At 59.7% G+C, this 55,897-nt stretch carries 59 protein-coding genes and 1 riboswitch (2 of these 60 cut by a window edge); of the genes, 20 read left to right on the top strand and 39 right to left on the bottom strand.

The annotated features are described in order from the left end of the window. The 4 genes from hutG to hutC form a co-directional block, all read right to left on the bottom strand. Positions 1-884 carry the 5' portion of a formimidoylglutamase gene (gene hutG, locus DFR38_RS11275; protein WP_110313402.1) on the bottom strand. It extends 55 nt beyond the left edge of the window, so only the first 884 of its 939 coding nucleotides appear in the window; its start codon is at positions 882-884; its stop codon lies beyond the left edge, outside the window. Continuing rightward, complete coding sequence (gene hutI, locus DFR38_RS11270) at positions 881-2,131, bottom strand: imidazolonepropionase (RefSeq protein WP_059286260.1); 1,251 nt, start codon at positions 2,129-2,131, stop codon at positions 881-883. Before hutI ends, hutG begins: the two co-directional genes overlap by 4 nt. Positions 2,132-2,331: 200 nt before the next feature. Then, on the bottom strand, positions 2,332-3,156 hold the full coding sequence (locus DFR38_RS11265) for an undecaprenyl-diphosphate phosphatase (RefSeq protein WP_110313401.1): 825 nt from the start codon (positions 3,154-3,156) through the stop codon (positions 2,332-2,334). Between the two features lie 144 nt (positions 3,157-3,300). Next, complete coding sequence (gene hutC, locus DFR38_RS11260; protein ID WP_082693475.1) at positions 3,301-4,017, bottom strand: histidine utilization transcriptional repressor HutC; 717 nt, start codon at positions 4,015-4,017, stop codon at positions 3,301-3,303. Positions 4,018-4,221: 204 nt separating this feature from the next. Between hutC and DFR38_RS11255 the strand changes: the two genes are divergently transcribed. Beyond that, positions 4,222-5,067, top strand: coding sequence for a D-hexose-6-phosphate mutarotase (locus tag DFR38_RS11255; protein ID WP_110313400.1), 846 nt, complete (start codon positions 4,222-4,224; stop codon positions 5,065-5,067). A gap of 104 nt (positions 5,068-5,171) precedes the next feature. After that, a complete protein-coding gene (locus tag DFR38_RS11250; RefSeq protein WP_059286258.1) occupies positions 5,172-5,747 on the top strand; it encodes an Rcat domain-containing protein in 576 nt (191 codons plus the stop codon). A 463-nt stretch (positions 5,748-6,210) separates the two neighbouring features. Here DFR38_RS11250 and DFR38_RS11245 read toward each other — a convergent pair whose 3' ends face one another. Beyond that, entirely contained in the window at positions 6,211-6,939 is a 729-nt protein-coding gene (locus DFR38_RS11245; RefSeq protein WP_059286262.1) for a 16S rRNA (uracil(1498)-N(3))-methyltransferase, read from the bottom strand. Positions 6,940-7,254: 315 nt separating this feature from the next. Here DFR38_RS11245 and DFR38_RS11240 point away from each other — a divergent pair, with 315 nt between their 5' ends. Beyond that, entirely contained in the window at positions 7,255-8,040 is a 786-nt protein-coding gene (locus DFR38_RS11240; protein WP_059286261.1) for an inositol monophosphatase family protein, read from the top strand. 21 nt (positions 8,041-8,061) lie between these two features. Here the strand turns inward: DFR38_RS11240 and DFR38_RS11235 are convergent, their stop codons facing one another. The 9 genes from DFR38_RS11235 to rarD all read right to left on the bottom strand — a co-directional run bounded on the left by DFR38_RS11235 (position 8,062) and on the right by rarD (position 15,880). Continuing rightward, positions 8,062-8,688, bottom strand: a complete 627-nt coding sequence (locus tag DFR38_RS11235) for a hypothetical protein (RefSeq protein WP_146215965.1) — start codon at positions 8,686-8,688, stop codon at positions 8,062-8,064. A 76-nt stretch (positions 8,689-8,764) separates the two neighbouring features. Further along, the gene (gene gmhA, locus DFR38_RS11230) at positions 8,765-9,355 is read right to left on the bottom strand and encodes a D-sedoheptulose 7-phosphate isomerase (RefSeq protein ID WP_059286256.1); all 591 of its coding nucleotides are present in this window, start codon (positions 9,353-9,355) and stop codon (positions 8,765-8,767) included. Positions 9,356-9,483: 128 nt separating this feature from the next. Further along, positions 9,484-10,371: a DMT family transporter gene (locus tag DFR38_RS11225; protein ID WP_239688689.1), complete on the bottom strand. Its 888-nt coding sequence runs from the start codon at positions 10,369-10,371 to the stop codon at positions 9,484-9,486. A 63-nt stretch (positions 10,372-10,434) separates the two neighbouring features. After that, positions 10,435-10,830: a GFA family protein gene (locus DFR38_RS11220; RefSeq protein WP_059286254.1), complete on the bottom strand. Its 396-nt coding sequence runs from the start codon at positions 10,828-10,830 to the stop codon at positions 10,435-10,437. Further along, positions 10,824-11,477 (bottom strand): alanyl-tRNA editing protein, encoded by a 654-nt coding sequence (locus DFR38_RS11215; RefSeq protein WP_059286253.1) that lies wholly within the window; start codon positions 11,475-11,477, stop codon positions 10,824-10,826. Before DFR38_RS11215 ends, DFR38_RS11220 begins: the two co-directional genes overlap by 7 nt. Continuing rightward, entirely contained in the window at positions 11,474-12,403 is a 930-nt protein-coding gene (locus DFR38_RS11210) for a class I SAM-dependent methyltransferase (protein ID WP_059286252.1), read from the bottom strand. The genes DFR38_RS11215 and DFR38_RS11210 overlap by 4 nt, the downstream gene beginning before the upstream one ends. Before the next feature lie 6 nt (positions 12,404-12,409). After that, complete coding sequence (locus DFR38_RS11205) at positions 12,410-12,883, bottom strand: GNAT family N-acetyltransferase (protein ID WP_059286251.1); 474 nt, start codon at positions 12,881-12,883, stop codon at positions 12,410-12,412. A 41-nt stretch (positions 12,884-12,924) separates the two neighbouring features. Next, positions 12,925-14,793, bottom strand: a complete 1,869-nt coding sequence (locus DFR38_RS11200) for a M3 family metallopeptidase (RefSeq protein WP_059286250.1) — start codon at positions 14,791-14,793, stop codon at positions 12,925-12,927. Between the two features lie 169 nt (positions 14,794-14,962). Continuing rightward, positions 14,963-15,880, bottom strand: coding sequence for an EamA family transporter RarD (gene rarD, locus DFR38_RS11195; RefSeq protein ID WP_110313399.1), 918 nt, complete (start codon positions 15,878-15,880; stop codon positions 14,963-14,965). A 386-nt stretch (positions 15,881-16,266) separates the two neighbouring features. On the opposite strand from rarD, the gene DFR38_RS11190 reads away from it, so the two are divergent. Next, positions 16,267-19,743, top strand: a complete 3,477-nt coding sequence (locus DFR38_RS11190) for an indolepyruvate ferredoxin oxidoreductase family protein (protein ID WP_110313398.1) — start codon at positions 16,267-16,269, stop codon at positions 19,741-19,743. Positions 19,744-19,870: 127 nt separating this feature from the next. Here the strand turns inward: DFR38_RS11190 and DFR38_RS11185 are convergent, their stop codons facing one another. Further along, complete coding sequence (locus DFR38_RS11185) at positions 19,871-20,110, bottom strand: hypothetical protein (RefSeq protein ID WP_103523731.1); 240 nt, start codon at positions 20,108-20,110, stop codon at positions 19,871-19,873. A gap of 149 nt (positions 20,111-20,259) precedes the next feature. On the opposite strand from DFR38_RS11185, the gene DFR38_RS11180 reads away from it, so the two are divergent. Together DFR38_RS11180 and DFR38_RS11175 are read left to right on the top strand one after the other, a co-directional pair. After that, positions 20,260-21,150 carry an NYN domain-containing protein gene (locus tag DFR38_RS11180; RefSeq protein WP_110313397.1) on the top strand — a complete coding sequence of 297 codons (891 nt, stop codon included), beginning with the start codon at positions 20,260-20,262 and terminating at the stop codon, positions 21,148-21,150. Positions 21,151-21,219: 69 nt separating this feature from the next. Then, positions 21,220-21,732: a GNAT family N-acetyltransferase gene (locus DFR38_RS11175; protein WP_059284401.1), complete on the top strand. Its 513-nt coding sequence runs from the start codon at positions 21,220-21,222 to the stop codon at positions 21,730-21,732. A 309-nt stretch (positions 21,733-22,041) separates the two neighbouring features. Here DFR38_RS11175 and pyrI read toward each other — a convergent pair whose 3' ends face one another. The 5 genes from pyrI to DFR38_RS11155 form a co-directional block, all read right to left on the bottom strand. Beyond that, a complete protein-coding gene (gene pyrI / locus DFR38_RS11170; protein WP_103523728.1) occupies positions 22,042-22,500 on the bottom strand; it encodes an aspartate carbamoyltransferase regulatory subunit in 459 nt (152 codons plus the stop codon). An 18-nt stretch (positions 22,501-22,518) separates the two neighbouring features. Beyond that, entirely contained in the window at positions 22,519-23,439 is a 921-nt protein-coding gene (gene pyrB, locus DFR38_RS11165) for an aspartate carbamoyltransferase (protein WP_059284400.1), read from the bottom strand. Between the two features lie 294 nt (positions 23,440-23,733). Beyond that, positions 23,734-23,910, bottom strand: a complete 177-nt coding sequence (locus DFR38_RS21240) for a hypothetical protein (RefSeq protein ID WP_158527728.1) — start codon at positions 23,908-23,910, stop codon at positions 23,734-23,736. Between the two features lie 104 nt (positions 23,911-24,014). Beyond that, positions 24,015-26,090: a methyl-accepting chemotaxis protein gene (locus DFR38_RS11160; protein WP_059284399.1), complete on the bottom strand. Its 2,076-nt coding sequence runs from the start codon at positions 26,088-26,090 to the stop codon at positions 24,015-24,017. A 191-nt stretch (positions 26,091-26,281) separates the two neighbouring features. Continuing rightward, complete coding sequence (locus DFR38_RS11155) at positions 26,282-26,536, bottom strand: YkgJ family cysteine cluster protein (RefSeq protein ID WP_059284398.1); 255 nt, start codon at positions 26,534-26,536, stop codon at positions 26,282-26,284. A gap of 180 nt (positions 26,537-26,716) precedes the next feature. Between DFR38_RS11155 and DFR38_RS11150 the strand changes: the two genes are divergently transcribed. After that, positions 26,717-27,931 (top strand): cyclic di-GMP phosphodiesterase, encoded by a 1,215-nt coding sequence (locus DFR38_RS11150; protein WP_110313396.1) that lies wholly within the window; start codon positions 26,717-26,719, stop codon positions 27,929-27,931. 52 nt (positions 27,932-27,983) lie between these two features. Here the strand turns inward: DFR38_RS11150 and DFR38_RS11145 are convergent, their stop codons facing one another. The 5 genes from DFR38_RS11145 to DFR38_RS11125 all read right to left on the bottom strand — a co-directional run bounded on the left by DFR38_RS11145 (position 27,984) and on the right by DFR38_RS11125 (position 31,154). Beyond that, complete coding sequence (locus DFR38_RS11145) at positions 27,984-28,787, bottom strand: mechanosensitive ion channel family protein (protein ID WP_082693237.1); 804 nt, start codon at positions 28,785-28,787, stop codon at positions 27,984-27,986. 92 nt (positions 28,788-28,879) lie between these two features. Beyond that, positions 28,880-29,614 carry an NAD-dependent protein deacylase gene (locus DFR38_RS11140; RefSeq protein WP_059284396.1) on the bottom strand — a complete coding sequence of 245 codons (735 nt, stop codon included), beginning with the start codon at positions 29,612-29,614 and terminating at the stop codon, positions 28,880-28,882. Positions 29,615-29,707: 93 nt separating this feature from the next. Next, the gene (locus tag DFR38_RS11135) at positions 29,708-30,061 is read right to left on the bottom strand and encodes a nucleotide pyrophosphohydrolase (protein ID WP_059284395.1); all 354 of its coding nucleotides are present in this window, start codon (positions 30,059-30,061) and stop codon (positions 29,708-29,710) included. Between the two features lie 100 nt (positions 30,062-30,161). After that, positions 30,162-30,773, bottom strand: a complete 612-nt coding sequence (gene gstA / locus DFR38_RS11130) for a glutathione transferase GstA (RefSeq protein WP_059284394.1) — start codon at positions 30,771-30,773, stop codon at positions 30,162-30,164. Between the two features lie 102 nt (positions 30,774-30,875). Then, entirely contained in the window at positions 30,876-31,154 is a 279-nt protein-coding gene (locus tag DFR38_RS11125) for a VF530 family protein (RefSeq protein WP_059284393.1), read from the bottom strand. Between the two features lie 213 nt (positions 31,155-31,367). Between DFR38_RS11125 and DFR38_RS11120 the strand changes: the two genes are divergently transcribed. The 3 genes from DFR38_RS11120 to DFR38_RS11110 all read left to right on the top strand — a co-directional run bounded on the left by DFR38_RS11120 (position 31,368) and on the right by DFR38_RS11110 (position 32,839). Continuing rightward, entirely contained in the window at positions 31,368-31,862 is a 495-nt protein-coding gene (locus tag DFR38_RS11120) for a Spy/CpxP family protein refolding chaperone (RefSeq protein WP_059284392.1), read from the top strand. 76 nt (positions 31,863-31,938) lie between these two features. Next, complete coding sequence (locus DFR38_RS11115; protein ID WP_110313395.1) at positions 31,939-32,364, top strand: hypothetical protein; 426 nt, start codon at positions 31,939-31,941, stop codon at positions 32,362-32,364. Positions 32,365-32,380: 16 nt separating this feature from the next. Beyond that, positions 32,381-32,839, top strand: a complete 459-nt coding sequence (locus DFR38_RS11110; RefSeq protein ID WP_059284390.1) for a glycine zipper family protein — start codon at positions 32,381-32,383, stop codon at positions 32,837-32,839. A gap of 165 nt (positions 32,840-33,004) precedes the next feature. Here DFR38_RS11110 and DFR38_RS11105 read toward each other — a convergent pair whose 3' ends face one another. The 3 genes from DFR38_RS11105 to DFR38_RS11095 are packed head-to-tail and all read right to left on the bottom strand — an operon-like array spanning position 33,005 to position 35,922. After that, positions 33,005-33,469 (bottom strand): DMT family transporter, encoded by a 465-nt coding sequence (locus DFR38_RS11105; RefSeq protein WP_059284389.1) that lies wholly within the window; start codon positions 33,467-33,469, stop codon positions 33,005-33,007. Positions 33,470-33,521: 52 nt separating this feature from the next. After that, positions 33,522-33,935 (bottom strand): YkgJ family cysteine cluster protein, encoded by a 414-nt coding sequence (locus DFR38_RS11100; protein WP_059284388.1) that lies wholly within the window; start codon positions 33,933-33,935, stop codon positions 33,522-33,524. 10 nt (positions 33,936-33,945) lie between these two features. Further along, positions 33,946-35,922 (bottom strand): peptidase U32 family protein, encoded by a 1,977-nt coding sequence (locus tag DFR38_RS11095; RefSeq protein ID WP_059284387.1) that lies wholly within the window; start codon positions 35,920-35,922, stop codon positions 33,946-33,948. A 294-nt stretch (positions 35,923-36,216) separates the two neighbouring features. Here DFR38_RS11095 and DFR38_RS11090 point away from each other — a divergent pair, with 294 nt between their 5' ends. Then, positions 36,217-37,920, top strand: a complete 1,704-nt coding sequence (locus tag DFR38_RS11090) for a methyl-accepting chemotaxis protein (RefSeq protein ID WP_059284386.1) — start codon at positions 36,217-36,219, stop codon at positions 37,918-37,920. Between the two features lie 77 nt (positions 37,921-37,997). Here DFR38_RS11090 and DFR38_RS11085 read toward each other — a convergent pair whose 3' ends face one another. Beyond that, a complete protein-coding gene (locus DFR38_RS11085) occupies positions 37,998-38,327 on the bottom strand; it encodes a DUF2789 domain-containing protein (protein WP_239688492.1) in 330 nt (109 codons plus the stop codon). A gap of 27 nt (positions 38,328-38,354) precedes the next feature. Here DFR38_RS11085 and DFR38_RS11080 point away from each other — a divergent pair, with 27 nt between their 5' ends. Continuing rightward, positions 38,355-39,566 (top strand): winged helix-turn-helix domain-containing protein, encoded by a 1,212-nt coding sequence (locus tag DFR38_RS11080; RefSeq protein ID WP_059284385.1) that lies wholly within the window; start codon positions 38,355-38,357, stop codon positions 39,564-39,566. On the opposite strand, the gene DFR38_RS11075 is transcribed toward DFR38_RS11080, so the two are convergent. The 3 genes from DFR38_RS11075 to thiC all read right to left on the bottom strand — a co-directional run bounded on the left by DFR38_RS11075 (position 39,563) and on the right by thiC (position 42,687). Next, positions 39,563-39,877 carry an EthD family reductase gene (locus DFR38_RS11075; RefSeq protein ID WP_059284408.1) on the bottom strand — a complete coding sequence of 105 codons (315 nt, stop codon included), beginning with the start codon at positions 39,875-39,877 and terminating at the stop codon, positions 39,563-39,565. The two genes, DFR38_RS11080 and DFR38_RS11075, sit on opposite strands and share 4 nt — an antisense overlap. Positions 39,878-39,936: 59 nt before the next feature. Beyond that, entirely contained in the window at positions 39,937-40,389 is a 453-nt protein-coding gene (locus DFR38_RS11070; RefSeq protein WP_059284384.1) for a GNAT family N-acetyltransferase, read from the bottom strand. A 387-nt stretch (positions 40,390-40,776) separates the two neighbouring features. After that, the gene (gene thiC, locus DFR38_RS11065) at positions 40,777-42,687 is read right to left on the bottom strand and encodes a phosphomethylpyrimidine synthase ThiC (RefSeq protein WP_059284383.1); all 1,911 of its coding nucleotides are present in this window, start codon (positions 42,685-42,687) and stop codon (positions 40,777-40,779) included. 75 nt (positions 42,688-42,762) lie between these two features. Further along, positions 42,763-42,910, bottom strand: a riboswitch (TPP riboswitch). Positions 42,911-42,924: 14 nt separating this feature from the next. On the opposite strand from thiC, the gene DFR38_RS21020 reads away from it, so the two are divergent. Together DFR38_RS21020 and DFR38_RS11060 are read left to right on the top strand one after the other, a co-directional pair. Continuing rightward, entirely contained in the window at positions 42,925-43,131 is a 207-nt protein-coding gene (locus DFR38_RS21020) for a hypothetical protein (protein WP_146215964.1), read from the top strand. Then, entirely contained in the window at positions 43,124-44,383 is a 1,260-nt protein-coding gene (locus DFR38_RS11060) for a tyrosine-type recombinase/integrase (RefSeq protein WP_158527727.1), read from the top strand. The genes DFR38_RS21020 and DFR38_RS11060 overlap by 8 nt, the downstream gene beginning before the upstream one ends. 63 nt (positions 44,384-44,446) lie before the next feature. On the opposite strand, the gene DFR38_RS21015 is transcribed toward DFR38_RS11060, so the two are convergent. The 3 genes from DFR38_RS21015 to DFR38_RS11055 form a co-directional block, all read right to left on the bottom strand. Then, complete coding sequence (locus DFR38_RS21015) at positions 44,447-45,229, bottom strand: hypothetical protein (RefSeq protein WP_146215963.1); 783 nt, start codon at positions 45,227-45,229, stop codon at positions 44,447-44,449. A 687-nt stretch (positions 45,230-45,916) separates the two neighbouring features. Continuing rightward, positions 45,917-46,177, bottom strand: a complete 261-nt coding sequence (locus tag DFR38_RS21010; RefSeq protein WP_146215962.1) for a hypothetical protein — start codon at positions 46,175-46,177, stop codon at positions 45,917-45,919. Between the two features lie 78 nt (positions 46,178-46,255). Then, positions 46,256-47,098 carry a recombinase family protein gene (locus DFR38_RS11055; RefSeq protein ID WP_082693231.1) on the bottom strand — a complete coding sequence of 281 codons (843 nt, stop codon included), beginning with the start codon at positions 47,096-47,098 and terminating at the stop codon, positions 46,256-46,258. Between the two features lie 230 nt (positions 47,099-47,328). On the opposite strand from DFR38_RS11055, the gene DFR38_RS11050 reads away from it, so the two are divergent. From DFR38_RS11050 to DFR38_RS11030, 5 genes are all read left to right on the top strand, one after another. Continuing rightward, complete coding sequence (locus DFR38_RS11050; protein ID WP_204377379.1) at positions 47,329-47,775, top strand: hypothetical protein; 447 nt, start codon at positions 47,329-47,331, stop codon at positions 47,773-47,775. 300 nt (positions 47,776-48,075) lie between these two features. Then, a complete protein-coding gene (locus tag DFR38_RS11045; RefSeq protein ID WP_059284382.1) occupies positions 48,076-48,735 on the top strand; it encodes a protein-L-isoaspartate O-methyltransferase family protein in 660 nt (219 codons plus the stop codon). Then, on the top strand, positions 48,732-49,061 hold the full coding sequence (locus DFR38_RS11040) for a rhodanese-like domain-containing protein (RefSeq protein ID WP_199054831.1): 330 nt from the start codon (positions 48,732-48,734) through the stop codon (positions 49,059-49,061). Before DFR38_RS11045 ends, DFR38_RS11040 begins: the two co-directional genes overlap by 4 nt. A 140-nt stretch (positions 49,062-49,201) precedes the next feature. Then, positions 49,202-49,924, top strand: coding sequence for a uracil-DNA glycosylase (ung, locus tag DFR38_RS11035; RefSeq protein WP_110313436.1), 723 nt, complete (start codon positions 49,202-49,204; stop codon positions 49,922-49,924). A gap of 113 nt (positions 49,925-50,037) precedes the next feature. Further along, entirely contained in the window at positions 50,038-51,357 is a 1,320-nt protein-coding gene (locus tag DFR38_RS11030; RefSeq protein WP_110313394.1) for a hemolysin family protein, read from the top strand. A gap of 143 nt (positions 51,358-51,500) precedes the next feature. Here DFR38_RS11030 and DFR38_RS11025 read toward each other — a convergent pair whose 3' ends face one another. Next, a complete protein-coding gene (locus DFR38_RS11025; RefSeq protein ID WP_110313393.1) occupies positions 51,501-52,715 on the bottom strand; it encodes a cation:proton antiporter domain-containing protein in 1,215 nt (404 codons plus the stop codon). Between the two features lie 388 nt (positions 52,716-53,103). On the opposite strand from DFR38_RS11025, the gene DFR38_RS11020 reads away from it, so the two are divergent. After that, positions 53,104-53,778, top strand: coding sequence for a hypothetical protein (locus tag DFR38_RS11020; RefSeq protein WP_059284379.1), 675 nt, complete (start codon positions 53,104-53,106; stop codon positions 53,776-53,778). A 25-nt stretch (positions 53,779-53,803) separates the two neighbouring features. Here the strand turns inward: DFR38_RS11020 and DFR38_RS11015 are convergent, their stop codons facing one another. The 3 genes from DFR38_RS11015 to DFR38_RS11005 all read right to left on the bottom strand — a co-directional run. Then, entirely contained in the window at positions 53,804-54,301 is a 498-nt protein-coding gene (locus DFR38_RS11015) for a GNAT family N-acetyltransferase (RefSeq protein ID WP_239688490.1), read from the bottom strand. A 163-nt stretch (positions 54,302-54,464) separates the two neighbouring features. Continuing rightward, positions 54,465-55,442 carry an NAD-dependent epimerase/dehydratase family protein gene (locus DFR38_RS11010; protein WP_059284377.1) on the bottom strand — a complete coding sequence of 326 codons (978 nt, stop codon included), beginning with the start codon at positions 55,440-55,442 and terminating at the stop codon, positions 54,465-54,467. Continuing rightward, a protein-coding gene (locus tag DFR38_RS11005) for a glycosyltransferase family 2 protein (protein WP_059284376.1) crosses the window boundary here: on the bottom strand, positions 55,439-55,897 show its 3' portion. Its footprint extends 300 nt past the window's final position; the window shows 459 of its 759 coding nt (coding positions 301-759); the start codon falls outside the window, past its right edge — the gene reads right to left on this strand; it ends in the stop codon at positions 55,439-55,441. The genes DFR38_RS11010 and DFR38_RS11005 overlap by 4 nt, the downstream gene beginning before the upstream one ends.

The raw sequence follows: 55,897 nt of genomic DNA, 5'->3' as shown, positions 1-55,897 counted from the left end.
TTCGCGCCGTGGCTGTCGATATCAAATTGCGGGTTCAGCTCTACCAGATCGGCCCCGGCCAGCTTGCCGCTGGCGGCGATGGCGGTGACCAGTGCTTCCACCACCGGCAGCTCCACCCCCATGGCGGCGGGGGCGGACACGGCAGGCATCACGCTGGCGGGCAGCACATCCAGATCGATGGTGAGATAAACGATGTCCACCTGGTCGATGAAGTCCTGCACCGCACGCTGCGCATTGGCCAGGCCCGCCTGGCTGAGCGCGCTGTCCAGCAGCCACTGCACGCCCAGCTGACCGGCGCGGGCAAACAGCGCCTGGGTATTGGATGGCTCGGCCACGCCCAGACACAGGTAATGGAAGGGACGGCCTGCGCTGGAGCAGTCAGCGGCAATCTGCGCAAACGGCGTGCCGGAGGTGGCCTCGGCTGCTTCACGGATGTCGAAGTGGGCATCGAAATTGATGATGCCGATCACCTGGTCCGGGTGCGCTGCGGCGAGGCCGCGCCAGGTGCCGTAGGCGGTTTCGTGGCCACCGCCCAGCACCAGCGGAAAATGTCCGGCACGCGCCAGTTGTTCCACCGCCGCCGCCAGCCGCAGATGGGCGGCATCCAGATCGCCATCGTCACAGGCCACATCGCCCATATCGCACAGCGGATAAGCCTGATGCCAGGCCAGATTGGCCAGCGCCTTGCGGATGACGGCGGGGGCTGCCGCCGCTCCGACACGGCCCTGATTGCGCCGCACGCCTTCGTCGCAGGCAAAACCGGCAATGCCGATGCCTGCTGGCAGGCCGGGGGCAAACGGGGTGGCCAGCTGGTGCCAGCGCCGTGCCAGTTCGCCTTCACCGGCATCCACACGGCCGGTCCACAGCTTCATGTCTGGAGTCATTGTGTTGTTTCCTTGCCCGGACGCTGGCCACGGAATACCCGTTCGGCCAGCGGGTTGACGCCGAGTCCGTAGACGATTTCGGCAGGGTGTTCGATATCCCACAGCAGCAGGTCGGCAACGTGATCCGGCGCCAGCTTGCCGTGACTATGGCCACGGCCCAGCGCCTGCGCGGCATGGCGGGTGGTGCCGGCCAGCGCTTCTTCCGGGGTCAGGCCAAACAGCACGCAGGCCTGGTTCATGGCCAGCCGGATGGAGGCAAACGGGCTGGTGCCGGGGTTGAGGTCGGTGGACACCGCCATCGGTACGCCAGCTGCCCGCAGCTGTTCGACTGGCGGCTTCTGGGTTTCACGCAAAAAGTAGAAGGCACCGGGCAGCAGCACGGCCACCGTGCCGGCCACGTGCAGGGCCTCCACTCCGGCCTCATCCAGGTATTCGATATGGTCGGCCGACAGGCCGCCGAATTCGGCCACCAATGCTGCACCATGCAGATTGGACAGCTGCTCGACATGGCCCTTCACCCGCAGGCCGTGCTGCTGGGCAGCTTCGAATACGCGGCGGGTTTGCGCCGGGGAAAAACCCACGCTTTCGCAGAACACATCCACCGCCTCGGCCAGTTGTTCCACCGCCACCGCCGGCAGAATGTCGCGGATGACATGCTCGATATAGCCATCAGCATTGCCGGCGAACTCCGGCGGCAGCGCATGGGCCGACAGCAAGGTGGGCGACACTTCCACCGGCTGGCTGGCCGCCAGCTGGCGGGCCACGCGCAACTGCTTCAGCTCGTCGGCCAGGTTCAGGCCGTAGCCGGATTTCATTTCAACGGTGGTCACCCCTTCGGCCATCAGCGCCTGCAGGCGCGGCAGGCTGGCGGCCGCCAGTGCTGCCTCGTCCAGTTCGCGGGTGGCACGCACGGTGGAGACAATGCCGCCACCTTCGGCGGCGATCTGCTGGTATGGCACACCTTGCAGCCGCTTTTCCCACTCGGCCGCGCGGTTGCCGCCATACACCAGGTGGGTGTGACAGTCGATAAAGCCGGGGGTGATCCAGCGCCCGGCCACGTCCACCACCTCGCCGTCAAAGCTGGCCGGGTTCAGCTGAGCTTGCGGCAGGATGGCGGCAATACGGCCCTGCTCCACCACCAGTGCGTGCTGGTGCAGCGCGCCATAGGGCGCGGCATGCTGCCTGTCCATGGTGGCCAGCCGGGCATTGAGCCACAGGCTGCGCGGGCTATCGTGTGTGAGGGTCATGTCTGCTCCTGATTTGTATATACAAATAAACCGGATACGAAACCATGTCAACCGCAACCTGAGGTACTCACCAAACAAATATCATGCAAATAATCAATAAATTCAATGTTTTAAGAAAATAAAAAAGGGAGCCGGCGGCTCCCTTGGTGCGTCATAAATCCAACAGTATTTGTATAGTCAATTATTTATCAGGCTGTGGCTCAGCTATCCACCCAGTTGACCCAACCGTAATGCCAGGTCAGCAGCACGATGATGCCGAACACGATGCGATACCAGGCAAACAGCATGAAGCTGTGGCTGGAGATGAAGCGCAGCAGCCAGCGCACACAGAAAAAGGCCGAAACAAAGGAAAACAGCAGGCCCACCGCCCAGATGCCCAGATCATCCACCGCCAGCAGCGCCCGGTCTTTATAGAGGGAATACAGGGAGGCGATGATCAGCGTGGGAATGGCCAGAAAAAAGGAAAACTCGGTGGCCGCCTTGCGCGACAGGCCGAATAGCATGCCGCCGATAATTGTGGCACCGGAGCGTGAAGTGCCCGGCACCAGCGCAAAAGCCTGGGCGCAGCCTACCTTGAGCGCGTCCAGCGGTGTCATTTCCTCTACCGTCTGCACGCGGATGCTGTGCTGGCGGCGCTCGGCCCACATGATGACCAGCGCACCGATGATGAACATGCTGGCCACCACCGGCGCGTTGAACAGATGGGCCTTGATGGCCTTGCTGAACAGAAAGCCCAGTGCCGCGGCCGGGCAGAAGGCAATGGCCAGGTTGAGGATGAAGCGTCTTGCCGCCGCATCGTGCCGGGCACCAGCCAGCACGCTGGCAATGCGGGCACGGTATTCCCAGATCACCGCCAGAATGGCACCGGACTGGATGACGATTTCAAACAGCTTGCCACGCTCGTCGTTGAACTTGAGCAATTCGCCGGCCAGGATCAGGTGGCCGGTGGAGGAAATGGGCAGGAATTCGGTCAGCCCCTCGACGATGCCGAGGATGGCCGCCTTGAGTAGCAGCAGGGTATCCATGATGTTGTTGTCAGTGTTGGCAGTTGGGAAAATGCAGAGCGCAGGTGTGCGCTGACAGCATAGCCGAACTGAGTGACAGAATCACGGCAGCAGATCGGGGCCATGTGGTGCAAAGCACCGGGCCAGCCCGGTCAAGCAGGCAGTTTATTTCTTGACCCGGCTTTGCGAGCGCAGTTTGTAGCGGCCGCCGGGGTGGACCAGCCGGGCAAAGGTGACCAGATTCTTGTAGGACCAGGTACGCCGCAACACCAGCAGGCAGGGTTCGCCGGCGCTGATGTCCAGCATGGCCAGCTCGCGCGCATCGGGCAACACCGCCTCCACCGTGTGTTCGATATCGGTCAGCGGGCAGCTCTCCATCAGGTATTCATTAGGCGTGCGCCGGCTGAAATCCTGCAGGATATAGTCCGGCGCCCAGGCCGGATTGACGTAACGGTCCTCCAGCTGGATGGGCAGGCCGTCCTCGCGGTGCACCAGGATGGAATGGAATACCGGCGTGCCCACCTTCACCCCCAGCTGCAGGGCGATTTCCTCGCCGGCGGAGATGGTTTCCAGCTGGTGCACGTCGGCGCTGTGGGTATGGCCGCGTGCTTCCACTTCCGCGGCAATATTGTTGATGTCCAGCAGCGGCGATTCCGCCTTGCGTTCCGCCACATAGGTGCCGTCACCGGCAAAGCGCAGCAGGATGCCGGCTTCGGCCAGATCGCGCACCGCCTTGTTCACCGTCATGCGCGACACGGAAAACTGCCTGGCCAGCTCCAGCTCCGGCGGTATCTTGTTACCCGGCAGGAATTCCTTCTTGCGAATGCCTTCCAGAATGTATTCCTTGATGCGCAGATAGCGCGGTTGAGCTGTGGCAGACACCTTGTTTTCCATGAAGTCGGAGGATGATGGATTCTAGACTGCGGAGGCCGGGCAAAGACTGATCCAGCGCAGACCACCGTGCGCTAGCATGCCCTGTTCCCACCGCCCTGACCAGAGCATTGCCCGCATCCGCGTCGCTACGCCACAGATCAGGGCGCGCCATTGCGCTATGATCATCCCATTTTCCTGCCAACGAGAAGCCATATGGCCATGAACCTGCCCGCCGGTGCCCGGCTGATTGCCCTGGGCAACGATGTCACCCTGTTGCAGCTGGACAGCGGTAGCTGCAGCGCCACCCTGTCCCTGCTGGGTGGCCAATTGCTGTCTTTCCAGCCTTATGGTCAGCAACCCTGGCTGTATATGTCGCCACAAGCGCTACTGCAAGCCGGCAAGGCCATCCGCGGCGGCGTGCCGGTATGCTGGCCGTGGTTTGGTCCGCACCCCACGGATGACGGCGCCCCGGCCCACGGCCTGGCCCGCCAGCAGTTATGGACATTGCAGGCCGTACTGCGCGAAGGCGATGCGTTTCACGTGAAACTGCAAGGCCCGGACTGGCAGGGCCTGGCTGTCGTTCTCGAGTACACCCTGTCCGACCACATCGACATCAGCCTGCACACCCGCAACGACAGCACGCAGGAGCAAACCTTCAGCGCCGCCTTGCACAGCTATCTGGCGGTCGGCGACAGCCGGCGCATCCGCCTGCACGGGCTGGAGGGGGCGGTGTGCGAAGACAAGGTCGGCCGCCGTTACAGCCGCCTGCCGGCACAGGCGCTGACATTGCAGGGCGAATTCGATGCCATTGTCTACAGCGAGGCCGACGTGCTGCTGGAAGACCCGCAATGGCAGCGCCGCCTGCGCATCAGCCGCAGCGGATCGGCCAGCGTGGTGGTGTGGAATCCCTGGCAGGACAAGGCCGCACGCCTTGCCGACCTGCCGGACACGGGCTGGCAGGATTTTGTCTGCATCGAAGCGGCCAATGCCGGCGAAGACAGCCGCCTGCTGGCCGCCGGGGCCAGCCACAGCCTGTGCTGCCGGCTGAGCCTGGCGTGAGCGGCCCGCGCACCATCCCTGGACCCTGCCTGTCCGCCACCCTGGCGGACAGGGTATACTGCACGCCATCCCGCCAGCACGGCGTCGAAGTGGACAGCTTGTAAATGGCCAGACAGAACACGATTTCCAGTTATCTCCCGGTGACCTTTGCCAATGGCAACCGGGTTCGCCGCTTTGGCAAACATTGCCCGCACTGCCATGCCATGGTGGGTTGCGAACACATGTCCGGCCTGGCCAGCCTGCAGCAGGACAAGCTGTTTCTGGCGGCGCAGGGCACCTGCCCGGCCTGCCGGCACCGCTTCCCCATTGCCTGCGTCATCACCGACGACAAGCGGGTGCACCGGGTACTGCTGCCCTTGTGGGCGTATCGCCTGTGGCTGCAAATGGCCACCCGCAACACGCCGCAACCGGTCGCCCAGGCCAACTGGGAAGTACAGGAAGAAAACGCCGCAGCGGCCCCGCAGGGGATACGGCTGAGCGAGGCCGAGGTAACGGCCCGTTCGCCGGAGATACTCGGCCGCTTTCAGGACCAGCCCATCAGCGCCTGGATCGAATACCAGGAGCGGCGTTTCGTATTTGAACGGGCGGCCCCCCCGGGGCAGTTCACCCTGGGCGAACAGGAGCTGCTGCTGGCCGGCAAGCTGATTTACCGCCAGCAGGACATCGCCACCACGGCTTGAGCAAGGTAGCGCTCTGATCGACATCATCCAGCCCGGCACTGCCGGGCTTTTTGTTGGCTGCACTTGCCTGCCAGGCCAGGCAGGAGTAGCAATACGCAAGTTGTAACCACCATTTGTTCGCTGCGCGGGATGATTTTCATGGCGGGGCTGCCCGCCGTGCAGGCAGGGGAGCTGCCTCGCCAGCTCCCCTGCACCCCTAGGCGACCCCGGGTTGCGCGTATTTCCGCCGTATCCGCGCCGGGCAAGGCGCCGCCGAACTCGCCATTCGCTAACGTCGAATGGCTCAAACATGCAGCGGCTTAAAACCTTGCCCAACGCAGCTCCGACGGCGCGCGCCACGGGGAATGTCATGCATCGTCAGCGTTATGACAACCACCCTTGTCGCTGCCCCGCCATGAAAAACAGCACCGCGAAGCGGTTCAAAATTTAATTCCCTGCCGGAGTTGGCAACGACGGCGAAGCTCTAGATACAGTAATCCCCCCACACCGCCTGCACCGCCGCCACCGCGGCCAGCGCGGCGGTTTCGGTACGCAGGATGCGCGGGCCCAGTTTCAGCGGTGTCCAGCCGGCGTCCAGCGCCGCCGCCTCCTCGCGGGCGGAATAACCACCCTCCGGCCCAGCCATCAGCCAGGCCCGCTTGGGTGCGCTGGCAATATCCGCCAGCTTCTGTGTCCCCAGCGGCGACAGGATCAGCCGCGCATCGGCATCCTGCTGCTGTTGCAGCCATTCATGCAGGCTGAGAATGGGCAAGACCTGCGGCAGGGTATTGCGCCCGCACTGCTCGCAGGCGGATTGCACGATTTCCTGCCAGCGCTGCACCCGCTTGTCGGCCCGCTCGCCGGACAGCTTTACCACCGAGCGCTCGGCGGCAATCGGCTGAAACAGCGACACGCCCATTTCCACCCCTTTTTGCAGGGTGAATTCCATGCGGTCACCACTGGAAATGGCCTGTGCCAGCCCCAGCCATACCGGCGACTCGCGGCTGATGTCGTCAAAGCGGGTGATTTCACAGCTGGCATCGCGCTTGTGCAGCGACAGCAAGCTGGCCTGATACTCCCCGCCCTGACCATTGAACAGGGTCAGGCTGTCGCCTTCTTTCAGGCGCAGCACCTGGATGTGACGGACAACGGCATCGGGCAGCGACAGGGTTTGCCCCGCCGCCAGCGGTGTTTCGATAAAAAACCTTGGCATGGCGTATTGAAAGTCCGTGGTGATAACGGTATTTTGCTTTGTTTGCTGCAGTTGCAACAACCCATCTTTAGCAAGTGGCAAAAATGATGGCACCCATGGGCCCTCATGATTGCTCCGGCGCTGTCACTTGCTTCAGCAGCGTCTTGCCCCTTCTGCTACACAACGTGGACAAGACGACAATCATGCCGCTGGTACGATGGCCGGCGGCCATGCAGTTTACCTTACTGACTGACGTCGGCCGGATGGCCGCTGTTGTCGTTTCTGCCAGAAGCCGGCGAGCCGGCGCGGCAGGATACCCAGGAGAACACCATGCAGGTGCTTGAACAGGTGATGCAAGTTGTCCGTGACGTGGCCCGCCAGGAGGTGATGCCGCGCTTTTTGCGTGTGGGTAAAACACGCAAGGACGACGGCTCGCTGTTCACCGAGGCCGACATGGCCTGTCAGCAGGCGCTGGGGGAAAAACTGCCGGCCGTGCTGCCGCACCCGGTGCTGGGCGAGGAAATGACCCGCGAAGAGCAGGATGCGCTGTGGCTGGGCAATCCGGATGGCCTGTGGGTGGTCGACCCCATCGACGGCACCACCAATTTCGTCAACGGCCTGCCCTACTTTGCCATTTCGGTGGCGCTGATGGTGCGTGGTGTCAGCGAGCTGGGGGTGATCTACAACCCGGTATCCGATGAAATGTTCTACGCCCGCCGCGGCCAGGGTGCCTGGCTGAACCAGCAGCGCCTGCCGCTGAAAACCACCCGCAACAGCATGGGCGATGCCATTGCCGCGGTGGAGGTGAAATACCTGCGTTCCGGCAAGCTGGCCGCACGCATGAGCAGCGTGGCGCCGTTCGGCAGCCAGCGCAGCATGGGCTCCAGCACGCTGGACTGGTGTTTTCTGGCCGCCGGCCGTTACGATCTCTACCTGCACGGCGGCCAGCGGCTGTGGGACTATGCTGCCGGCGCGGTGATCCTGGAAGAAGCCGGCGGCCGCCTGGCCAGCCTGAACACCGATGACTACTGGAGCGATACGGTGTGGAAGCGCTCGGTGATTGCCGCCATCGACCCGGAACTGTACGGCCACTGGCACCGCTGGGTGCGGGCCAATCAGTAGCGCCAGCGCGGCTTGCGCGCTTCAGGGCGCGGCAGATCCCGCCAGCCGGTATGCCTGCAGCTGGGTGATCACCCAGTTACCGCGATAATTCTTTTTATTGCTGAAATCGGTGTATTCCTGCTTGACCACATGACCGATGGCCGGTGCATACCAGTCGGTTTCGGCAAGCGGCCCGGAGTAACCGTCATGATGCCAGCGGCCAGTGATGCGGATCGGGTAGGCTACAAAGCTGCCGGCAGGCACTGTCACCGTTTCGCTCTCCCCCACAGTGACGTCCTGCTCGTAAGGGATGCCCGCCAGCTGGTAACTCAGATGGTGGGACTGGCCGCTGCTCAGCGGCCAATGGAAAATGTCGAGGCTGAAAACGGTTCCCGTTTTTTTATCCAGCAGCCGCAGGTTGTAATCACCATCGCGCAGCATGTCATAGCGACGCCCGGTTGAATCCTCTACCTGAAAGCGGTAATCAAGCCCGCGGTAGCCACTGAACACCTCACGCTGATGACTGATTTCCTTGCCGGAATAGGCGTCGACCGATTGCAGCTCGAACCAGCTGCCCGGATGCAACACCGGTTTGCTGGCCGGCTCGGCCGCCTGAACCACGGCGGCCATCATCCAGACCGGCACCATGCACCATCTTGCCACTGACATGCACGACTCCTTGCTTGCCAAAAAGTCATTTTGCATAAAAAACAGGTGACTGGCTAGAAGTGCAAGGCGGTCTGGCTTATTGGCTATAGTTTTCCGGGCAGAAATGCCGCTCCACCAGCTCGATCAGGATATGCAGCACCTTGATGTGCAGTTCCTGCACGCGGTCGGCATACTGGCCGCCCGGGGTGTTGACGTAAACGTCGGCCAGCGGTTCCAGCCGGGTGGCGGCACGGCCGGTGAGGATGATCACCTTCATGCCCAGCTCACGCGCCACCGTGGCGGCGTTGACGATGGTCTGGCTGTTGCCGCTGGTGCTGATGCCGATCAGCACATCGCCAGCCCGGCCATGGCTTTCCAGATAACGCGAAAACACATGCTCGTAGCCAAAATCGTTGGCCACGCAGCTCATGTGGCTGGGGTCGGAAATGGCAATGGCCGCCATGCCGCGCCGGTTGTTGCGGTAACGGCCGGTCAGCTCTTCGGCAAAATGCATGGCATCGCACATGGAGCCACCATTGCCGCAGGAAAAGATGCGGCCACCGGCCGCCAGGCTGGCAATCAGCTGCTGCGCAGCGGCCTCGATGCTGGCCAGTGCCTGGGGATTGGCCAGCAGATTGTTCAGTGCGCTTTGCGCTTCAGTCAGGCTGGACTGGATATGGGAAATCATCGGCGATCCGTCATGCGTGCGGGCAAGGGCACCGTGCCATTGCCATCGGGAAACAGCGCTGGCGCGGCGGCCAGCCTCGTCATCATACCCTGCCCCCCGCCATGGCAGGAAATGGCAGCCGGGTAAAATTAGCGCAATACCAGCAAGGCCGTGCCGGCACAGCTGAGCAAGGCCCCCAGCCAGGCGGCCACCGCCGGGGGTTGTTTGTACACCCGCCACAACATGGGCAGGATCAATACCGGGCTCAGCGCCGACAGCATGCCCACCGTGGCCACATTGGCATGTTGCAGTGCCAGCATGATCAGCGTCATGCCCAGGCCCAGCGCCACCAGGCCATTCAGCGCCGTCTGCCCCAGCATGCGCGGCGTATAGGCACCACGGCTCCTGGCCAGCGGCAGGCCGCCCAGCCACAGCAGATTATGCACAAGACAAGCCACGCCCATGCGGATGGCCGAGGCGGTCACCGGCTCCAGCCCGCCGGCGATGGCCGGTTTGGCAAAAAAGGTACCCAGCGCCTGGCACAGTGCCGCCGCCATGCCCAGTGCCACGCCCAGCTTGAACTGCGCCGGATGCTCCCAGGCCTTGCTGTGCTGCTTGCCGCGGCCAAAGGCCACCGCCAGCATCACCCCGCCAAACACCATCACGCTGCCGAAAAAACCGGCCAGGCTGAGTTTTTCCTGCAGAAACAGCATGCCCAGCAGCACGGAGAACACCGAATGGGTAGCAAACAGCAGGCCGGAACGGCGCGGCCCCAGCCGGTTCATCGCGGAAAAATACAGGGTGTCACCCAGAAAGATGCCGGTCAGGCCGGAGAGCAAGGCCGGCAGCACATTGGCCCAGTGCATGCTGTGCCAGCCGCCACTGGCCAGGCTGATGCCGCCCAGCAGCAGCGTCATCAGGCTCAGCCGCAGGCGGGTAAAGGTGAAGGGGCCAAAATGCATGGCCGGGCCGGCCCCCAGAATGGCGCCCCAGGCCCAGCAGGTTGCCGCGCCTACGGCGGCAAGGTCATACCACATGATTATCCCGTCATGGCAGCGGCCCGTGTGCGGGCACTGCCGCTATCGCACAAAACAGCCAGCTTACCTGCCCGGCGGCCATTCCGGCCAGCACGGCAGATTGTCCACCTCCAGCCAGGGTCGGGTGTGACTGGTCCAGATATGCTGGCTGGCCTGCTGTGCGGGTGCCTCGTCCAGCGTGGCCACGCGCAGGATGACATGGGGGCGGCCTTCGCGCTCGGCCAGCAGATGGCTGCCACACTGGCGGCAGAAATGGCGCAGCTTGCCGGGTGAGGACTGAAAACTGCCCAGTTGGTCCTCGCCGCGCAGCCAGCGGAAATGCTGGCGCAATACTCCGGCCGTTGGCACGAAGGGCGCGGCATGCGCTTTCTGGCAAGTCAGGCAGTGACAGTGGGTAATGGGCAGGTCCAGTTGATCCACTTCATAAGTGACTGCGCCACACAGACAGCTGCCTAGCATGCGTCATTCTCCAGCAGGGTGATTTCCACCCGCTCCTTGCCCTTGCCGATATTCTTGCGCTTGAGCGCAATACGCCCCACCTCGCCGGTACGGCGCAGGTGCGTGCCACCGCAGGGCACCCGGCAATAACCCGGCACTTCCCAGTAGCGCCGCTGGGCTTCCATGTCGGAGAAGGCGCTGATGATGGCGCTGTCGGCATCGATCAGGCCCTGCACTTTGGCCGTGATGGCCGGCAGGTGCGGGGTGATGGGTTCGGGCAGGGCAAAGTCGATGCGCGCCTTGTCCGCGGCGATGTGCGCGCCGATCTTTTCCACCCCGGCAAAATCGCGGTAGATGGTTTCCAGCGTCAGCTCGGCAGCAAAGTGCAGCCGCATCAGCCGGTAGCGCCGTGACCAGTCGATCTGCACCGGCACCGCATCACCTGCCTGCAAGCCATGCCCGGCCGGCAGGGTATAGACGATGTCCAGCCCCTGCGTGTCAGCCTGCAGCACCGGCCAGCCGCCTATCGTCCCGGCGTCGCTTTCCTGTCCGCCGCTAAAGGCATAGAAGATGGTGTCCTGCAGCCATAGCTGCGCGCCATCCACCTGCGTCACCGTGGTGCTCAGCGTGGTCTGGTAGGGGTCGGTCCAGAACTGCTTGCCGGTCATAGCAGGCGCGCCAGGTAGTCGACCAGGCTCAACGGATAGCTGAAGGGCTGGCCCTGCAATTGCTGGTACACATTGCGGTACTCGGCGTGCTTGGGCTGCAACACCAGCGCCTGGGTCAGCGACTGTCCCGCCGCACGGCGGTCTCCCAATTGCACTTGCGACATGGCCAGGATGAACCAGGCTTCGTGAATGCGGAAATTGAGCGACAGGGCCTGGCGTGCCAGCAAGGCTGCCTCGGCATAGCGTTCGTTCTGGAAGGCTGCACCCAGCTGGCTGATACAGTCTTCCAGCGGCGGCAGGGTGTGCTGTTTGCTCAGCACCAGGGTATGGCCGTTGCCGATCTTGCTGTCGCTTTCCTCTTGCGCCTCCAGCAGCCAGCAGCAGCCCAGGCCCTGCTGGTTAAACCAGTTGAGCGCAGCAAACAGGCCTTGCAGGGTGAATACATGGTAGTGGCCACGCCATGGTAGTGACGGAGGCAGTGAGTCTGGATTCACACCTTGCAGGAAGGTCTCGACATGCGCTTCCAGCCCGCTGATCGGCCGCACGCTGTCTTCCGCAATGGCATCGCGCTTGGGCACGATCATGAAGTTGATGCCACCGGGGCGCAGCACCCGTCCCCACTCCAGCCAGGCGCGGAAGATGTCCGGCACATGCTCCAGCACATGCGAGCTGGCGACATAATCGAGTTCACCATCGGGTAATGGCAGGTCGGTAGCTTCGGCCACAATATCGACCTGAGCGACCGCATGGCCGTATTTTTCCTGCTCTGCTGCGCTGCGCTGATAGTCGAGCAGATCACGCTCATCGATATAGTCCACCCCATTGCATGGGGCGACATTGATGCAATCGGCCGGAGCCAGCGGATTATGCGCGCCCCGCCCCAACTCGACACCCTTGCCTTGCAGCCATTGTTTGGCCAGCTCCATAAGCTCTTATCCTTGTGTACCGCCCGGTGTGGCCACCGCGGCTGCCAGTCGCTGATATACCTGCTGCTCCAGCCGCTCCATCATGTATTCGGGCCGTGACAATGCGGTGAAGCCGAATTGCGCATACAGGCCGTGCGCATCGGCCGTGGCCAGCAGCATGCGTCGCAGATTCTGCAAGGCAGGATAAGCGATGATATGTGCCAGCAATGCCTTGCTGATACCACGCCCGCGCCAGTCCGGCAGCACGAACACATCGGCCAGATAGGCAAAGGTGGCCTGATCCGTAATCATGCGGGCAAATCCCACCTGTTTGCCAGCGACATACACGCCAAAACACAAGGAGCCGGCCAGCGAGCGCTCAAACACATCCCGCGGCAAGCCGGCCGCCCAGTAGGACTGCTGGCTCAGATAGTGATGGATCATGTCCCGCTCCAGCCGGGCAAGGTCACAGTCGAATTCCAGTGCAAGCGTGTCAGACATGGCGGGGCCTCATGGTGGCAGGGGCAAACAGTATCAGGATATCAAGTGATGCTGGCCGGATAGTGCGTGGCCACCCATTGTTCAAACTGCCGGCACATGGCGGCATCGCCCTGGCTGTTGTCGGCAATCAGCGCATCGCCATGCACCAGGCGGATACGGGCATCCAGACCGGTCGCCGCCGGCTCGGGATAAGGGCGGCTGGCGGCGGCGGCCATCTGCTGCCGGGCATCGGCCCAGGCCTGCTCCACGCTGCGATTGCATTCGTCGGCCAGATAACGGGCATTGAACGGCTCGCCGGTCAGGCTCTGCAAGGTGGCATCGTGGCTGATGCTGTTGCCCGGCCCCCAGTAATGCTCGGCCAGTGCCGGGCCGATGGCCGGGTTGTCGGTCAGATAGCCATACTGGCGCAGGAAATGGGCGCGGGTCTGATACACCGCCATATTGGCCAGCAGATAACCATGATAGGACGCCGCCGATTCCTGGTTCAACAGATGGGGTATGGCCAGCAACGGGCGCGGGCTGCAGGCGATGCCCAGGATGCGCTGTTCGCTGCTGCGGGCCAGTTGCAATACCTGCCCGGCGCTCAGCTGATCATCCGGCAGCTGGTAGAGCGCGGCCTCGAAGTAGCCCACCAGCAGGATCATGCGCTCCATGAAGGCGCGATAAGGCTGGCTGGCTTCGATGCCGGCGCGGATCAGCGCCTCGGGCATGGCCTCGCCCTGGCGGTTGCGCGCATGGCGCGCCAGCCAGTCGGCATCGCCCAGCAGGCTGTCGCAGAACATGGACTGGGTTTCGGCATAAGCCATGGAGGTCGGTGCGAACTCTTGCGAGAAGCACGGTGCATTCTGCGTCACATTGGCAAAATGCGCCGCATGACCCCCCTCGTGGAACAGGGTATTGATGGCGCGGTCGCCGCTGCCCACCTGGTCGGGCGCGGCATTGGAGGTAAAGTTGATGTGCGCCGGCACCCAGCGGCCCTGCTCATCGACATAGCTGGGTTGCGGACCATGGCAAAAACCGTTCTGGTATTTGCCCTTGCGCTCGATCAGGTCCAGTTGCAGCAGCGCACCGCGATACTGTATGCCCAGCCGGCGGAAGCTTTCCAGCCAGCGCTCCACCGCTTTGGCAAACGGCAGGTAAGGGTCCATCTGGCGGGTGACATCGCCACTCATGTGGTGACGCAGATTCCAGGCCTCCAGCGCACTGGCGCCCTTGTTGCTGGCCAGCTGCTTGAGTGCATTTTCGTTGACCTGACGGGTACGCTGCTCGAAGTCGTCCAGAATGGCGAACAGCGCTTCCGGCGTCATCCGCTCGTTTTTCTGCACCTTGTAGTCGAAATAGTCGCGGTAACCCAGGGCGCGGGCAAAGGCGTTGCGTTGACGCACGATATCCAGCAAGCCATTGTCCAGCACCCATTGCTCCAGCTGCAGCAAGGCTTCATGTGAACTTTTGCGGCAGGCCTCGTCCGGATTGGTGGCCATATTGGTCAGCAGCGTGCCGAGCGTGGCGTCTTCCCACTGGCCGTGCTCGTTGCGGTGACGCAGGCGGTACGACTGCCGGCGGGCAAACAGCGCGGCCTCCATTTCGATCAGCCGGGCCATATGCTGGCGCGCCACATCATTGTCGATGATGTTGCTTTCAAACAGGGCCAGCCAGCCTTGCAGGCCATGCAGCAAGCCGGCCTGCTCCGCATCGGCAGGCAAGGCGCGGGCGGCCTCCAGCATGGCGCGGGTCTGCTGCAGCCGTTCGGGACTGGAAATGAAATCCTTGTAGGCGGTTTCGGCACGGCCAAAACCGGCATGGTCGTCGGACGTCCCCATGTAGGTAGACCAGAACAGCGCCTCTTTGGCGCGGTGCACGGCTAGGTATTGCTGATTCAGCTGGCGGAAAAAATCGCGGGGATGTTGCATGTTTCTCCTTTGGCTACGGCCTGTCACTGGCACTTCATGAGCGCCATCGCCGGCAAACTGGCAGTTTCTGCCCGAACCGTGGCGGGGTCAACGACAATGTCCTGCGTACCGCCATCAGCAAAAAGCCCGGCATGGCCGGGCTTGCGCGAACAGCAGGCTGCCATGGCGTTCAGGCGGTGGCAGCGCTGCGCTTTTGCTGGCGCATGGACAGCAGGCCGGCGGCCGAATACAGCAGCAAGGCCAGCCAGATCAGGCAGAAGCCCAGCAATTTGGCGCTGTCGAATGGCTCACCGAACAGCCACACCCCCAGCGCCAGCTGAATGGTGGGGCCGATGTACTGGATCAGGCCCACGGTGGCCAGCTTCAGCCGGCGCGCGCCGGCGGCAAACAACAGCAGCGGCACCGCCGTAACCACCCCGGCCCCCACCAGCAGCACATCGCTGCCGACCGCCTCGTGCAGGAAAGCACCCTGCCCCTGCCACTGGAACCACAACAAGGCCGCCAGCGCCAGCGGTGCCATCAGGAAGGTTTCCAGCGCCAGCCCCTCCAGCGAGGCCAGCGGCGCTTTCTTGCGCAGCAAGCCATACAGGCCGAAGGTGGCGGCCAGCGACAGGGCAATCAGCGGCACGGTGCCGCTAGTCCAGGTAATCCAGGCCACACCGGCCGCTGCCAGCAGCACGGCGCTGCGCTGGATGGGCGTGAGTTTTTCCGCCAGAAACAGCCGTCCCAGCAGTACATTGAACAGCGGGTTGATGAAGTAGCCAAGGCTGGCCTCCACCACATGGCCGGCATTCACCGCCCAGATATAGATCAGCCAGTTGAGCGACAGCATCAGCGAGGACAGGCCGAAAATGGCCAGCTTTTGCGGCTGACGCACCGCCTCGCCCAGCCAGGCCCAGTTGTGGCGCACGGTGAGGATGCCGGCCACGAACAGGGCTGACCAGACAATGCGGTGACAGAGAATCTGCAAGGCCGGGATATGGTGCAAAGGCTTCCAGTACAGCGGAAACAGGCCCCAGATGACAAAGGCGACAAAGGTAAACAGCACGCCGCGGGTGGCGTCCTGCCGGGACTGGGCGGAAGACATGACAGACTCGATGCAGAAGGGGTTTAACGCGACAGCTTAACGGCTTGGCCGGCCTGAAGAAACCATCAGCCCGATAACATGCTGTTCTGCCACGAAAACAATATCGGCACACCCATGCTGCACTGGCACAATCGCCGCACTGTGCGGCACTGTGCGTCAAGACCTTTGACGTTGACGTAAACGTAAGTTAGAGTCCGCCACATAGCTGCCATCGGCTGCGCCCAGGCATGGAGAATGCCACCCGGCCAGCAGGATTACGGCCTACAACATAAAGAAAGGCGTGCGTTTTCCCCAGGAGAAAACCCGCCGCCGCCACAAGCGAGAACAAGCCGCAGGCCGCGCCGGCCACCTTACCGGTCCGGCCCCGCACGGCAGGAGGAGAAACCATGTCCATCCGTCATGTTGATCTGGAAGAAAAATACACCGCCGCCACCGGCCAGGTGCTGATGACCGGCATCCAGGCGCTGGTTCGCCTGCCCATGCTGCAACAGGAGCTGGACCGTGCCGCCGGGCTGAACACCGCCGGCTATGTCACCGGCTATCGCGGTTCGCCGCTGGGCAATGTCGATCAGACCATGCAGAAGGCCGAGCCCTATCTCAAGGCGCACAATGTGGTGTTTCAGCCCGGCCTGAACGAAGACCTGGCCGCCACCGCCGTGTGGGGCACGCAGCAGGTCAATATGTTCGAGGGGGCCAAATACGATGGCGTCTACGCCATGTGGTATGGCAAGGGCCCCGGCGTGGACCGCTCCGGCGATGTGATCAAGCACGGCAATGTGGCCGGCACCAGTGCCAAGGGCGGTGTGCTGCTGGTGGCCGGTGACGACCACGCGGCCAAATCCTCCACCTTTCCGCACCAGTCCGACCACATCCTCGCCGCCAGCATGATTCCGGTGCTATCCCCGTCCGGCGTGCAGGAGGTCATCGACTTCGGCCTGCATGGCTGGGCCATGAGCCGCTACTCCGGCTGCTGGGTCTCGATCAAGGCCATTTCCGACACCATCGAAAGCTCGGCGGTAGTGGACATCTCGCCGCAACGCTTCAACTTTGTCATTCCGCAGGACTTCCCCATTCCGGAAGGCGGCCTGTCCATCCGCTGGCCCGACCCGCCGCTGGTGCAGGAAAAGCGCGTGCTGCACCACCGCCTGTATGCCGCGCTGGCCTATGCCCGCGCCAACAAGCTCAATCACATCACCCTGGATTCGCCCAAACCGCGGCTGGGCATCATCACCTGTGGCAAGAGCTATCTGGACGTGATGCAGGCGCTGGACGACCTGGGCATCGACGAGGCGCTGGCCGCCGACATCGGCCTGCGCATCTTCAAGGTGGGCATGGTGTGGCCGCTGGAACCGGAAGGCGTGCGCCAGTTTGCCGAAGGGCTGGATGAAATCCTGGTGGTGGAAGAAAAACGCCAGATCATCGAATACCAGCTCAAGGAACAACTCTATAACTGGCGCGACGACGTACGCCCGCGCGTGGTGGGCAAGTTTGCCGAAAAAGGCGAATGGGCGCTGCCGCACGGCGACTGGCTGCTGCCGGCGGCCGGCGAGCTGACCCCGGCGATGATTGCCCGTGCCATCGCCAGCCGCCTGGCACTGATTTTTGACAGCCCGGTGATTCACGACCGGCTGAAGTTCTACGACGAAAAAGAAGCCCAGCTGGTCCAGCCGCGCGAGGCCATTGCCCGCGTGCCGCACTACTGCTCCGGCTGTCCGCACAATACCAGCACCCGCGTGCCGGAAGGCAGCCGCGCCGTAGCCGGTATCGGCTGCCACTACATGGCACACTGGATCGAAGGCGACAGCACCAAGACCTTTACCCAGATGGGTGGCGAGGGCATCACCTGGGTCGGTCAGGCACCGTTCACCAACACCAAGCACATCTTCACCAACCTGGGCGACGGCACCTACTTCCACTCCGGCCTGCTGGCCATCCGCGCCGCGGTGGCCGCCAAGGTCAACATCACTTACAAGATTCTGTACAACGATGCGGTGGCCATGACCGGCGGCCAGCATGTGGACGGTTATCTGGATGTACCGATGATGACCCGCCAGCTGGCGGCCGAAGGTGTCAAGCGCATCGTCATCACCAGTGACGAGCCGGAAAAATACCAGGGCGTGCAGGGGCTGGCCGCCGGCGTGGACGTATTTCACCGCCGCGAACTGGATCGCCTGCAAAAAGAGCTGCGAGACACCGCCGGCACCACCATCCTGATTCACGACCAGACCTGCGCCGCCGAAAAACGCCGCCGCCGCAAACGTAATGAATATCCCGACCCGGCCAAGCGCGCCTTCATCAATGAAAAAGTGTGCGAAGGCTGTGGCGACTGCGGCAAGAAATCCGGCTGCCTGTCGGTACTGCCGGTGGAAACAGCACTGGGGCGCAAGCGCAAGATCGACCAGTCCAGCTGCAACAAGGACTACTCCTGCGTGGAAGGCTTCTGCCCCAGCTTTGTCACCGTCGAGGGTGGCAAGCTGAAAAAGCAAAGCCCGGCCGCCGCCACGCTGGAAGCCATGCCCGCCCTGCCCGCACCGCAGATTCCAGTTCTGCATGAACCGTTCAGCATCATGATTACCGGCGTGGGCGGCACCGGCGTCGTCACCATCGGCCAGGTACTGGGCATGGCCGCCTATCTCGACCACAAGGGCGTCACCGTGCTGGACATGGCGGGCCTGGCGCAAAAGGGTGGCTCGGTGTGGTCGCACGTGCGCATAGCCGACAGCCAGCAGCAGCTGCACGCGGTACGCATTGCCGCTGGTGATGCCAACCTGGTGCTGGGCTGCGACCTGGTGGTGACCGCTGCCGAAGAAGCACTGGCCAAGATGCGCGAAGGCTTCAGCCACGCCATCGTCAACAGCTACGAATCGCCCACCAGCGCCTTCCTGAAAAACCCGGACGTGCGCTTCCCCAGCCGCGCCATGAAGGACGCAGTGATCGAATCGGTCGGCGCCGGCCGTTTCTGGGAAGTCAACGCCACCCGCCTGGCCACCGCGCTGATGGGCGATGCCATTGCCAGCAATATGTTCATGCTGGGCTATGCCTGGCAGCGGGGTTTGGTGCCGGTGAGCGAAGAGGCGCTGATGGAAGCCATTCGCCTGAACGGTGCCGCGGTCAAGTTCAACCAGCAGGCCTTTATCTGGGGCCGTCATGCCGCGCACGACCCGGCGCGGGTGGAAGCGCTGGTCAATCCCTCTTCCGTGGTGCAGTTTGTTCCACGTGAAACCGTGGACGGGGTCATGCACCACCGTGCCAAGGAGCTGGTGGCCTACCAGAACCAGGCGCTGGCCGAACGCTACAAGGCGCTGGTGGAACAGGTGGTCCGTGCCGAGCAGGCAGTGAACCCGGCCAGCAGCGCGCTGGCACTGGCGGTGGCCCGTGGCTACTTCCATGTACTGGCCTACAAGGACGAGTACGAAGTGGCCCGCCTGTATACCGATGGCGACTTCCTGCGCGAGCTGGCCAGCCAGTTCGACGGCGACTACCGGCTACGCTTCCATATCGGTGCCGGCTGGATCACCGGCCATCAGCCGAAAAAAGTGGCTTTCGGCCCCTGGCTGCTCCACGGCATGAAGCTGCTGGCCAAACTGCGCTTCCTGCGTGGCAGCGTACTCGACCCGTTTGGCTGGCAGGCCGACCGCAAGCTGGAACGCCAGCTGATTGGCGAATTCGAACAACAGGTCCACAGCGTGCTGGACGGGCTGAATGCCGACAACCTGGCCACGGCGGTAGAGCTGATCAAGCTATTCGAAGGCGTGCGTGGCTTTGGCCATGTCAAGGAAGCTGCCTGGAAGCAGGCTGGCGAACGGCAGCAGAGCTTGCTGCAGCGTTTCCGCCAAGCGGCCGGCAAACGCAAGGTAGCCTGATGGTTTTGTGAGTGTTGTAGCAGTAAAGAGAGGGTGGTTCAGGCGCGGATGAGCTCATCCGCGCCCTTTTTTTGATCAAAAAATCCCGATTTCGGGGAAAACACGCACCGTTTCAAGGCGCAGCCTGTCACGACAGCATCAGGCTGAGACGACGCGCCTCATCCAGCGCCTGGTCCACACCGTTGTACTCGTCCTGCCACACCCAGATGCCGTGTACCGCATCCAGGGTTTCCACCAGCCACAGCCGGCCACTGCTGCCAAGCGCCACCTGGCGGGCACGCACCGGGCGCCGATAGTTGAACATCACGATTTCACTGGTCTTCTGCACAGCCGGGGTATGCTTGCGCGGGCTTGAAAAGAAGGGCATGGCGTAACCTCCTGTTGGGCGATATGCCAGGCAATACAGAGCAAACGGCGTGCCAGCCAGCCAAGCATTCGATCAAAACCGGCGCGGTCTTTTGACGCCGGCCGCTGTCGGGCTTAGCATGGCCGCATTCCCCGACCGGAAGCAACTGCATGGAAAACCGCAAACTCGCCGTCCTGATCGATGCCGACAACGCCCAGGCCAGCCTCACCGCCGAACTGCTGGCCGAGGTGGCCAAATACGGCACGGCCATCGTCAAGCGCGCCTATGGCGACTGGACCACCACCCAGCTCAAGAGCTGGAAAGAGGTATTGCACAAGCACGCCATCCACCCCATCCAGCAGTTTGCCTACACCAGTGGCAAGAACTCCACCGACTCGGCGCTGATCATCGACGCCATGGACCTGCTGTACACCGGCAATTTCGATGGCTTCTGCCTGGTGTCCTCCGACAGCGATTTCACCCGGCTGGCCACCCGCCTGCGCGAAGGCGGGCTGACCGTGATCGGCATCGGTGAAAAATCCAAGACGCCGCGCCCCTTTATCGCCGCCTGCGACAAATTCGTGTTTACCGAAATCCTGCGCCCGGAAAAAGCACCGGAAGCCGTCGCCAGCAACGACAAGCCGCGCACCCGCACCACCCGCCAGAGCAAGAGCAAACCGGTGCTGGCCAAGGAAGTCCACCCGCTGCAGGCCATGTTCACCTCGGCCATCGATGCCGTGGCGCGCGAAAGCGGCTGGGCCGAACTGTCGGCGGTCGGCTCCTACATTGCCAAGAACGATCCCTCCTTCGACCCGCGCAATTACGGCCATTCGCGCCTGTCGCAAATGGTGAAGAAGCTGGACTTCCTCAGCGTGCAGGAACAACGCAACGGCTCCAAGCTGCACAGTGAAATCCGCATCAAGGATGGCGAGGCGGCCGAACCGACCGTGACCGCCCCGGTCACACCCGCCGCCCCGCCGGAAAATCCGCCGCCCGCAGCGGCACCACGCAAGAAACGCGCACCGCGCAAGAAAACCGAACCCGCCGGCAAGGCCGGCTGAGCGGACGCTTCGATCCGCCCTGGCGCGTCCCACCGCGACGCGCCGGACTAGCTCATGACAGGAGAAAACATGCAGATACGTGATGCCAAGCTGGAAGACCTGGCCGTCATCCTGGATATCTACAACGAGGTGATTGCCACCTCCACCGCCATCTACAACGACGACCCGCTCAACCCCGGTGAATTTGCCATCTGGTTCCAGGACCGGCTGGCCGCCGGCTACCCGGTGCTGGTGGCGGAAGAACAGGGCGAAATTCTGGGCTTTTCCAGCTTCGGCGATTTCCGCCCGCGCCCCGGTTTCCGCTTTACCGTGGAACACAGCGTGCACCTGGCACCCGCCGCCCGTGGCAAGGGCATAGGCAGTGCCCTGGTCAGTGCGCTGTTCCCGCGCGCCGAGGCACTGGGCAAGCACACCATGCTGGGCGCGGTGGACGCCGCCAACGAAGGCTCGATCCGCTTCCACGAAAAACTGGGCTTCATCAAGGTGGGCGTGCTGCCGCAAGTGGGCTTCAAGTTTGGCCGCTGGCTGGACCTGGTCTACATGCAGAAATTCATCAGCGGCCAGAGCGAGGGCCCGCTGTAAGCCGCACAGGGCATTGATGAAAAAGAAAAACGCCGCAGTTGCCTGCGGCGTCAGGCTGTTGGCAATGTGATTTGCTAAAACTCCACAGGACCCGGCAAAGCCGGGCCTCTTCATCAACGTGTTGATCCGACAGCCTTCCCGTCTACTCCCTTTCCCCCCGCCCTTACCCTGTAAGGGAGCCTCGCCTTCCTTACCGAAGGCGAGAAAAAGAAAAACGCCGCAGTTGCCTGCGGCGTTTTCTGTTCTAGCTGCTGCGCTGTTGAAACAGCGTCCGTTCTTGAAGTTCTCTATTCTCTTCCTCTGCACGACTTAGCGCACGACTGCAACAATATCCTTACTGAACACCTTTTCGCAATACTTGCATTTCATTTTGATGTCTTTGGCCTGTGCCTTGACGAAGAAATGGCTCTTCACCGGCTCGGCATGCGAGATGCAATTGGAGTTGGGGCAGGCGAAAATGCCTTCGATGCTTTCCGGCAGCTCCAGCTTGTGCTTCTTCACCACTTCGAAATTATCGATGACATTGACCGTGGCCTTGGGTGCGAACAGCGCCAGCTCATTGGCCTGTTCTTCGGTCAGCGCCACGTTTTCCACCTTGATGATGTCCTTGGCGCCCATGTGGCGGGACGACAGGTTCAGCCCCACGGTAATGCGCTCGCCGGTTTCCGCCAGCTTGAACAGGCGCAGGATGTTGACCCCCTGGCCGGCCGGGATATGGTCGATGACGGTGCCTTGTTTCAGGGCTTCAACGGTACGGGTGTATTGCATGATGTTTCCTTCCCTGATTTATACGGTTTCGTTCAGTACCAGCGACAACAGCGCCTGACGGGCAAACACACCGTTCTTGGCCTGCTCGAAATAGTAGGCATGCGGGGTGGCATCCACATCCACGGTGATTTCATCCACCCGTGGCAGCGGGTGCAGCACCTTCATATTGGTGCGCGCGCTCTTGAGCATGTCGGCACGCAACACGAACTGGCCCTGGATTTTCTTGAACTCGGTTTCGTCGAAACGTTCGCGCTGCACCCGGGTCATGTACATGATGTCCACCAGCGGGATCACATCGTCCAGGCTGTCGACAATGGTGTATTCGATGCCCTTTTCGTCCAGCTCCTCGCAGATATAGTCCGGCATGGCCAGCTGTTCCGGCGCGACAAAATAGAAGCGTGCGCCAAACAGCGACAGCGCCTGGGTCAGCGAATGCACGGTGCGGCCGTATTTCAGGTCGCCGACAAAGGCAATGGTCAGGTTTTCCAGCGTGCCCTGGGTTTCACGGATGGTGAACAGGTCGAGCAGGGTTTGCGTGGGGTGCTGGTTGGAACCGTCGCCACCGTTGATCACCGGTACGCTGGAAAACTCGCTGGCCAGACGCGCCGCGCCTTCCTTGGGGTGACGCATCACCACGGCATCGGCGTAGGAGCTGATGATCTTGATGGAGTCGGCCAGCGTTTCGCCCTTCTTGGCACTGGTATTGCCACCATCGGCAAAGCCGATGATGTCGCCACCCAGGCGCTGTACCGCGGTCTCGAACGACAGGCGGGTACGGGTGGACGGCTCAAAGAAACAGCTGCCCACCAGCTTGCCCTGCAACAGGTCATTGCGCGGCGTGCGTTTGAGCTTGCCCGCCGTTTCCACGACGAGCTCTAGCTCCTCGCGCGAAAAATCGGGGATGGAAATGATATGTTTCCGATAGAGCGGGTTTGCCATGATGGGGGGTCCTTGCATTCTGCGAATTATTTTTTGCCCATAAAAAAAAAGCCCCTGAGCAATCAGGAGCTTTTTTTCTGGAATTTCCGGGGTCCGGGAACAGTCCGGCCTCGCAGCAACGACACGGCGCCACCGTGACAGGTGGTGCGGGCGCTAATGACAACAGCTGCAAATGGCGACAAGACGGCTCCTCCGAACAAACCCTGAGATTCTAATGCCAAACCAGCGGCTTGATAAGAGCAGTGTCGCATTTTGCACATTCCATGACACCAATCGGTCAAGGCAGCGGCACCCTCAGGCCGGCTGGCGCTGCCATAGCAAACGCAATCCCAGCCCCAGCAGCAAACCGGCCAGGGCCTGGCCGGCAGCACCCCAGCCACCGCGAAAAAAAGCACGCCATACACACAGCGTGCCGGCTCCGGGGGTGATCACCAATAGCAGTGCAGCGGGTAAAAAGACAGACCACAACATGGTAACGCCTCACAATACACAGGGTTTGTGCCGCCATTCTGTGGCAGCCTGCCAGCAAAACGCCACCCCGCAGGGTGGCGTGAAACTGCGCCGGTCAGCCGGGTTTACAGCTTGAAATTGCTGACCAGGCTTTCCAGATTGGCCGACAGTTCGCGCAGCTGTGCCACCGAATCCGACACCTGCCGCACCACATGGCTATTGCTCTGCGCCATGGAGCTGATGCGCTCCACATTCTGGGCGATCTCCTGGCTGGCCGTGGACTGTTCGCGGGTGGAGGCAGCAATGTCGACAATGCTGGCCACCAGGCCCTGGCTGCGGCCCAGCACGGTACTCATTGCTTCGTTGGCCTCATCGGCCACCGCCACACTCAGCGTCACCTGCTCGCGGCTGTTTCTCACATCGTCCACCGCCTCGCGGGTTTCGCTGCCGATGGCATTGACGATGCGGGTAATCTGTACGGTGGCCTCGGCGGTACGTCCGGCCAGATTGCGCACTTCGTCGGCCACCACGGCAAAGCCGCGGCCCATTTCACCGGCACGGGCCGCCTCGATGGCCGCGTTCAGCGCCAGCAGATTGGTCTGGTCGGCAATGTCCTTGATCACCCGCACGATGGTGCTGACTTCTTCCGAGCGCTCGCCCAGGCCGTTCATGCGTTCGGCCAGCGCCTGCATGCTGCTGGTCATGCGCTGGATTTCCGCGGTGATGCGGTTGACCGTGGCCACGCTCTGCTCGGTCAACTCGCCGGTTTCGCGCGCAGTGATTTCCGCCGCCTGTGCGGTATCGGCAATGTGATGCACGCTCACCGTCACCTGCTCCACCCCGGCAGCGGTGGCACTGGCGGCATCAGACTGGCTGGCCGATGCCTGTTGCACCTGGCTGGCAGAATCGGCGAGGCTGGCGGCCGCGGCGCTCACCTCGTGGCTTTGCTGGCGCACCTCGACAAACATGTCGCGCAGGCTGCCGATAAAGCGGTTGAAGGCATCGGCGGTACGGCCGATTTCATCGCGATTGGCAATCTGCATGCGAATGGTGAGATCGCCACGACCGGAGGCCAGCTGGTCCATGGTGTCGGCCAGCTGGTTGAGCGGCCGGGTCAGTGCGCGTACCACCGCCGTCAATACCAGCAGGATCACCACCAGTGCCACCACGCCAATCAGGATGGCGGTCAGGCACTGTTTTCTGGCATCGGCGGTAATCGCTGCCGTCGGGATGGATACGCCCAGTGTCCAGAACTGGCCGGTATTGCCCACTTTCACCGGGTGGAAGAAATGGGTGAAACCACCGTCTTCATAGACGAAGTCCTCGCCTTTCTTGATCTGCTCCAGATGTCCGGCCAGCGCGTCGTCCTTGGGCACCGGCTTGCCCAGCAGTTCCGGTTTGGCCGTCACCACATACAGGCCGCCTTCGGACACCATGCGGATAAAACCGCTTTCATACAGATGGATGGCACCAAAGCGTTTTTGCAGCTGGTCCAGCGCCACATCGGTGGCCGATACGCCCAGCATCTTGCCTGCCGCATCCTTCATCACCACGGCCAGCGAGCTTTCCAGAATCATCTTGCCCTGCACTTCATACGGGTAAGGCTCGGTAATGGTGTCGCGGCCACGTTGCTTGGGCACGTAGTAGAAATCGCCCCAGCCGGATTTTTCATAATCGGGCTGATAGCTTTCCGGGTGGTCCTTGAACTTGGGGAATTCCTTTACCCGGTCGGCCGACATCATCACGTCCATCTGTGCCTTGCCCTGGGCATTCTTGGTGATGTAGGGCTGGTAACGACCGGTCGGGTCATGCCGCGGCCAGTCCAGGCGGAAGGCATTGTCATTGCCATCAAAGGCATTGGGCTCCCACAGCATCCATAACCCCACCGATTGCGGAGCATCATCCAGCATTTGCTGGATCATGTTGTCTGCCAGCTTGCGATCCAGCGGCGCCACACGCTTGATGCCGAGGATGGAGTCGGCCAGATGGCGTGGCAGGGTGAAGCCCTTGTCGAAATCGCTTTCAGCGTCCTTGGCATAACTGCTGGCCTGTTCGGAGGCCAGCTTGTAACCCACATCGACGGCAGCCGTGTAGCTCTGCCAGGCGATCAGGCTGATCATCACGGCAAAGCCGATGGCAATCGCTGCCGCCGCTACCACGATGATGCGTGTACTGAGATGACCCCATTTTGCTGTCGCCATGCTTTTACCCCCGATAAGCTGTTTTTTTAACTGTAAGCCTAATATACGGCGTTTCAGTACAAACTCTTTAACATATTGGGGGAGAGTCCGGGCAAGGGCCAGCAATGCCGGTGCAATGCATGCGCCAGCGCAAATACGCCGGCCATGAAATCCGCTAGGGTCTTCCTTATGCCGCCAGAGCTGGCCTGGCTTCAGGGGGCGGTTTTTTCTTCCAGCAGGGTCAGCCAGGCCAGGGCGTGACTGTTGCTTTCGCCGCACATTTCGGCAGAAGGCTGCAGGCCGGAACACACCGCAGGCCGCTCCGGCCGGCCAAACAGCAGGCACAGATTGTCGGCACTGAGCTGGACGCAGCGCACCCCGGCCGGCTTGCCCTGCGGCATGCCCGGAATGGGTGAGGAAATGGAGGGCGCGATGCAACAGGCCGCGCAATGCAGACGGCAATCCATGACGGGCTTTCAGGCAGGATCGGCAACAAGGGCCGGCCACCATATCACAAAGTCCACAGCCTTCCGATGGAGTCGGCTCCTCTTTTGCCGCAGATAATTTACAATATTGGTAACCGTATTGCTTTTTATCCCAGAGACCAGTGCCGCACCTTTTGCAGCCATCAAGTTAGAGCACAAGCAATGATCAAGTGCATCGAGGTGTCCGATCTCAAGGTTGGCATGTACATTCACGACCTGAACTGCGACTGGATGTCACATCCGTTTTTGCTGAAGCGTTTTCTGGTCAGTGATGAAAGCGCCATTCACAAGATCGCCGATTCCGGCATCCACCAGGTGTATATCGATACCCGCAAGGGGCTGGATGTCGCCCACGCGCCCACGGTGGGCGAAGTCAAGCACAAGCTGGAACAGGAAATCATCGAGCTGGCCAGCCACGAAGTCCCGGTGGAGCGCCGGGTGGAGGCGGCGGCGGAATTCGGCCGTGCCCAGCTGATTCACAATGAGGCCAACCTCATCGTGCGCAGCATTCTGCAGGATGTGCGGCTGGGCAAGCAGGTGGAACTGGAAATGGTGGAGCCTTCCATCGAAAAGATGACCAGCTCCATCCTGCGCAACGGCGGTGCCCTGCTGTCGCTGTGCCGTATCAAGGACAAGGACGACTATACCTTCCAGCATTCGGTCAGCGTCGGCGCACTGATGGTCAGCTTTTGCAATGCCATGAACATGAGCCGCGAGGTGATCCACCATGCCGGCATTGGCGGCATGCTGCACGATATCGGCAAGATGAAGGTGCCGGACAGCATCCTCAACAAACCGGGCAAGCTCACCGAACAGGAATTCGCCGTGATGAAATGCCATGTGGTGGAAAGCAAGCAGATCCTGCTGGCCACCAAGGGCATTTCCGATACGGCGGTCAAAGTGGCCGCCCAGCACCACGAGCGCCACGATGGCAGTGGCTATCCCGAAGGGCTGAAGGGTGAGCAAATCTCGCAGCTGGGGCAGATGGCGGCCATTGTCGATGTCTACGATGCACTGACCTCCGACCGCTGCTACCACAAGGGCATGGCCCCCACCGATGCCCTGCGCAAGATTTTCGAATGGTCGAAATTCCACTTCAATCCGGTGCTGGTGCAGGCCTTCATGCGCTGTATCGGCATCTATCCCATCGGCACCCTGGTGCGGCTGGAAAGCGGCCGGCTGGGGGTGGTGATCGAGCAAAACGACAATAACCTGGTTTCACCCAAGGTAAAGGTGTTTTTCAGCAGCAAGAGCAATACCTATATCCCGCCGGAAATCGTCGACCTGTCGCGCGGCATGGGGGCCGGTGGTGGCGACAAGATCATCAGCCACGAATCCCCTGCCAAGTGGCGGCTGGATCCGTTGCGCTTTCTGTAAACGACAAAGCCCGCCAATGGCGGGCTTTTTCTTGTGTATTCGGCAAGCCAGCTCAGCTCTGGCGCAACACCATGGCATGTTCCGGGCCGGGGAAACCAGCGGCGGACAGGGCTTCGCGAATCACCCGGTTGCTATCGAAATACACCTGCCAGTAATGCTCGGGCCGGCAGTAGGGGCGTACGGCCAGCACCGGTCCCAGCGCGGTGAATTCCAGCAGATCCACACTGACGGGCGGCTCGGCCAGCACATTGGGAATGGCGGCAATCTTCTCGCGCAGCAGGCTGATGGCCAGCGCATGATCGGCACTGGCAGCCAGCTGCGCCTTCAGGTCTACCCGGCGATAGCCGTTGGCGCTGTAGTTCTGGATGTTTTCCGAGAAAATCTTGTTGTTGCCGATCAGTGTCATCACATTGTCCGGCGTATCGATGATGGTGGAAAACAGCCCCACTTCCTTCACCGTACCGGTAATGCCGGCCACGCTGACCACATCGCCCACCTTGAAGGGGCGCAGTACCACCAGGAAGATGCCGGCGGCAAAATTGGCCAAGAGGCCGCTCCAGGCCAGGCCGATGGCCACGCCGGCAGCACCGATGATGGCGGCGAAGCTGGCGGTTTGCACGCCGAAGAAACCCAGCATGGCAATGACCAGCACCACGGTCAGGCTGACCGACAGAAACGAGTGTGCATAGCGACGCAGCGTGGGATCGAGTTTTCTGGCCACCAGCTGCTCTTCCATCAGCCGCCCGGCCAGGCCGATAAACCAGCGCCCCACCACCCACAGCACAATGGCGGAAACGATATTGATGCCGGCCTGGATTGCCAGGTCCACCCAATGCGTCCAATTGATGTCTGTCATGGTCATCCTATTTATTCAGTTGGTAGAAACCATTGAAAAATAGAATGTCCTTGATGAAAAATCCAGCCAGCACGGTCAGGCCGGCAGCCCGCTCAGCCCAGCAAGGTTGACAGTTGCTGGCAGCTGTCGCCGATGCCGGCTGCGAGACGGATGGCGAATACCGCATCCATGCGGGTGGGCGTGTAATTGACCAGCGCGGTTGGCACGCCAGCCCGTGCTGCCTCCAGTGGAATCAGGTTGACTGGCGACACTTCCAGCGAGGACCCCAGTACCAGCAGCAGATCGGCCGACACGGCCAGCTCGAAAGCACGCTCGATCAGCGGCACCGGCTCGCCATACAACACCACGTCCGGCTTCAGCACGTCCATGCAGTGGGGACACAGTGGCAGGACATGATGGTTGATATAATCCAGCCCCTGCTGCCGGCTACAGCCAGGGCAGCTGGCACTGCGCAGCGTGCCATGCAGTTCCAGTACATGCTGGCTGCCGGCCACGCCATGCAGGCCGTCGATATTCTGCGTCAGTATCGACACCTGCTTGCCCGTGGCTTCCAGCCAGGCCAAAAAGCGATGGCCGGCATTGGGCTGGTAATTGCCCAGCAACTTGGTATGGAACAGCTGCTTGAAGCTATGCCAGAAGGCTTCCGGATCGGCACGGAAGTAATCGATGGATACCAGTTCTTCCAGCCGCATGCCCTGCTGCCACAGCCCCTTGGCCGAACGAAAATCCGGTATGCCGGATTCGGTACTCATGCCGGCACCACTCAGTACCACGACATGCCCAGCCTGCCTGATGGCACTGGCCAGTTGCATGATTTCCTGCTGCATCTGCTGTCTCCTGCACCTGCTATTTATTGTTGCCAAGCTTAGTCGAGCACTGACGCGGCAGGCAAAAAACCAGTGCAGCAAGCTTGCCCGACATCAAGCGGCTGGTGGCAGCACGACGGGTGCCGGATATTTGACGGCATTTTTCTGCAATTTGTCGCAGACCGCGGCATTGAGATCCAGCTGCAGCACACTGGCCAGCCGCACCAGATACAGCAGCACATCGGCCACCTCTTCCTGCAAATGGGTGAAGCGCGCCGGGTCGTCTGCCAGCCGGGCCACTTCCTCGTCGGTCAGCCACTGGAAGATTTCCGCCAGCTCGCCCACCTCCCCGGTCAGGGCCAGCATCAGGTTGCGCGGGGTGTGAAAACGCTGCCAGTCGCGTGCATCGGCAAACTGCTGCAGTGCCGTTTCCAGTGCCGTGGTGTCAATCAAACGCTGCTCGCTCATCGCGCTTATCTCCGGTTTGCGGTTTCACGTGAAACCACAGGGCTCATGCAAAACAAAACGCCCGCAAGCGGGCGTCGGGTGATCGTCAGCGGCTCGCGCCCTAGCGCAACAAGCCTTCGTCCTGCAGCGCCGCCTGCACCGCCGGCAGCGCCTGCACCCGCTGCATGAAGGCGCTGATGGCCGGGAAGTCGGCCAGCGAACGGTGCACCATGTGTACCCAGTTCAGGCAGGTAAACAAATAGGCATCCGCCACGCTGAAATCCTCGCCCAGCAGATAGGGGGCGCTGGCCAGCTGCGCCTCCACGATGGCAAAGCGCACAGTGAGCTTGTCCCAGGCGGCATTCTTCACCTCGTCACTGCCGGGATAAAACAGCGGCGAGAAACTCTTGTGAATCTCGGTGGCAATGTAGTTCAGCCACTCTTGCAGCCGGTAGCGCGCCAGCGTGCCGTTGGCCGGTGCCAGCTTGCGCTCCGGCACCAGGTCGGCGAGATACTGCACGATGGCCACACCTTCGCTCAGCACCGTGCCATCTTCCAGCTGCAGGGCCGGCACATAGCCTTTGGGGTTGATGCTGCTGAATTCCACGCCGCTGGCTGTTACATGCGGTTGTGCGCGCAGATTGACCTTTTCCACGCTGAACGGCAGCCCAGCGGCATGCAGCACGATATGCGGCGACAGGGAGCAGGCTCCCGGCGAGTAGTAGAGTTTCATCACATCTCCTGTTCGGAAAAACAGCGACTGCAGCACAGCGGCACCGGCACGGCACCGGACTCATCCTGTTCAACTGGGGCGACACCCTGGCAATTTCAAGCCTCAACCCTGTTTGGGTGCAAACAGCCGGGGGCGGCCATCCTTGCCGGCCGTGCTGGATGGGCGGGTTTTCATTTCAATGTACAGGGCCTCCACCTGGGCACGGGCCCAGGGTGTACGGCGCAAAAACACCAGGCTGGATTTGATGCTGGGGTCCTGGTTGAAACAGCGGATGGCAATGCGCCGGCCCAGCTCGGGCCAGCCAAAACGCTCGACCAGCGCCAGCAGGATCTTTTCCAGCGTCATGCCGTGCAGCGGGTCATTGGGCGGAGTGTCGCTCATGTGAATCATCCTGTTGCTGAGCGCCCGGACAGCGCCACATGGAAAAACGACGCAGTGTAGCCGCGCCACGGACAAACGGCCAGCCGTATTCCGGGCCATCAGCAGTCGAGCGATTCATCATTGCTAACATTTGACGGCCTCCGCGCAATACTTGGCTGACATCTGCGGCAGATACTGCTCCCATCCATTTTCACCGGTACAAGGAAAAGCACCATGAAACTGATCAAATCGCTGTTGATTGTCGGTCTGCTGGGCAGCGCGGCTGCCACCACCGTTCACGCCATGGGCAAGGGTGATTGTGCCATGGGTGGCGATGACATGAAGCAACACATGTGGCAGATGGACCCCGCCAAACGCCAAGCCATGATGGAAAAGCACCTGCAGATGCTGCATGACCAGCTGAAGATCCAGCCGGCGCAAGAGTCGGCCTGGAAAAGCTATATTGCCGCCATCAAGCCGCTGCCGGGACAAGACAAGCCAGCCGCCAAAGCGGACGCCAAGCTGCCGGAACAGCTGGATGGTCGCCTGCAGATGATGCAACAGCATCTGGAAATGATGCAGAAGCATGTGGCGGCCACCAAGGCGCTGTACCAGCAACTGAGCCCGGAACAGCAAAAGCTGTTTGATCAGGAAGGCCAGCGCATGCACAGCGGCATGCAGCATATGCAACACCATCGCCAGGCTTCCGCCCCGCTGCCGAAAAACTGAGCCTGACATCCGCAGCCATCACCCCGCAGCACCACCGGCCAAGCCGCTGCTGGCGGGGTGAGTGCAGGAAAGCACCATGAACTCTCTGACACGCTTTGCCGGCCTTGCCTTGCTAGCCGGCACCATGCTGGCCAGCGCCCCGGCCGCCCAGGCACACCGTGGCGTTTACTACTACGGGCCACCGCATTTTGCACATTGGCATGATGGTTACTGGAACCACGGCTATTACCATGGCCGGCTTGGCTGGTGGTGGGTCACCGGTGGTGTCTGGTACTGGTATAGCGCCCCGGTCTATCCCTATCCCGATCCCTACGTGCCACCCGTTGTCGTGAGCGCACCGGCAGTGCCTGCAGCGCCGGCCGTGCCACCGCCACCCGCAGCCGTGGCCAGTCCGGAAGCGGCCCAGGTCTGGTACTACTGCAAGGCGGTCAAGCAGTACTACCCCTATGTCAGCGAATGCCCTGGCGGCTGGAAAACCGTGCCGGCACAGCCACCCAGATAACACAGGACGCGCCATCATGAACAAACTGTTGTGGTTGCCACTGGCAGCCATCGGCCTGAGCGCTTGCAGCACCGTACCACTCGGTCCGACGGTGGCGGTCATGCCGGCAGCGGGCAAACCGTTCGAGGTATTTGCCCAGGAGGAACAGCAATGCCGCCAGTATGCCGAAGCCAATAGCGGCGGCAGCAGTGCCGATGCCTCCACCAATGCCATGGCGGGCAATATGGCACTGGGTACGGTGGTCGGGGCCGCGGCTGGAGCCTTGATGGGTGGCCATCAGGGAGCGGGCGTGGGCGCTGGCATGGGCCTGATTGCCGGTACCGCCACCGGGAGTGGCCAGGCTGGCTACAGCGGGCGCGATGCCCAGTACCGCTACAATATCGCCTACGAGCAGTGCATGTATGCCAAGGGCAATCAGTTGCCCGGTCAGCAACGCTACAACACGCCCTATTATCCGCCACCGCGCCTGCCCTGATCAGGCAGCAAAAGACAAAGGGGCTGGTCTCTCCGACCAGCCCCTGTTTGCTTAGCGCCGCTGACAAAAAACCTGCTGCTGCGCTGCGCCTCCTTGCCGTACCCTTGTACTGTCTGCGTCGGCGCGCCTTGCCTCAGGGAGGCTACGCTATTCTGTCAGCCGCTCTTAGCGGCCAAACCACTTGTCGCCAAAATTCACCAGCAATACCCCCGCCACCACCAGCGCCGCGCCCGCCAGCCGTGGCAGGTTGATATCGCGCAGCGGCATGGACAGCCAGCCAAAGCGGTCAAACAGCAAGGAGGTGCACACCTGGCCGGCGATGATCAGCGACAGCATGGTGGCCACCCCCAGCCGCGGAGCCAGCAAGGTGGTGCCGAATACAAAGAAGGCACCCAGCAACCCACCCAGAAACATCCACCACTCGCCACGCGCCAGCTGGCTCAACCCGCTGAATTTCTGGCCGGTGAACACGGCCAGCAGGATCAGGCTCAGGGTTCCCACGGCAAAGGAAATCATCGCCGCCAGCACGGTACTGCCATTCAGCAGCAGTTTGAGCTGATTGTTGACCGCCGCCTGCAGCGGCACCACCACGCCGATGGCAAAGGCCATCAGGGCTAATACGGGGTTCATGCTTGTCCTTTGCTTGGAAGTGACGGCGGTTTCACGTGAAACTGCCACTACATCAGCCAGATAGCTTCACCGGCTGTACCGGGCGCGCCGCCTTGGGATTGCGGGTATAGGCGCAAAAGCCGGGCTTGGGACCAACCTTGGGATGGTTGCGGCAGGTATTGGGCCGGCGCTCGTAAATGGTACACAGCCTGCTCTGCTGGTCCAGATAGTGGCAGTCGCCATTGGCGCGGCGCATCAGGGTGAAGATGCCATGCTTGAAGTTGAAGTGCTGGATCACCCGCTGCTTTTCCAGCCGCTTGGCAATGTTCTTGATCGGTTCTTCCAGCTCGAATTCGTCCACCACACCCATGCGCACCAGATCGGGCAGGCGCACTTCCACCGGCATGGAACAGCAGCTGCCCATGCAGTCGCTGCACAGGCCGTTCTTGTACTTGACCCAGGTTTCCAGTCGTTCGATATCCGCCATGGCTGCGACCTTATTGCGGACGTTGCTTGAAGAAGGTCATCGGCGCGGTGTAGGGAATCTCGCTGGGAGCCGGCGCTTTCAGGATGTGCTTTTTCATCTTGCCCATCACATGCATTTCACAGGGACGGCATTCAAATTTGAGGGTGTAGGTTTCATTGCCGGATTTCAGCGTCATCGGCTCGGCGCGCACCTGGCCCATCACCCCCTTCACCCCCTTGGCCTGCTTGGGACAGAGATTGTAGGAAAAGCGCAGGCAGTGCTTGGTAATCATCAGGCTGACCTCGCCCTCTTCCTGATGCGCCTCGTAAGCCGCCTCGATCACCTCCACCCCGTGCTTGCGATAGAACTGCCAGGCCAGCTGGTTGTAGACATTGGCCAGATAGCTCAGCGTCTTTTCCGGGTATTCCACCGGCGGCTCCACCGCCGCCTTGCGCTGCGGCCGCAGCCATCCGTCCAGCCTGGCCTGTTCCAGCTGTTCGATAGCCTCGCGGCGCAAGGCATTGATGGCCGATGCCGGCACAAACCACGGCTGGCTCAGCTGCAAGCTCACGTCGTGGGCAACAAACATGGTATTGCCCAGCTTGGCCAGGTTGTCACGCAGGCCGCTTTCCGCCTTGGCGGCATCCTTGGCCGGCTCCAGTGCCAGCACGGCGCTGGCGCTGGCACTACAGCCATCCTCATCGCTCACCGTCAGCTGCAGGCCATCGGCCTGTTCGCTCAGCGTCAGCCATACCCCGACCTTGCGTTCAGCCGACTTTTTCAGCAGCGCCAGTTCCCAGGCGTGATCGCGGTTACGGCACAGATCGGTCCCCGGCTTCAGCCCTTGCAGCAAGGCCGGATCATTCGGCTGGCAACGCCACAGCAGGTGGCCGCCCGGCACATGGCCGATCTGCTTGACGGTATTGAGCTGCATGCCCACCACTTCACGCTTTTTCATGAAGTTGATGCCGTCGCCATTGCTCATGGTCTCCGGGGTGGCAATCTCCAGCCAGTCAGGCCCCACCTTGTGCACCACACCCAGCGCCACGCCGACAAACTTGGGCGAATCAAAGGCGCCGATGTCGATCTTGCGGCCGGTGGCGAAGTAATCGGTACTGCCACGGTGGAAGGTCTTGTCCGGGTCCGGCGCAAAGAAGATCTCGCAGCTGCCGCTGGAGGCCGGTGCCAGTTCCGGGCGGCGCTCGATGATTTCATCCAGCAACAGACGGTAGTGCGCGGTGATGTTCTTCACATAGCTCACATCCTTGTAGCGGCCTTCGATCTTGAGCGAACGCACGCCGGCATCCAGCAGGGCTTCCAGGTTCTTGCTCTGGTTATTGTCCTTCATCGACAGCAAATGCTTGTCGAAGGCCACCACGCCGCCGTCCTTGTCGGTCAGGGTGTAAGGCAGGCGACAGGCTTGCGAGCAATCACCGCGGTTGGCACTGCGCCCGGTATCGGCATGGCTGATATAGCACTGGCCGGAGAAGGCCACGCACAAGGCACCGTGGATGAAGTATTCGATGGTGGCAGCATCACCGACGCGGGCGGCAATGCGCTTGATGTCGGGAATGCTCAGTTCGCGCGCCAGCACCAGTTGCGACAGGCCGGCATCGGCCAGAAAGCGCGCCTTGTCGGCATCACGGATATCGCACTGGGTGGAGGCATGCAGTTCGATGGGCGGCAAGTCCATCTGCAGGATGCCCATATCCTGGATGATCAGTGCATCCACCCCGGCGTCGTACAGCTGCCAGATCAGCTTGCGCGCGGCTTCCAGCTCGGCGTCGTGCAGGATGGTATTGAGCGTGGCAAAGATGCGCGCATGGTAGCGATGGGCAAACCGGGTCAGACCGGCGATGTCCTCGAGGCTGTTGCTGGCATTGTGCCGGGCACCAAAGCTGGGGCCGCCGATATATACCGCATCCGCGCCATGCAGGATGGCTTCCCGGCCGATTTCAGCGGTTTTGGCGGGGGACAGCAGCTCGATCTGGTGCGACAACAGACTCATGACGATTCCTGACTTGAAAAAAGGGCTTTCCTGCTGGCGGATACCGCCATGGGAAGGGGCGGAATTATAACGTAATCAGTAGCTTATAGATAGCCACCCGCCATTTTCAGTCAACTCTGCTTATACCCTTGTGCGACAAGCACATGACAAAAAGATGACCCGCTGCGCAAGCCTACTAAGTGCGCTTACTTAACTTGCCAAACAGGGCTTGCAAGCGCTCTGTCAGCAACACTACAACGATAATACCAATATAAAACCAATCATCATTCCGGATGAATCCAGGGGGTAATCATCATGTCGGACCGCCTTACCATAGGCCAGAAGCTGTTTGCGCTCATCGCCCTGCTGCAGCTGATCACGCTGGGCGTCGGCGGCTTTGGCTGGCTGACCCAGCAAAACATCCTGGCCGATTTTGCCACCACCTATAACGACCGCGTGGTCTGCCTCAAGCAGCTGAAGCTGGCTGGCGACAGCTATGCGGTCAATATCGTCGATGCCGCCCACAAGCTGCACGCCGGCAGCCTGAGCCAGACGGATTTCCTCAATGGCCTGGACCAGGCACAGGCCACGCTCAAGCAGCAATGGGGCGACTACCGTGCCACCTATCTGACTGCTGACGAAAAAATCCTGGCCGACCAGGCCGAACAAGCCATGCACCAGGCCGATGCCAGCATAGTGCGGCTGCGCCAGATCGTGCAGGCCAAAGACCAGGCGGCGCTGCAACAGTTTCTGGACAAGGAGCTCTACCCCGCCATCGATCCCGTTTCCAGCCGCATCAATGCCCTGATCGACCTGCAGCTGCGGGTGGCAGCCGAAAACTTTGCCAGCTCGCAAAGCCATGCCCGCACCTTCTCCGCCCTGTCGCTGGGGCTGATGCTGGGCGGCATCGTGCTGGGAGCCTTGCTGGCCGCCTTCATCATCCGCCGCCTGCTGGCCGAGCTGGGCGGCGAGCCGCATGATGTGGTGGCACTGGCCAGCCGCATTGCCCGCGGCAATCTGGCAGACCGGCTGCCAGTGGGCTCCGCTGACCAGCACAGCATTGTGGCGTCGATGGCCCACATGCAGAGCGAGCTGATCCGGCTGGTGCGCCACCTGGATGGCATTACCGGCAAGCTGACCGTACACGCCAGCGAGCTGGCCAGTGCCTCGGAGCAGGTTGCCGTCAGCGCGGAAGAACAAACCCGCGCCGCGTCTTCGATGTCGGCCTCGGTCGAACAACTGTCGGTGAGCATCTGCTCGGTCAGCGACAATGCACAGGACGTGGCCAAGGACGCCTCGGCCTCCGGCGAGCTGGCACACAGCGGTGAACAGGTGATTGTCGACACGCTGCAAACCATCCAGTCGGTGGCAGACCTTGCTCACCAGTCACAACAGCAGGCCGACCTGATGGGCGATCGCTCGCAGAAGATTTCCCAGGTGGTGGCCATCATTCGCGACGTGGCCGACCAGACCAACCTGCTGGCGCTGAATGCGGCCATCGAAGCGGCACGGGCCGGCGAACAGGGCCGCGGCTTCGCCGTGGTGGCCGACGAGGTACGCAAACTGTCCGAGCGCACCGGCCAGTCCACCACCGAAATCAGCAGCATGATCCGCGAGATGCTGGAAAGCAGCGAACTGGTGATCCGCAATGTGCACGCCACGGTGGAACGCATGGAAACCGGGCTGCGCCAGGCCGGCAAGGCGCGTGATACCGTCAGTGGCATCAACGGCAATGTCAACAGCATCAAACAGTCGGTGGGAGCCATTTCGGTGGCACTGGCCGAACAACAGGCAGCCGGCACCATGATCGCCAGCAATGTGGAACAGGTGGCACAGATGTCGGAAGAAACCAGCACCGCCGCCAACCAGACCGCCAGCTCGGCCAGCGCCATGGAACAAATGGCGCACGAGCTGCAAGCAGCCATCAGCTACTTCACCCTGCCGCAGACCGGTCAGGCCAGTCATCAGCCCGCCGGACCAATGGCCTTCGCCGGTCGGGAGCTACCCACCACCGGGTGATCACCCCCAGCGGGCACAATAAAAACGCGGGCTGCACCAGCAAAAGCTGCAGCCCGCGTCCATGGCAGCGTCAACGGCTATTTCTGGCTCAGCAAGGCAGCCAGCTCATCCACCGCCTCGGCCCATTCCGCGTCACAGGCCAGGGCCTGCCGCAGAAACTCTGCCTGGGCGGCACTCCAGAACGGCGCATCGGCCAGCGCCTGTCCCGGCTCCAGCCAGTGGCGCGCCAAAAACACTTTTATAGCCGTGACATCATTGTCCAGACCAAGCTGGGCAAATAGCTGCTCCAGCTGATGCTTGCCGGTATCCATCATTATTTTTTCCTCTTGCTCCTGATGCAGTACTGCAGGATGGCGCGGAACGGAACACAGTGCAATCGACAAGCGCAATGGCTTTGCTATAGTCATCTGTCCTGTCTCCTGTCAGCCCACACCATGACCCTGCACCTAAGCCTGCCACAAGCCCGCCTGCTGCATCTGGCCGCCCAGGGGCTGCTGGCCCCGCCCCGCCGCAAGGCAGGCCCGGCTGATGTGATGAGCGCCATCCGCCGCATGGCCTTGCTACAGATCGACACCATCAGCGTGGTGGCGCGCAGCCCCTATCTGGTGCTGTACAGCCGGCTGGGCCATTACGACCCGGCCTGGCTGGATGCCGCGCTGGCCAGTGGCCAGCTGTTTGAATACTGGGCACACGAAGCCTGTTTCGTCCCGCGCGAGGATTACCGCCTGCTGCGCCACCGCATGCTGGACCCGGCGCACATGGGCTGGAAATACCCGCAGCGCTGGCTGGAGCAACACCAGCCAGCCGTGCACGCGATACTGGAACAGGTCAGGCAACACGGCCCGGTGCGTTCGGCCGACTTCAAGCGCAGTGCCGGCAAGGGCGATGGCTGGTGGGACTGGAAACCGGAAAAACGCCATCTGGAAGTGCTGTTCACGCTGGGCCAGCTGATGGTGAAGGAGCGGCGCAATTTTCAGCGCGTCTACGACGTGGCAGAACGGGTCATGCCGGAATGGGACGATGCCCTCCACCTGCCCAGCGCGGAAACAGCGCAGCGCGACATGGTGCGCCACAGCTGCCGGGCGCTGGGCGTGGTCAAGGCGGGCTGGGTGGCCGATTACTACCGGCTGAAACGCGGCAAGTACGACGCCCTGTTACACCAGCTGGCGGATGCGGGCGAGCTGATTCCAGCGCGCATCGAAGGCTGGCAGCATGATGTGTTTGTCCATCACAGCCTGCAGGAAGAATTGGCCCTGGCGGCCGCAGACCAGCTCAAATCCGGCCATAGCACCGCCCTGTCGCCGTTTGATCCGCTGGTGTGGGACCGCAAGCGTGTCAGCGAATTGTTTGGCTTTGATTACCGCATCGAATGCTATACCCCGGCGGCCAAGCGCCAGTTTGGCTATTTCGTGTTGCCGCTGCTCAGCCGTGGCCGGCTGGTGGGACGCATGGATGCCAAGGCCCACCGCCAGCAAGGCGTGTTTGAAATCAAGCATCTGTATCTGGAAGCCGGCATCCGGCCCAGCGCGCAGCTATGCCGCGATCTGGCTGCCATGTTGCACAAGCTGGCCGCCTGGCATGGCACGCCGCGCATTCAATTACAGCAGGGGCCTAGCGCACTGGCCGTTCAGCTGGCAACAAACTAGCCCAGCAGGATTTCGCTGTACTGGATTTGCGGTGTGATATCGGTGTAATTGGCGATATCACCCTGCAACTGTTCGGCGATTGGCATGAAAGCCGCCAAAAATGTCTCAAGCGACTCGAACTGCAGCTGGCACAGCGCAGTGAAACTGGGGGGACTGCCCGGCTGGCTGCCGCTGATGCCCTTCTCCACCCGCATGTCCAGCAGGGCCGGAGCCAGCAGCTGGCTGGCCAGCGGCATGTGCTGTTGCAGGTAGTAGTCGAAATCGAAACGGGCAGTTGCGCTATACGGATAGAGAATGCTGACGTTGATCATGACCATGTCCTTGGTGGTAAGGCCATCAGCATAAGCGCATCGCCAGCCATACTCCAGCTTCAAACCAGCTGCTTGCGGTACTGGATGAAGCCCAGATTGTCAGCCAACCGGTCGTACAGCTGGCGCGCCGTGGCATTGCTTTCGTGGGTCAGCCAGTACACCCGGCTGCAGCCGGCATCTGCCGCATAGGCATACACCTGCTCGATCAGCGCCCGTCCCGCTCCCGTGCCGCGCAGCTCCGGCTGTACATACAAATCCTGCAGATAACAGTAATTGCCCGGCGTCCAGCTACTGCGATGCAATACCGTATGCACCAGCCCCACCGCCTGCTCGCCCTGCCAGGCCAGCCAGGCCTGCATGGGCTCGGCCGGGTCAAGAAAACGCTGCCAGGTGATGGCGGTGTCCGCCTCGTTCTGACTGCTGTGATAGAAATCCAGATAGCCCTGCCACAAGGGCAGCCAGGCAGCAAAATCTGCGGCGGCAAGTGGGCGGATATGAACAGTCTGCGACATGACAAACTCCTTGATGGATCAGCCTTCATGCTGCACGGCTTATGGCTCCATGAGCAGAGCCAATCGCGGCGGATGGAATGGAACCAGTGTGGGGAGTGGGGAGTGGGGAGTGGGCAACAGCTTGCTTGAATGGCTTTATCCACAGCCAATCAGTATTTCGCTATTTATCCACAATACAGCCGGACTCGACAAATCATTGAAACACAAGGAATTTCAAGCAGCCCGCCAACAAGGCTGACGTCCGGAAACAGCCGCATGCCGGCATGACTGTCGCTATCCGCCTCCCTGCATGAACCTGACGGCTGTGGATAAAGTGTCACCATGAAAAACGGCAGCCGCAGCTGCCGTTTTTTTCAGACCTGTGGATAAGTCAGCAGATCGACAAGATCAGATCTTGTCGTACAGCTTGGCTCCACCCTTCACAAACTCCACCGACTTCACTTCCATGCCCTTCTGCAGCGCGGCCTCATCGCTGATGCCCTGCTGGGCGGCGAATTCGCGCACATCCTGGGTAATCTTCATCGAACAGAAATGCGGGCCGCACATGGAACAGAAGTGCGCCACCTTGGCACTGTCCTTGGGCAGGGTTTCGTCATGGAAGCTGCGCGCCTTGTCCGGATCCAGACCCAGATTGAACTGGTCTTCCCAGCGGAATTCGAAACGCGCCTTGGACAAGGCGTTGTCGCGGATCTGCGCACCGGGGTGGCCCTTGGCCAGGTCCGCCGCATGGGCGGCCAGCTTGTAGGTGATGATGCCTTCCTTGACGTCATCCTTGTTGGGCAGACCCAGGTGTTCCTTCTGGGTGACGTAGCACAGCATGGCCGTGCCATACCAGCCGATCTGCGCCGCACCGATGGCCGAGGTGATGTGGTCGTAACCCGGAGCGATGTCGGTGGTCAGCGGGCCCAGGGTGTAGAACGGCGCTTCGTGGCACCACTCCAGTTCCTTGTCCATGTTTTCCTTGATCAGCTGCATCGGCACATGGCCGGGGCCTTCAATCATCACCTGCACATCGTGTTTCCAGGCCAGCTGCGTCAGCTCGCCCAGGGTTTTCAGTTCGCCCAGTTGCGCGGCGTCATTGGCATCCCACACGCTGCCCGGACGCAGGCCGTCACCCAGGCTGAAGGCCACGTCATAAGCCTTCATGATTTCGCAAATCTCTTCGAAATGCGTGTACAGGAAGTTTTCCTGATGATGGGCCAGACACCACTTGGCCATGATGGAACCACCACGCGACACAATGCCAGTCATGCGATTGGCGGTCAGCGGCACATAGCGCAGCAGCACACCAGCGTGAATGGTGAAGTAATCCACGCCCTGCTCGGCCTGCTCGATCAGCGTGTCCTTGAAGATTTCCCAGGTCAGGTCCTCGGCCTTGCCATTCACCTTTTCCAGCGCCTGGTAGATGGGCACGGTGCCAATCGGAACCGGCGAGTTGCGCAGAATCCACTCGCGGGTTTCATGGATGTTCTTGCCGGTGGACAAGTCCATGATGGTGTCGGCACCCCAGCGGATGCCCCAGGTCATCTTGTCCACTTCCTCGGAAATCGACGACGTTACCGCGCTATTGCCGATATTGCCGTTGATTTTCACCAGGAAGTTACGGCCGATGATCATCGGTTCGGATTCCGGGTGGTTGATGTTGTTGGGAATGATGGCGCGGCCGGCAGCCACTTCCTGACGCACGAATTCCGGGGTGATGTCCTCCGGCAGTGCCGCGCCATAGCTGTGGCCGGCGTGCTGGCGGGTCATCAGTTCCAGCAGCTTGGCATTCTTGCCACCCGCTGCTTGCAGGCTCTCGATATAGGCCTTGCGGTTCAGGCTTTCGCGAATGGCGACGTATTCCATCTCCGGGGTGATGATGCCCTGGCGCGCATAGTGCATCTGGCTGACATTCTTGCCCGGCAGAGCGCGGCGCGGCTTGCGTGTCAGGTTGAAGCGCAGGTCGTCCAGCTTGCTGTCGGCCTCGCGGGCACGACCATATTCACTGGACAGGCCGGCCAGCTGCTCGGTGTCGCCACGCTCGGCAATCCAGGCGGCACGCAAGGCAGGCAGGCCGCTCTGGATGTCGATCTTGGCCGCCGGGTCGGAATAGATGCCGCTGGTGTCGTAGACATAGATGGGCGGATTTTGCTCGCCACCAAACTGGGTGGGGGTGTCGCTCTGGCTGATTTCGCGCATCGGCACGCGAATATCCGGGCGGCTGCCTTCGACATAAACCTTGCGGGAATTGGGCAGGGGCTGGATGGCAGCGGTATCGACCACCATCTGTTCATTCAGTTTTGCAGGCGCGTTCATCGGGTTTCCTCCATGCGATGAAACGGCGCAAGGAGCGGAATTCCGGCGAACCGGGCTGCAAGGAAAGGGGGTGGGACCATGCAGATTGCGCTTCCCTACGCCGGGATTAACCGGGTCAGGTTCCAAGGGTATTTCTCACCCGTGCAATATGAATGGCCTATTGTTGTCATCCCACAGGAATATCAAGGCCATACCAGATCACACAGGACCCCTAGCGATGCTGTGAAGGTAAGGTAAATGTGGGATAATCGCAAGCTCTATCGCCAAATGCCCCAGCAAACCACAGCCAGCCCTAACGGCCTGAAATTACAAGCCTTCACAGACAAGCAGAACCCTAGCTATCCCCAGCAAACCCTTGGGAATCCGACCCCATCTGCCTACACTGCGCCTACAAAGATCAACCAACCTTCTGTACTACCCAATGCCAGCCATCAAGTTGAATAAGAAGAATATCGACCAGATCGAATATCCGGCTGGTAGCCAGGTTCTCTATCGCGATACTGAGCTACAAGGTTTCGCTTTAAGAGTAACCAAGGGATCAAAAGTATTCGTGGTCGAAAGCCGTGTACACGGAAAAACCACGCGTACAACCATAGGCCGCTACGGGACATACACACCAGATCAGGCCCGTGACCTTGCACGCTCAGTACTTGGGAAAATGGCACAGGGCATTAATCCTAATCAACAGAAAAGGGAAGTCGCACGCAAGGCTGTCACCCTTGATCAGGCATATCAAGGTTATATACAAGAACGCACGCTTAGACCGAATTCTCTACGCGATTATGCAAAAGCAATGAATCGTGTATTCAATGATTGGCGTGATATTCCACTGGGGAGTATTACTAGACTGATGGTTGAAGATCGCTTCGATGCAATCAGCAAGCCTACATTAGATAAAGATGGAAGTGTAATTTCAAAAAATGAAGCATTTGCCAATCAAGCATTCCGCTTTTTGCGCGCTGTACTAAACTGGGCAAGTGAAAAATATGCAAACAATGATGGTGAACCATTACTTCATTCTAATCCATGTGATCGGCTAAAAGCTCGTCAAATGTGGCATAGAATTGAACGCAGGGATAACTGGATCAGACCTGATCAGCTTTCGGTATTTTTCACAGGATTACAACACCAGCCCCAACATACAGAGCGACAAAAAATGGTGCGGGATATGTGCGTATTGTATCTGCTGACAGGGCTACGTCTTCAAGAAGCAGCTAAGCTACAGTGGACAGAAGTTAATCTTAAACGTAAGACCATTACAATTAAAGCTGAGCATGCAAAGAATCACAGAAAGCATGAACTTCCAATTGGTAACTGGCTTACATCTATTTTACAACATCATTTTGAACATCGTAACACTTTGCCTATTGAATCACAAAGTAATTATGTATTTCCGGGAAAAGACAAAGATAACCATATCGGTCGATTTGATGCTGCTATTGAAGTAATTTGTAAAGAAATCTGCATTGACTTTACTGTGCATGACCTACGTCGGACATTTATTACCATTGCCAATAATTGTGTAAAAGGCCTAAGTGTCTATACAATAAAGCGACTTATCAATCATTCAATAGATAGTAGTGATGTAACTGCCGGATATATCATTCAGGATACTGAATCACTGCGAGAACCGATGCAGCAAATTGAAGACTTTATTCTAGCTGCTGCTGGTGTAATAGAAGAGAAAAACAAATAGAAATGATTTAGGGCCATGAAGACATGGCCCTTTTTCATTATTGACTATAGCAATACATTACATCTATACCATTGCAAGTTCGTACTTACGATAAGCGGCTACTTGACTGCCTTCAAACAATCTAATCTTTTCACTAATACCAAATCGACTTAGTAGACGGCTCAGACTACTTTGACTTAGTTTCGTTTTCGGCTTTGCAATATAGCCAATAATATGCTTCATCCCCTGTAAAAGTTCAATATCCGACCGCTTCAAATAATGCCCCCCTGTAATTTTCACAGCACGATCATTATCTAAAACAGTAACCCCCCTTTGCGCGCTAAACAGAAATTCCAGTTCCTTGCGAATTTCATTCACATCACGCCCTTGCGCCGATACAAATAGTGCCACTTGAAAATGAATTCCATCATCACGATGGCTATCAGAATTAACACGTCCAACTGGCTTAGCCTCTAAAGCATAAGCATAATTCAAATCACGTCCACTTTTCTTCAGACAGCGCTTAACTGCCTTGAAAGCCCCTTTTGGTGATGTTCTACCCGGTGGGGTCCAAAGCGTAAGATGAAAAACCAAAGGATCATCAAGTGTCAGAGAAGCTAGAAACCTCAGTTTTAGTGCTCTAGCAATTTTCTTATCAACCACATACCCTTCAGCTACACGACATTCTTTCTGATACGAACACTTTGAGTAATTTACTTTCAGTTCATACAATGCTTTTGTATATTCCTGATGATTATATTCAATAATTTTATTAAAGCTATCAAATACTGGTAAATTATCAATCTTCTTGGGGGGTACAACAACACTATCTACTACATACTTACTAATGATACTTTGATAAGACATTTATTCTTCTTGTGAAACAGGAAGAAAGGTGTCTTAGCCAATACAGTAACACTAGTGAAAACTCTTGCACTACACTTACACTTTGTACAGCAATACAACACATAACTAGGGGTCGAACTTTTCAATCTGAAATTGCTTCCTTCCTGTGTATGAAAATTAAAACGAAAACACGCTACAACCCTTGCCACTACTGGATTTTCAAGACTGTAAAGAGCATTCTGCGACCAAACCTTGGTGCTGACTTTCAGACATTCACAGTGCAAGTTACATGCATTGACATAGGCATAATTAAGGCTAGTACCATACTACCCACATGGCTAGCCACACTACATTAAGTGAATCCTTTCTTATACAATAAAGTCCACATCATACTTTCTTATAGGAAACAACACATAGACTTTGCTTAGCAGAATAAAGTATGAAGTGGCAAATTACATTTAATACCTGTTTTAGCTTCCAGCTAGTATTACAACCGAACACAGCGCAATAGCCATTTTAAGCCCCATAGCGAACACTTCACACCGATATAGAGACACTTACACAAATCATGCAAAACACGCTCAAAACGCGTTAAAACAGCCACAATCGCAAACATCGTTTAGCAGGCACCTAACCATACTTAACTATGCTGTTCAAGAAATCAAAATATCACGCACTAGGTCTGCTTTGATCCATAACAGAAAACTCTTACTTATTAACAATAGCAAGTTCGCTTGTATGTGCTATCGGGCGGAAGTTTTCTGATAACCACACAAGAACATCTTTCTTACAATACAGAACACGACGGCCATACTTTCGCATCAAAGGCCCACCGCCGTGTGTAGCCTTTGCTTCAAGCCAAGAAATTGAATGATCAATCCCTGCAGCTACAACATTACGTGGTAAGAATGCTTCATCTGGCGCTTTCCAGAATTCAATCCGCAAAATTCCGATACTACTAATATCCATACATTTTCTTTTATAAACAATTATCCTAATGGGTATTATTGAATACCCAAACTTTACTTAAAGAAAAACACCCCTAATTCATTCTGCAGCCTCTGAATTACCATGCTCTTCTAACTCTCTTGAAAGCTGACTACGTATTTCATCTGTTTCGGGTCGTACAGAACTTTCATGTTCATCTATTTTATTCAGATCAAACCCAATTGTATTGCTAACCATTTTTATAGAAAAACCTTCGAAAGGAATTGCTTCAAACAGTTCAGCAACTGTTAACCCCATTTTTCTATATTTTCTTGTAATAATTGCCATTTCACCATGTAGGCCAGGCTTAAATCCCTTTGCTTCAATTCCTGCACAATAGCGAAGTGCTGTAGCCTTAGAAATACCAAGCTCCTTCGCAATCTGTGAAAATGACATTCCACTTTCACGTAGTTTTATAGCAGGTGCTTTTTCTTCATCAGACACTTTTGGCCTACCAAGACTTGTCTTACCTCTGTGTGTCTTTCCAGTTTCAGCAAGTCTTGACTTAGCAAGCTCTCTACCAGATTCGCATCTTTCGATTATTCGTAATCTTTCCATATCAGCAACTTGAGCCAATACCGCAAGTACCAATTCACCTGCACCGCGACTAATCGTTCCAATACCCCTGATTTCTACTACAACATTTTTATCAAGTAATGCCCGCACAACAGTCTGAACGTCGATAGCATCCCGTCCTAATCGCGATACATCGTATACATGAAGGCTATCGCCTTCGCGGATATATTCCAGCATCTTGGCAAATCCTGGACGAAATGCAGCTTGTACCGCACCAGAAATGCCTTCATCGCAAAATTCCTTGTCGAATCCACTACCAAGTGCAGAACGCTGTGCTTCGATACTCTGATCTTTAGTACTAACCCGGAAGTATGCAATTTTGGCCATCTGCTGGACTCTGTTCGGTTCACTTGATAGGCCGTATCATGGCATCGGTTCATTTATTGTGTCAACTATCTTTTCAAACCTTTTTTGAACCGAACCGATACTGGTCCTTTACTTAGAACTTGATGAACCATTACGCGCAATCGCATTGACCCCTTACAGCCACACAGCCTGACCTGAAGTACTCTGTTAAAATTTCAGTATGACAATTGCACTATAAATACAGATTTAAAATGAAAAAACTATTAGTTACAGCTGTGATGGCCTGTTCAATGACTAGTGTGCTGACCGGCTGCGCAACCACCGCAGTACCAGCATCTGAAGCAAAACCAGCACCAGCAAACCGTGTACTTGCATTTCAGAGTAAGGATGAAACAACTACCAGCACTATCGTCGTGACCCGTGATGCAGGCTTCTTGGGTGGTGGTTGCTTCTACTCTTTGGCCATCAACAAAGTACTTGCTGCACGACTTGATACAGGGGAGACAGCGGCATTCTATGTTGCCCCTGGCGAAGTACTACTTCGATCTGGTCGTGACCCTGAAGGCAAGGCCCTATGCAGCCTTGGTCAAGATGAATGGACGCAAACTGAAACCATCCTTAAGCCTAACGAAACCAAGTACTTCCGACTGTCTATCGATATGAATGGTAAAACTGACATTCGCCGGTCGGAACGATAGGTAGCTAAGGAATTCAGTAGGTTGTAGCGCTTGGGAACTTACTCCGATAGCGGTATCATTGTCCCTTTCTAACGCAGTGGACCTTCAGTAGGTATGTAGTCGCGCTGAATCCACTGCCTACACCACGCCTACAACTGAACATTAATCGACTTGAAATCATCAGCAAGCCTATGATTTAAAATAAATTTAATGTCCATGTTGATATAATCGCAAGTTATCGTCATGACACGCTGCCCATGAAGTCAGGTTTTCCGCAATGCGGCACACCCGCTCAGGCAGCCAGCCCTTCGGAGTAAGCTGATGGATTTTGAAAATGCCCGTTTCAACATGGTCGAGCAGCAGATTCGTCCGTGGGACGTACTTGACCCGAAAATTCTGGACCTGCTGTTTCACGTGAAACGCGAAGACTTCGTCGCTGCCGACAAGCGCCAGCTGGCCTTTGTCGACACCGAACTGCCGCTGCCGCACGGTGGCAAGATGCTGCAGCCCAAGCTGGAAGCCCGTCTGGCACAGGATGTTGCCGTACAGCCACAGGACAAGGTACTGGAAGTCGGCACCGGTGCCGGTTACCTGACCGCCCTGCTGGCCAAGCTGGGCCGCCATGTCTATAGCGTGGAAATCAACGCCGCCACCCGCGAAACCGCTGCGGCCAACCTGAAAAAGGCCGGCATCGGCAATGTCACCCTGGTGGAAGGCAATGGTCTGGATGGCCTGAAGGAACAGGCGCCGTTTGATGTGATCGTGGTCGGCGGTTCGCTGCCGGTGGTGCCGGAAAGCCTGAAAGCCCAGCTGGCCGTGGGTGGCCGCATGATCGTGGTGGTTGGCGACCTGCCGGTGATGAGCTGCAAGCTGATCAAGCGTGTTGGTGAATCCGCCTTCAGCGAAACCAATCTGTTTGAAACCTGTATTTCCCGTCTGGCCCAGGCAGAAGCCATCGAGCCGGAACGCTTCGTTTTCTGATGCTGCGGGAAATCACTGCCAGCGATCTGGCGGCCTGGCTGGCCGATGCCGGCACAGAACAGCCCGTGCTGCTGGATGTAAGGGAAGACTGGGAAGTGCAGCTGGCCAGCATTCCGGGCTCGCTGCACATTCCGATGAACCTGATTCCGCTGCGCATGAGCGAGCTGCCGGACGACCAGACCATCGTCACTGTCTGCCATCATGGCGTGCGCAGCTATCAGGTGGGCCTGTATCTGGCCAACGCCGGTTTCGAGCAGGTGCTGAGCCTGCGTGGTGGAGTGGAAGCCTGGGCCAGCGAGGTTGATCCGGCCATGGCCCATTATTGAGATCAGCAGACCTCGCTGCCGGCTAGCCGTAACATGACAAGGCCATTCCCCCGCGGAATGGCTTTTGTTTTGCAACTTGTCCCTGCTGCCTGCGTCCAAAAACGCAGCAAAACCACACTGATACGGTATCTGTCTTGAGCCTGAAACAACTCCAATACCTTGCACCTGCCCTGGCTCCGGTCCATCCGGCCTGGGAGGATGTGCTGAAATCACCCGCCGTCTTTGCCCGCCTGCTGCAGATTGACCAGCAGCTCAGCCAGCAAGCTGCCCAGGGCAAAATCCTGTTTCCGCCGCGCGCCAATATTTTCAATGCCCTGCGCACCATGGCACCGGCCGACATCAAGGTGGTGATCCTGGGTCAGGACCCGTATCACGGTCAGGGCGAAGCCATGGGCCTGTCGTTTTCCGTGCCGCCCGGCGTGCGCATTCCGCCCAGTTTGCGCAATATCTACAAGGAAATGGTGGCGGATCTGGGTGGTGGCATGCCGGCCAGCGGCGACCTGACGCACTGGGCCGAGCAGGGTGTGCTGCTGCTGAACAGCGTGCTGACGGTGGAAATGGACAAGGCCGGCAGCCATGGCAAGCTGGGCTGGCAAGCGGTGACCGACGCGCTGATCGACGCCGTTAACCAGAAAAATCCCGGCTGCGTCTTCCTGCTATGGGGCAACTGGGCCCAGACCAAGGCCGAGCGCATCGATAGCAGCCGTCATCTGGTGCTGACCGCCGCCCATCCCTCTCCCCTGTCGGCCAGCCGCGGCTTTCACGGCTGTCGTCATTTCTCGCAGGTGAATGCCTGGCTGGCCGCCCATGGCCGCGGCACCATCCACTGGATGCCGGCCGCCAGCCAGAACAGCCTGTTCTGATACGGCCTTGCTGCAGGGTTGCAAAGCGCAGCCCTGCGCAACAAAACCCTGCTTTGCAGCCGCGCCGCATTGCCCTAAGCTAGCAGGGGTTATCTTCCCGCCTCTCCCGCATCGTGGATATTTTCTTTCTGTTTGTTCTGATTGTGCTGAATGGCGTGTTTGCCATGTCGGAAATCGCCATCGTGTCCTCACGCAAGATACGCTTGCAACAATGGGCTGAAGAAGGCCGTCGCGGTGCCCGTTCGGCGCTGCGGCTGGCGGAAGAACCCACCCGTTTCCTGTCTACCGTACAGATCGGCATCACCAGCATCAGCATTTTCTCCGGGGTGTATGGCGAAGCCGCGCTGTCCGATCATCTGCGCGACTGGCTGGAACTGAGCCTGCCGCAACTGCATGCCTATAACAAACCGCTGTCGGTAGCGCTGATGGTGGCCGCCATCACCATGCTGTCGCTGATCTTTGGCGAGCTGGTGCCCAAGCGGCTGGCCATGCTCAATCCGGAAGGCATTGCCAGTACCCTGGCTCCGCCCATGTTGCTGCTGTCGCGTGCTGCCGCACCGCTGGTGCGCCTGCTGTCGCGGCTGACCGACACCCTGTTGCGGCTGATCGGTGCGCGCAAGAGCAGCGAGCCATCGATTACCGAAGAAGAAATCCGCGTGCTGATGGAACAGGGGGCGGATGAAGGCGTGTTCGACCGTGCCGAACAGGAGCTGGTGGAAAACATTTTCCGGCTGGATGACCGCAAGGTGGCGGCGGTGATGACGCCGCGCAAGGACATCGTTTCCATCGATATCGAAGACCAGCAGCAGGACAACCGCCAGCTGCTGATCGCCCACGGCTACAGCCGTTTTCCGGTGTGCAAGGGTGGCATGGAGCATGTGCTGGGCATTCTGGACACCAAGCGCATGCTGGACCGGGTACTGGCCGGCCAGAACGTGGATTTCATTGCCGACCTGGAAATCCCGCTCTACATCCCGGCCACGGTCAGCCTGATGCAGCTGATGGAGCAGTTCAAGCAGGCACGCACCCATCTGGCGCTGGTGGTGGACGAGTACGGCGAACTGGAAGGGCTGGTGACCATGAACGACGTGCTGGAAACCGTGGTGGGCGATCTGCCCTCCATACACACCGCTGGTGAAGACGACGATATCGTGCAGCGCGAGGATGGCAGTTATCTGCTGGATGGCATGGTGACGCTGGATGCCTTCCGTCAGTATTTCGATATCGATGAGCCGCTGCCGGGTGAAGACACCGGCAATATCCACACCCTGGGCGGCGTGATGATGTATCAGCTGGGCCGGGTACCGGCGGTAACCGACCGTTTCGACTGGCAGGGTTTCAGCTTCGAGGTGGTGGACATGGACAAGACCCGGGTGGACAAGATCATGCTGTGCCGGCTGCCCTCCAGCCGGCTCGAGCATAACGACAATTGAGACCCGCTAACCAAACCCCCGCGCCTGCTTGCCCTACTCTTGGTGCTGTCTGCGTCGGCGCGCCTTGGCCCGGCTTCTCTACGTGGTTTGGTTAGCCGCGCTGAGCGCGGCCCACCATTGCTGCTGCGTCGGCCTGCCCTGACTCAGCCATCCAGCGCCTGCTGCTGGCGCTGGCGATAGCGCCCGGTCCAGACAAACAGCAGCGGATTAAGCAGGATGGACAGAATGGCCCCGGCCAGAATCAGCGAATGGCTGTGTTCGCTCATCAGGCCCAAGGTAATGCCCAGACCAGCCAGAATAAAGGAAAATTCGCCGATCTGCGCCAGACTGGCGGCAATGGTCAGCGCAGTGGCCGGGCTGCGGCCAAACAAGCGCACAATGCCATAAGCCCCCAGCGACTTGCCCACCACGATGATCAGCAGCGTGCCCAGCACTTCCCAGAAGTTATGCAATAGCACGCTTGGATTGAGCAGCATGCCCACCGACACGAAAAACAGCACGGAAAAGGCATCGCGCAAGGGTAATGATTCTTCCGCCGCACGGTGGCTCAGCGGCGATTCGGCCAGCACCATGCCGGCAAAGAATGCCCCCAGCGCAAACGACACATCAAACAGCAAGGACGCGCCGTAAGCCACCCCCAGCGCCGTGGACAGCACCGCCAGCCGGAACAGCTCGCGGCTGCCGGTATAGACGATGCGTTCCAGCATCCACGGAATGAAACGGCGGCCAAACACCAGCATCAGCGCCACAAAGGCCGCCACCTTGCCCAGCGTCAGCACAATGGTCCACAGCACCGCGCTGCCGCTGATGGCGGTGGCCGCGCCCTTGCCACCCAGCACCCCGGCAAAGATGGGCAGCAACACCAGCGTCAGCACCATTACCAGGTCTTCCACCACCAGCCAGCCAATGGCGATCTTGCCATCATCTGTCTGTTCCAGATTCTTTTCCTGCAAGGCCTTGAGCAAGACCACGGTGCTGGCGGTGGACAAGGCCAGGCCGAACACCACTCCCTCGCCCAGCGGCCAGCCCAACAGCTGCGACATACCCAGCCCCAGCACGGTGGCCAGCAGGATCTGGCCGATGGCTCCCGGCAGGGCAATGGCCTTGACCGACAGCAGATCACGCACCGAAAAATGCAGGCCGACGCCGAACATCAGCAGGATGACGCCCATCTCGGCCAGTTGCGGTGCAATCTGGCCGTCCGCGGTAAAGCCGGGGGTGAAGGGGCCGGCCACGATGCCGGCACACAGATAGCCGATCAGCGGCGGCAGACGCAGGCGGAAAGCCAGCGTTCCCAGGATGAAAGCAAACACCAGACTGCCGACAATGGTGGCAATCAGGGGCGAATGATGAAGCATGGCGCAGCCCTCCGACAAAGTCTTGATGCAATGACTGATAGCAAAAAAGTCGAGGTAGTTCCGCTTAATATTGATTTATGCATTAAAAAACACAAATAATTAATAATGCATAAAATTTCAGCGCCTTTGGCTGGCAGGATGCTGCAAATTACGACATGAATTCATCAGCTTGAGGGCTACAGGGTGCAAAACAGTCCATCCGCTTTGCGCCGCCCAAAAAAAATATGCCCGGCAGAACGGCAAGCGGGGACAGCCGGTGGAATGCCGCGGTGAGCGGTTTGCAGAAACACCGGCTCGGCGTATTCTCTGCCGACAATGGCAGCTGGCCACAGAAAATCGTTTCCATGCAGCCGGAATCAAGCCCCACTACCCTGCTCCTGGAGTTGTCATGACCCGTGTTCTCAGCCTGCTGCCCATCCTGCTGCTTGTTCAGCCCTGTCTGGCCGAGGAAGCAGTGCACAGCATGAGCATCAGCCTGGCTGGCAATCTGTACCAGACCAGCGCCGGCAGCGGCTCCCGGCTGCAACCGAATGTCGATCTGCGCCACGATACGCCATACGGCAGCCTGTTTGTGCAGCAAGGCGAAGCCGGCGTCGGCCTGCCGGCACCGGGCGGCTGGGTATCGCTGGCCGCAGCCAATGAAAGCCAGTGGGAACTGGGGGCCAATTCCAGCCACTGGATGGGGGTGGCGCGCTACGGGCTGGATCTGCCGCAGGATGGTTCGCTTTCCATCGGCTATGCCGACCGGCTGGGCCATGCCAGCCCCGGCAGCCTGTTGCTGCTTAATCTGGACATCACCCTGGGCCACTGGCAAAACCAGCGCATCAGCCTGCTGGGCTGGGGCAGCCTGGCCGATAGCCAACGCGCCGCCAGCCTGGGGCATCAGGCCAATGACAGCGGCCGGCACCTGGAGCAAAGCAATCTGCTGCTGATGCTGAACCATCCCTTCAACCCGCGCTGGTCGCTGGATGTCGGTGCCGGTTCGCGCTGGATGGCCGACCAGCAAGCGCAGCACAGCGCCGGCTGGCAGGCGGTGTTCAGTCTCAATGCCAAACTGTACTGAACTGGGCTGAGCCAGCCCGTGGCCATTACAGACGGCGGCCACACACCGTGGTCTGGCGCGAACCACTCCAGCGCCGTTCGCTATCCGGATAACTGCCCAGTTCGACAAAACCCGCCTTGCGCATCATCCCGGCCGAGCCAGCATTTTGCTGATGGCGGTCGGCACACAGCCAGCCACAACCCTGTTCAGCCAAGGCGGCACATACCGCCAGCAATAGCCGGCTGCCCAGGCCCTGCCCGGCACAGTCGCGGCTGATCACCGCCTCGATCAGAAAAGCCGCCTGCGCTGGCGCGACATCCGCCGGGCGATATTGCGGATAAGGGTCGTCACCGGCATACAGCATGATGCCGATCACCCTGCCCTGCTGCTCCGCCAGCAAACCCTGCACGCGGCCTGCCGCCAATTGCTGCAGCGTCGCTGCCACCCCATCCGGCGGCAAATAATTCCAGTCATTCGGCCCATCGTTCAGTATCAGTTGCTGGAGCGCGGCCACATCCGTGCCAAGCGCGGGGCGTATCTGCATGGCAGTCCCTGTCATTCACGATTGAAAAACCGACCTCGCCAGAAGCGGCCCGTAAACCACCCGCCACGCTGCGCCAGCCATCCTGAGCAGCCGCTATGGCAAAAACGCGCCAGCAACGCGTCACAGCGCCTTTACGCCGCAGCAAGTGGCCAGATCATGGTCTTCAGCACTGGTGATAGCCGCGATACCAGTCGACAAAGGCCTGCATGCCCACCGTCAGCGGCGTATCCGGCGAAAAGCCCACCGCAGCGCGCAGCCGGCTGGTATCGGCATAGGTCACCGGCACATCGCCATCCTGCATCGGGTAGTACTCCTTCACCGCGGCGCGACCGCAGGCGGCTTCGATGCTGTGGATGAAATCCAGCAGGGCTACCGGATTGTGATTGCCGATATTGAACAGGGCATACGGCGGCTGGCCGTTTTCCGCTGACGGCACATGCTGCATCACCCGCACCACGCCTTCGACAATATCGTCGATATAGGTGAAATCGCGTTGCATCTGGCCGTGGTTGAACACCTTGATCGGCCGACCTTGCAAAATGGCTTCGGTAAACAGCCATGGCGCCATGTCCGGCCGGCCCCACGGGCCATACACGGTGAAAAAGCGCAGGCCGGTACAAGGCAGGTCATACAGGTGGGCATAGCTGTGCGCCATCACCTCGTTGGCCTTCTTGGTGGCGGCATAAAAGCTGACCGGGGCATCCACCCGGTCGTCCTCGGCAAACGGCACCTTGGCATTCTGGCCGTACACGCTGCTGGAGCTGGCATACACCAAGTGCTTGACCGCGTGGCGACGGCAGGCTTCCAGCACATTGGTCATGCCCAGCAGATTGCTCTGGGCGTAGACATGCGGATTGTCGATGGAGTAACGCACCCCGGCCTGGGCCGCCAGATGAATCACGTAATCGAAGCCTTCCGCCCCGCACAGCGCGTTCAGCGCCGTCCAGTCAGCCAGGTCCAGCTGCACGAAGCGGAAGCCGTCACGGCCCTGCAGCGTGGCAAGGCGGGCCTGTTTCAGGCTCACCGGGTAGTAATCATTCAGATTATCCACCCCCACCACTTCGATTCCTGCCTGTTGCAGCAGACGTTCGGCCACCGCCCGGCCAATAAAACCGGCCACGCCGGTGAGCAAAATCTTCATTTCCTGTTTCCCAATCGATGCAGCTCATTGAGCTTGGCGTATTTGATATAGCTGTTGAAGCAGCCAATGCTGATGTGGACCAGTCCGGGCAAACCATCCAGAAAACCACGGCGTACCAGGTAAAACTTGGCAAAGCGCAGCAAGGGGCTGAACACCAGCTTGGCCCATCCCGCAGTTTTCCCGCGTTTATACAGCATTTCTGCCTGCAAGCTGGTGTAGCGGTTCTGTTTGGCCAGATACAGCGCGATGTCCTCGCCTGATTCATGCATCAGGTCGCCGCAGAGTTTTTCCACAGGTCCATTGCACTGTACGTATTCGTGCACCACATCATCGGACCAGCCTGCCTGACGGCGATCAAACAGCCGCAGGCTCCAGTCCGGGTAGCCTTCGCCATGCTTGAGAAAACGACCCATGAAACGGTTGCTGCGGGCAAAGCGGTAGGCGGCTGCCTGTGG

Origin of the sequence: Aquitalea magnusonii, assembly GCF_003202035.1 — a bacterium.
In the GTDB taxonomy this organism is placed as follows: Bacteria; Pseudomonadota; Gammaproteobacteria; order Burkholderiales; family Chromobacteriaceae; genus Aquitalea; species Aquitalea magnusonii.
Note: the sequence above shows the minus strand (reverse complement) of the source record. Positions and strands in the feature narration are given on the sequence as shown.

Coding starts and splice junctions, on each gene's coding strand:
- hutI (WP_059286260.1), bottom strand. CDS start 2,131: ATGACCCTCACACACGATAGCCCGCGCAGCCTGTGGCTCAATGCCCGG.
- DFR38_RS11265 (WP_110313401.1), bottom strand. CDS start 3,156: ATGGATACCCTGCTGCTACTCAAGGCGGCCATCCTCGGCATCGTCGAG.
- DFR38_RS11255 (WP_110313400.1), top strand. CDS start 4,222: ATGGCCATGAACCTGCCCGCCGGTGCCCGGCTGATTGCCCTGGGCAAC.
- DFR38_RS11250 (WP_059286258.1), top strand. CDS start 5,172: ATGGCCAGACAGAACACGATTTCCAGTTATCTCCCGGTGACCTTTGCC.
- DFR38_RS11245 (WP_059286262.1), bottom strand. CDS start 6,939: ATGCCAAGGTTTTTTATCGAAACACCGCTGGCGGCGGGGCAAACCCTG.
- DFR38_RS11235 (WP_146215965.1), bottom strand. CDS start 8,688: ATGTCAGTGGCAAGATGGTGCATGGTGCCGGTCTGGATGATGGCCGCC.
- gmhA (WP_059286256.1), bottom strand. CDS start 9,355: ATGATTTCCCATATCCAGTCCAGCCTGACTGAAGCGCAAAGCGCACTG.
- DFR38_RS11225 (WP_239688689.1), bottom strand. CDS start 10,371: ATGTGGTATGACCTTGCCGCCGTAGGCGCGGCAACCTGCTGGGCCTGG.
- DFR38_RS11220 (WP_059286254.1), bottom strand. CDS start 10,830: ATGCTAGGCAGCTGTCTGTGTGGCGCAGTCACTTATGAAGTGGATCAA.
- DFR38_RS11215 (WP_059286253.1), bottom strand. CDS start 11,477: ATGACCGGCAAGCAGTTCTGGACCGACCCCTACCAGACCACGCTGAGC.
- DFR38_RS11210 (WP_059286252.1), bottom strand. CDS start 12,403: ATGGAGCTGGCCAAACAATGGCTGCAAGGCAAGGGTGTCGAGTTGGGG.
- DFR38_RS11205 (WP_059286251.1), bottom strand. CDS start 12,883: ATGTCTGACACGCTTGCACTGGAATTCGACTGTGACCTTGCCCGGCTG.
- DFR38_RS11200 (WP_059286250.1), bottom strand. CDS start 14,793: ATGCAACATCCCCGCGATTTTTTCCGCCAGCTGAATCAGCAATACCTA.
- rarD (WP_110313399.1), bottom strand. CDS start 15,880: ATGTCTTCCGCCCAGTCCCGGCAGGACGCCACCCGCGGCGTGCTGTTT.
- DFR38_RS11190 (WP_110313398.1), top strand. CDS start 16,267: ATGTCCATCCGTCATGTTGATCTGGAAGAAAAATACACCGCCGCCACC.
- DFR38_RS11185 (WP_103523731.1), bottom strand. CDS start 20,110: ATGCCCTTCTTTTCAAGCCCGCGCAAGCATACCCCGGCTGTGCAGAAG.
- DFR38_RS11180 (WP_110313397.1), top strand. CDS start 20,260: ATGGAAAACCGCAAACTCGCCGTCCTGATCGATGCCGACAACGCCCAG.
- DFR38_RS11175 (WP_059284401.1), top strand. CDS start 21,220: ATGCAGATACGTGATGCCAAGCTGGAAGACCTGGCCGTCATCCTGGAT.
- pyrI (WP_103523728.1), bottom strand. CDS start 22,500: ATGCAATACACCCGTACCGTTGAAGCCCTGAAACAAGGCACCGTCATC.
- pyrB (WP_059284400.1), bottom strand. CDS start 23,439: ATGGCAAACCCGCTCTATCGGAAACATATCATTTCCATCCCCGATTTT.
- DFR38_RS21240 (WP_158527728.1), bottom strand. CDS start 23,910: ATGTTGTGGTCTGTCTTTTTACCCGCTGCACTGCTATTGGTGATCACC.
- DFR38_RS11160 (WP_059284399.1), bottom strand. CDS start 26,090: ATGGCGACAGCAAAATGGGGTCATCTCAGTACACGCATCATCGTGGTA.
- DFR38_RS11155 (WP_059284398.1), bottom strand. CDS start 26,536: ATGGATTGCCGTCTGCATTGCGCGGCCTGTTGCATCGCGCCCTCCATT.
- DFR38_RS11150 (WP_110313396.1), top strand. CDS start 26,717: ATGATCAAGTGCATCGAGGTGTCCGATCTCAAGGTTGGCATGTACATT.
- DFR38_RS11145 (WP_082693237.1), bottom strand. CDS start 28,787: ATGACAGACATCAATTGGACGCATTGGGTGGACCTGGCAATCCAGGCC.
- DFR38_RS11140 (WP_059284396.1), bottom strand. CDS start 29,614: ATGCAGCAGGAAATCATGCAACTGGCCAGTGCCATCAGGCAGGCTGGG.
- DFR38_RS11135 (WP_059284395.1), bottom strand. CDS start 30,061: ATGAGCGAGCAGCGTTTGATTGACACCACGGCACTGGAAACGGCACTG.
- gstA (WP_059284394.1), bottom strand. CDS start 30,773: ATGAAACTCTACTACTCGCCGGGAGCCTGCTCCCTGTCGCCGCATATC.
- DFR38_RS11125 (WP_059284393.1), bottom strand. CDS start 31,154: ATGAGCGACACTCCGCCCAATGACCCGCTGCACGGCATGACGCTGGAA.
- DFR38_RS11120 (WP_059284392.1), top strand. CDS start 31,368: ATGAAACTGATCAAATCGCTGTTGATTGTCGGTCTGCTGGGCAGCGCG.
- DFR38_RS11115 (WP_110313395.1), top strand. CDS start 31,939: ATGAACTCTCTGACACGCTTTGCCGGCCTTGCCTTGCTAGCCGGCACC.
- DFR38_RS11110 (WP_059284390.1), top strand. CDS start 32,381: ATGAACAAACTGTTGTGGTTGCCACTGGCAGCCATCGGCCTGAGCGCT.
- DFR38_RS11105 (WP_059284389.1), bottom strand. CDS start 33,469: ATGAACCCCGTATTAGCCCTGATGGCCTTTGCCATCGGCGTGGTGGTG.
- DFR38_RS11100 (WP_059284388.1), bottom strand. CDS start 33,935: ATGGCGGATATCGAACGACTGGAAACCTGGGTCAAGTACAAGAACGGC.
- DFR38_RS11095 (WP_059284387.1), bottom strand. CDS start 35,922: ATGAGTCTGTTGTCGCACCAGATCGAGCTGCTGTCCCCCGCCAAAACC.
- DFR38_RS11090 (WP_059284386.1), top strand. CDS start 36,217: ATGTCGGACCGCCTTACCATAGGCCAGAAGCTGTTTGCGCTCATCGCC.
- DFR38_RS11085 (WP_239688492.1), bottom strand. CDS start 38,327: ATGACTATAGCAAAGCCATTGCGCTTGTCGATTGCACTGTGTTCCGTT.
- DFR38_RS11080 (WP_059284385.1), top strand. CDS start 38,355: ATGACCCTGCACCTAAGCCTGCCACAAGCCCGCCTGCTGCATCTGGCC.
- DFR38_RS11075 (WP_059284408.1), bottom strand. CDS start 39,877: ATGATCAACGTCAGCATTCTCTATCCGTATAGCGCAACTGCCCGTTTC.
- DFR38_RS11070 (WP_059284384.1), bottom strand. CDS start 40,389: ATGTCGCAGACTGTTCATATCCGCCCACTTGCCGCCGCAGATTTTGCT.
- thiC (WP_059284383.1), bottom strand. CDS start 42,687: ATGAACGCGCCTGCAAAACTGAATGAACAGATGGTGGTCGATACCGCT.
- DFR38_RS21020 (WP_146215964.1), top strand. CDS start 42,925: ATGTGGGATAATCGCAAGCTCTATCGCCAAATGCCCCAGCAAACCACA.
- DFR38_RS21015 (WP_146215963.1), bottom strand. CDS start 45,229: ATGTCTTATCAAAGTATCATTAGTAAGTATGTAGTAGATAGTGTTGTT.
- DFR38_RS21010 (WP_146215962.1), bottom strand. CDS start 46,177: ATGGATATTAGTAGTATCGGAATTTTGCGGATTGAATTCTGGAAAGCG.
- DFR38_RS11055 (WP_082693231.1), bottom strand. CDS start 47,098: ATGGCCAAAATTGCATACTTCCGGGTTAGTACTAAAGATCAGAGTATC.
- DFR38_RS11050 (WP_204377379.1), top strand. CDS start 47,329: ATGAAAAAACTATTAGTTACAGCTGTGATGGCCTGTTCAATGACTAGT.
- DFR38_RS11045 (WP_059284382.1), top strand. CDS start 48,076: ATGGATTTTGAAAATGCCCGTTTCAACATGGTCGAGCAGCAGATTCGT.
- DFR38_RS11025 (WP_110313393.1), bottom strand. CDS start 52,715: ATGCTTCATCATTCGCCCCTGATTGCCACCATTGTCGGCAGTCTGGTG.
- DFR38_RS11020 (WP_059284379.1), top strand. CDS start 53,104: ATGACCCGTGTTCTCAGCCTGCTGCCCATCCTGCTGCTTGTTCAGCCC.
- DFR38_RS11015 (WP_239688490.1), bottom strand. CDS start 54,301: ATGCAGATACGCCCCGCGCTTGGCACGGATGTGGCCGCGCTCCAGCAA.
- DFR38_RS11010 (WP_059284377.1), bottom strand. CDS start 55,442: ATGAAGATTTTGCTCACCGGCGTGGCCGGTTTTATTGGCCGGGCGGTG.